Here is a 55183-nt window from a genome sequence, read left to right as displayed (position 1 = left end):
GTGCCGGAGGCGTGGCGGCACGAAGTGTTCCGCCGGACCCGGCAGTTGGCACCGCACCGGATGACGGACGGCCGTACGCCGCAGTGGCGGGACTTCATCGACGAGGGCTACGACCCGGCCGACCGGCTGGACCAGGCGGTGCTGGCGACCCGTCGGGCGGTCTTCCCGGCGCACGGGTTGCTGCCGTAGGGCCAGCACCTTGCCGGAGCTGTAACGCTGTTACAGGTCGCCCGGGGGGCTCCGCGGGCGCCGACGGCCGGCCAGCGGTCGTCGTCCCGCACCGCACCGCACCGCACCGAACCGAACCGTGCCGTGCCGTCCCCCGCTCCCGTACGGCCGTATCCGGCACCGCGCCCCACGGATGTGTGACGTCCCGTCGGTCCGGGCACCCGAAGGCCGACCAACCGGACAGTATGGGAAGCGTGTTGGGAACCGGGGCGCTGCGGGCGCACCTGATCGAGGCGCGGCTCGCGGGGACGATCGCGACCACGCGGGAGAAGAGTCTGGCGCGCTACCGGCTCTTCGCGGCACGCGATCCCAGGGCGCTGCTGGGGCTGGATCCCGAACGGGACTGGCCGCTGAGTGAAGTACTGCGACTGATGGGGCGGAAGTGCGGGGTTTCGGCCGATCCCGCACACACTTCCGGCCCGGATGTGATCGACCCCGACCGTACGGTCGCCGCGCTGGACGGCTTCGCCGAACGGCTCGCCACAGCGGCCGGCCGCCGGGCGCCGGTACTGATCGGCACCGGCCATCCGCACCGGCTGCTGGAGTTCTACGCCGCTCTCGCAGACGCTCTCTCGTCGGCGGGCTGCACCGTTCTCACCCCGGCGTATGGCGCCCGTGTCGACATAGCGACCCGGTTCGGCGTACGTCCCTGCACCCTTGAGTACGTACGGGGAGTCGCGCTGATGCGAGAAACCGGCGTGCGGGGTGCGCCCGGGGCCGGGGGCGTACACACCCATTCCCCGCTGCCGGTTCGGACCGCTCTGGCTGCCGCGGCGGACGCTGCGGGGCCGCTGCCGGGGCTGGTGATCGGGGACCACGGTTGGGTCTGCGGGGCAGGTCAGCTGGGCTTTGAGGCGATCGGGCTGGCGGACACGGACGACCCGGCGCCGTTCGTCGGCCAGGCCGAGGGACGGGTGTCCGTGGTGGTGCCGCTCGATGACGCCGTGCGGGCCGCGGACTATCGGCCGCTGGCCCGCTATGTACTCAATCGGGCATGTCTGTCCCGATAGGCGGCTGTTCGCTGCTCCTCTTCCCCACTCGCATCACCCGCCCCTAATCTGGGGAGTGAGCGCATAGCGACGAAGAGTCACCGGAGGGGAAGCCGGTGACCGTCTTATGCGGAAGGTGCAGGTGTGACATGGCGGCAGACCAGAGGCCTCTGAACGAGGTCGTGTTCCTGACAGTGGCGGAGGTCGCCACGGTGATGCGAGTGTCGAAGATGACCGTGTACCGCTTGGTGCACAGCGGTCATCTGCCCGCGATTCGCGTGGGGAGGTCATTCCGGGTTCCGGAGCAGGCGGTGCACGACTACCTCCGGGAGTCCTTTGTGGGGGTGGAATCAGCCTGACCGGTCCGTCGCCGACCCTCGGATTACGCCGTTCGCCCGGCGGCGGGTAGGCTGGCCCGATGTAGGTAGTGTGGGCTCGGACGCCCCGCACCGAGTGATTCGAAGTGAGCGAGGGTAGTCGTGGGCTCTGTTATCAAGAAGCGGCGCAAGCGGATGGCGAAGAAGAAGCACCGCAAGCTGCTCAAGCGCACCCGTGTTCAGCGTCGTAACAAGAAGTAAGCGACGCTGATCGCGAATTCGCGGCCCCTCATCGCCTTGGCGCGATGGGGGGCCGCGGTGCGTTGTGGGCCGTATGGACGGTGGTCGGACGGAAATGTGGCCCCGGGCATCCTGCGGTCATCACTGCGCAACACCGACCCGATAGCGTGGCCTGCACAGCTTGGCCATTCGTGGTCGCGGCGGGAAGGAAGGGCTGATCTTGGGCAAGGTCGTGCTCGTCACGGGAGTCGCACGGCAATTGGGCGGCCGGTTCGTCCGCCGTATCCAGCGCGATCCCGACGTCGACCGGGTGATCGGCGTCGATGCCGTGCCACCGGAGCACCATCTGGGCGGCGCCGAATTCCTCAAAGCCGATATCCGGCATCCGGCCATTGCCCGGGTCCTGGCCGAGAAGGGCGTCGACACCGTCGTCCATATGGACATCAACGGCACGCCGTTGGGCAAGCGCGGCGGTCGCGCCTCGGTGAAGGAAACCAACGTCATCGGGACGATGCAGCTGCTCGGCGCCTGCCAGAAGGCCCCGAATGTGCAGCGGCTGGTCATCAAGTCCAGCACCAGCGTCTACGGCTCCGCGCCCCGGGATCCCGCCGTCTTCACCGAGACCACCACACCGAAGTCACTGCCCAGTGGTGGCTTCGCCAAGGACATCGTCGAGGTGGAGGGGTACGTCCGCGGCTTCGCCCGGCGCCGGCCGGATGTGGCGGTGTGTGTGCTGCGCTTCGCCAACATCCTCGGGCCGTGCGCGGATTCCCCGCTCGCCGAGTACTTCTCGCTGCCCGTATGGCCCACCGTGCTCGGCTACGACCCGCGGCTCCAGTTCGTCCACGAGGACGACGCCATCGAGGTGCTGCGGATCGCCGCCGCCGCGCCCCGCCGCGGCACGCTCAACAGCGGCACGTTCAATATCGCCGGAGACGGTGTGCTGCTGCTCTCGCAGACCTCCCGGCGGCTGGGGCGGCCGACCGTCCCGCTGCTGCTGCCGACCGTCACCTGGGCCGGTACGGCGCTGCGGTCCATCGGCATCACGGACTTCTCGCCGGAACAGATCCGGCTGCTCACGCACGGCAGGGTCGTCGAAACGACGCAGATGCGCGAGACGCTGGGATTCCACCCGAAGTACACGACGGCGGAGACCTTCGCGGAATTCGCCCGCAGCCGCGGACCCGGGCTGCTGCCGCCCGAGTCCCTCGCCCGCACCGTCGACCGGCTCGCCGGCGTGCTGCCCGCACGCGGCGGCCCGACCCAGTGAGGAGTTCATCCACGATGGCGGACGCCAAGGTCATTCCCTTCGGCGAGGAGCCCCGGGCGCGCAGGAAGGCCAGGCGGGCCGGGCGCGCGGAACGCGGTGCGGCGCTGGCGCCCGTACCGGAGGCACGGACCGAGCATCCGCCGGCGGCGCCCACGCGGCCGAGCCCCGGGCGGTCCCTGGAGGAGCGGATCGCTGGCGGGCTGGCCTTTCTGCGGCGGCGGATCACCGGCGACTACGAGGTCGACGACTTCGGGTACGACGAGGAGCTGACCGACCAGGTCCTGATGTCGCTGCTGCGGCCCTTCTACGAGAAGTACTTCCGGGTCGAGGTGAAGGGGGTGGAGAACATCCCCTCCGACGGCGGTGCGCTGATCGTCGCCAACCACTCCGGGACGCTCCCGCTGGACGGCCTGATGCTCCAGGTCGGGGTGCACGACAATCACCCGGCGCAGCGTCATCTCCGGCTGCTGGCGGCCGATTTGGTGTTCGTCCTGCCGGTGATAAACGAACTGGCACGCAAGGCCGGGCACACCCTCGCCTGCGCGGAGGACGCCCAGCGGCTGCTGGAGCGCGGTGAGATCGTCGGGGTGATGCCGGAGGGCTTCAAGGGCATCGGCAAGCCCTTCGCGGACCGTTACAAGCTCCAGCGCTTCGGGCGGGGCGGCTTCGTCTCGACGGCGCTGAAGGCCGGGGTGCCGATCGTGCCGTGCTCGATCGTGGGCGCGGAGGAGATCTACCCGATGCTCGGGAACTCCAAGACGCTGGCGCGGGTGCTGGGGCTGCCGTATTTCCCGATCACGCCGACCTTCCCGTGGCTGGGGCCGCTGGGTGCGGTGCCGCTGCCGACGAAGTGGACGATCCAGTTCGGCGAGCCGATCCAGACGGCCGGCTATCCGGAGGAGGCTGCGGACGATCCGATGCTGATGTTCAACCTGACCGATCAGGTACGGGAAACGATTCAGCACACCCTCTACAAGCTGCTCGTACAGCGACGCTCGGTGTTCTTCTGAGGGAAGGACCAGAAGAACACCGAGCGGGCCGGCACCGGAGAGCGGGGCTACTTCGGGAGATCCTCGCCGTCGATGCCCAGACCGGGCAGCAGCCCCGGGATCAGCGGCGGGAGAGTGACATCGGGGCGGCCGCCGGTGTCCTTGCGGCCGCCGTGGCTCCCGTCGTGCGGCGAGGGGCTGTCGCCCTTGGACGGCGGGTCGAGCAGCCCGCCCGTGCTGCCGCCGAGCAGACCGTCCTCCTGCGAGGGTGAGGCCGACGGGCGCGGGGCGTGCGAACCGGCACGGTGCTTGCCGTGGGCGGACTTGCTGCCGGACGGTGCCGGGCGGCCGTCGGAGCCGGAGCCGGAGCCGGTGCCCGCGGAGGCGGGCGTGTCGCGGTGGTGGCGCTTGCTGTCCGGGGTGGGCGGCAGCAGCGAGCGGAGCGGACCGACCTCTTTGTCTATGGCGTCGAAGACCGAGCTGACCTCATCGCGGACATCCGTGAGCTGCACCGGGAGCTTCTCGCGCAGATGCGACCAGGTGCCGCGATGGGACTTGGTGAAGGAGTTCAGCGCCTGGATGGGGTCGAGCGAGCCATCGCGCTCATACGCCGCGTGCAGCAGCCGGTGGCCCTCGCCCGCGTCGTGCCGGATGCCGGAGAGCGCCTTGCGGATCTCGCCGAGCGCCTCGTGGTCGAGGTTGGCGAGCCGGGCGCGCTCCATCAGCCGGCGGACCTCCATCATGCGGGTGGAGGCCTGGTCGAGCAGGAGCCGGCCGCGGTCGGAGTCATCGTCGGCCATGCCGAGGCGGAGGTCCTCCATGCCGCGCTTGAGGCCGTAGAGGGAGTCGCCGGGGAGGGCGTCGGAGCTGGCCGCGGCGACGCCGCTGAACGCGCCGGCGGCGACGCCGACCGTCAGCCCGCCGGCCGCCAGCCCCTTGGAGAGGCGGGAGCGCGGGCGCAGTTTGCCGATCGATTTCGTGGCGCGGTGCGCGCCTCTGTGGGCGCGCTGCTCGGGCACCCTGGCACCGTCGGACGGAGCGCCTTCGGCGAAGGCGGCCTCCATCGCGGCGATGAGCTGAGCGCGCTGGACAGTCTTGACCTCGGTGGCCATCTCGGGCCCCGGGAGTCTCCCGAGGCCGTCGGCGACCGCCAACAGCCGTGTTTCGCCCGGCGCTTGCGCCGGATTGTCGACCTGGTCCTCGGCCGCCGCGCCGTCGAGGACCTGCTCCTCCAGCGCCTGGGCGAAGGCGTTGGCCCGCCGGTGCACCGAGACATTTGCGATCACGGGCGGCACCTCCTCTCGTCATCCCGCTCGACTCCCCGGACTGGCTTTGACTGTCCAGATGGACCGGATGGTTGCACGCCGTGCTCCGCGGCCACTCGATCGAGTGAGTGGCCGCGGGGATGGCGTGACCGCATGGAGCCTGCATCCCGCACAACGAGCGGCGCGGCACTCGGGTTACGCACTCACGATGATCTGACCGACCGGGTGCGAGTGGTTACCAAGAGTGAGCGTACAACGGCGTGGGGCAGGGCGTCGGTGCATGTGGACAGGGGGTCAGCGGGCGTCTTCGGGGAGCAGTCGCGCGAGGGTGCGGACCGCGCGGTACTGGAGGGTCTTGATCGCGCCCTCGTTCTTGCCCATGACGCGGGCGGTCTCGGCGACCGAGAGGCCCTGGAGGAAGCGCAGGGTGACGCACTCCTGCTGTTGGGGGTTGAGCTTGCGTACCGCCTCCAGGAGGGCGGCGTTGGAGAGCGATTCGAGGACCGAGTCCTCGGGGCTGCGCTCGACCTCGTTGGCGTCGAGCATCTCTCCGGTGGTGACTTCCAGGCGGAAACGGGAGGACTTGAAGTGGTCGGCGACGAGGTTGCGGGCGATGGTCACCAGCCAGGCGCCGAAGTCACGGCCCTGCCAGGTGAACGTACCGATGCGGCGCAGGGCGCGCAGAAAGGTCTCGCTGGTCAGGTCCTCGGCCGTGGCGCGGCCGCCCACGCGGTAGTAGATGTAGCGGTAGACCGTGTCGGCGTACTGGTCGTAGAGGCGGCCGAAAGCTTCGGCCTCGCCGGCCTGGGCTCGTTCGACGAGGTCCATCATGCGACGGCTGTCGCTGTCGGCGGGGCGACGGGCGGTGGTCGTGCCGGTGCCGGAACGGCGGGTTCTGCCGGCGGCCTTTCCGACCGCAGCACTCCCGTCGGCCAGGGCGTAGCAGGGTCCGGCGGCGGGGACGGCTGAGGCGAATGCGGGGACGGCGTACGCGGTGGGGACAAAACTGCGCAGGTGGTCGACGAGTGTCGTACGCAGCGTAGCCAGGCCCGAGGCGTCAACCCCGACGTGTGGGTACACGGGACTCCCAGAGGCAGAGCTTCCATCACGTGCAGTGCGGGACCGTTCACTCGTCGTAGGGACGTGTGGGTTCCGGATTGCGTCTGAGGAGAATAACGCTTCGTACAGGCAGCGCTACACCCAGTTGCTCAAATCATCGATTAGTTACGGTCCGTGCCGGGTTGGTGGCAGATCAAGTATCGAATACTGAGCAACTATTGATCGGAAGGGAACGCAATCTGCCTGGTTGGAAGGCGTGTTGTGGCTGACCGACAGCGGCGGGACTGAGGGGGCGGCGCAGGGGGTAGGGAGAGGGGATGGCCGTCCCGGCTGTTCGGTGATCGGGCCTGGTCAGCGGCGTCGGCGCTGGAGCGCGACCGCGGCCGCGGCGCCGCCGGCGAGGGCGCCGACCCCGGCCGCCGCCGGGATGCCGATCTTGGCCGCCTTCCGGCCGGTGCGGTAGTCGCGCAGCCGCCAGCCCTGCTCCCGGGCGTGCTTGCGCAGCCTGCTGTCGGGATTGATCGCATATGGGTGCCCGACGAGCGAGAGCATCGGGATGTCGTTGGCGGAGTCGCTGTAGGCGGCGCAGTGCGACAGGTCCAGGCCCTCGGCGGCCGCCAGTGCGCGCACCGCCTCGGCCTTGGCGGGGCCGTGCAGCGGCTCGCCCACCAGCTTGCCCGTATAGACACCGCCGACGGACTCGGCGACGGTGCCCAGCGCGCCGGTCAGGCCGAGCCGGCGGGCGATGATCGTCGCGGTCTCCACGGGGGCCGCGGTCACCAGCCAGACCTTCTGGCCGGCGTCGAGGTGGGCCTGGGCCAGGGCACGGGTGCCGGGCCAGACCCGCTCGGCCATGTACTCGTCGTAGATCTCCTCGCCGATGGACATCAACTCGGCGACGCGGTGGCCCTGGACGATGGACAGCGCGCTGTTGCGGACGTCCGCCATGTGCTCGGGGTTCTCCGAGCCGGCCAGCCGGAAGTAGATCTGCTGCCAGGCGAAGCGGGCCAGGTCGCGCTTGTGGAAGAAGTGCCGCTTGTACAGGCCGCGGCCGAAGTGGAAGAGCGCGGCGCCCTGCATGACGGTGTTGTCCAGGTCGAAGAAGGCGGCGGCCGCCGTGTCCCCGACGACCGGGAAATCGGGCTCCGCCGGTGTCTCCTCGACGGGCGGGGCCTCCTGGGAGGACTTGCGGGCGGCCTCGGCCGCGGCCTCGCCGGCCAGCACGCTGCGGGCCGTGGCGGGGCGTCGGCGGCGAGGGATCCAGCCCAGGTCGAAGAGCGCCCCGGAGGGCATCCAGCCGGATCGGCGAGCGGGCGACATGCCGACAGCGTAGCCAGTTTGTTCGGTGCAGCCGGTTACGGGCGCGTGTCAGGGGGGCCTGGGGTGGGGGAAGGGTGCATTACGGCCACCTCGGCGGGGCCTTAGGGGGTGGGCGAACGCTTCCCGTAGGGGACGGGAAGGCCCCCTGCGGGGCCACAACGTGGCGGGGGACGGGGAAATTCCTCGCGGGTGGGGTGGGGATTCCCGGGCGGGGGTGGGCGGTGGATCTTCGCGCGGGGTGCGCGGTGGATTTCCGCGTGGGGGCGGTGGGGGGCGGGCGGCCGGCCCCCCACTGGGTGTCCGGGCAGCCGCCCGGCCGGAGTCGTCGGCGGGGTCCTGTGGGGACGCGGACCCTCAGGCGCCCAGGGCCGTGCGCAGGCGTTTCGGGTCGACGCGCCAGAAGTCGTGCTGGGCGCCGTCGACGAGGATGACCGGAATCTGCTCCCAGTACTTGCGGTGCAGCTCGGGGTCCTCGGTGATGTCTTTGCGCTCCCACGACGCGCCGGTCTCGGCGCAGACCTTCTCGATCACGGCCTGGGCGTCGTCGCAGAGGTGGCAGCCCGGCTTGCCGACGAGGGTGACCAGCCGGTCGGCGGGGTTCTTGCGGGGGCTGCGGCTGAACAAGGGGGCCATGGAGTCATTGTGCCGGGTCACGGCGGTGTCGGGGCCGGTCGGGTTCGATTACCATCGGTGGGCGATTTGTAGGTTTCCGGGGGTATAGCGGTGAGGAGTGAGGGCGCGTGCTCCCGTCGGTGCTACCCGCGGAAATGGGTGGCGCGAGTGAACGGTGTGACGTGGGAGTTGGTTCCGCGGAGGCCTGTAATAGCCGCGTGACCCCGGTCACTTTGGCCCGACAAAACGGACACCATCTTTGTGCACGCGTTCACAAAGACATAGCCTGCACAAGACAGGGCGGTCGGGTTCCATACGGTCGCCCGCAGCCCCGCTCTACCCGCAGGAGCACCGTGGCAACTGGCCGAACTCACCGACCGGCGACCCGAAGCCGAGGCATTCCCGAGGCCACCGTCGCCCGTCTTCCGCTGTATCTGCGTGCACTGACCGCGCTCTCCGAGCGCTCGGTACCCACGGTCTCCTCCGAGGAGCTCGCGGCCGCGGCGGGGGTCAACTCCGCCAAGCTGCGCAAGGACTTCTCCTACCTCGGCTCGTACGGGACCCGCGGCGTCGGCTACGACGTGGAGTACCTCGTTTACCAGATCTCGCGTGAACTGGGGCTGACCCAGGACTGGCCGGTTGTCATCGTCGGTATCGGTAACCTCGGCGCCGCGCTCGCCAACTACGGCGGCTTCGCCTCGCGCGGGTTCCGCGTCGCCGCGTTGATCGACGCGGACCCGGCCATGGCCGGCAAGCCCGTCGCGGGCATCGGGGTCCAGCACACCGATGAGCTGGAGCACATCATCGAGAGCAACGGCGTCTCGATCGGCGTCATCGCCACGCCGGCCGGGGCCGCCCAGCAGGTCTGCGACCGCCTGGTCGCGGCCGGTGTCACCTCGATCCTCAACTTCGCGCCGACCGTGCTGACCGTGCCCGACGGGGTGGACGTCCGCAAGGTCGACCTGTCGATAGAGCTCCAGATCCTCGCCTTCCACGAGCAGCGCAAGGCGGGTGAGGAGGTCGGGCCCGACAGCGGTGGGCCGGCCGCCGCCGCCCGCGCCGCCGTGGCGGACGATCGCAAGGGACCTGACGGGGACATGCCCGCCGTGATGCCGGCATGACGCTTCTGGTCGTCGGACTGAGCCATCGCAGCGCGCCGGTGAGCGTGCTGGAGCGGGCCGCGCTCGCCCCGGAGGCGCGCGGCAAGCTGCTCCAGGACGCGGTGTCGGCCGAACCGGTCACCGAGTCCGCGGTGCTCTCCACCTGCAACCGCATCGAGCTCTACGCCGACGTGGACAAGTTCCACGCCGGGGTCGCCGAGCTCTCCACCCTCCTGGCCCGGCACAGCGGCGCCGGCCTGGAGGAGCTCACCCCTTATCTCTATGTCCACTACGAGGACCGGGCGGTCCACCACCTCTTCTCGGTGGCCTGCGGCCTGGACTCGATGGTCGTCGGCGAGGGCCAGATCCTCGGGCAGATCAAGGACGCACTGGCCGTCGCCCAGGAGCAGCACACCGCGGGCCGGCTGCTGAACGATCTGTTCCAGCAGGCCTTGCGGGTCGGCAAGCGGGCCCACAGCGAGACCGGGATCGACAAGGCCGGCCAGTCGCTGGTCACCTTCGGGCTGGAGCAGCTGGCGGCCGGCCGGGACGTCGAGGAGTGGGCGCGCGGCAAGCGGGCGCTGGTCATCGGCGCCGGATCGATGTCGTCGCTGGCCGCCACCACCCTCGTACGGGCCGGCGTCGGCGAGCTGGCCGTCGCCAACCGCACCGTCGAGCGCGCCGAGCGGCTGGTGCAGATCCTCACCGAGCCGGGCGGGACCGGTGCCGCCACCGGGCTCGCCGCCCGTGCGGTGGCGATGACCTCCGTCCCGGCCGAGCTGGCGCTCGCCGACATCGTGGTCTCCTGCACCGGCGCGACCGGCCTGGTCCTGGCGGGCGAGATGGTCGCGGCCGCGCGCGAGGGGCGCACCGCACCGCTGGCGCTGCTCGATCTCGCCATGCCGCGGGACATAGATGCCGCGGTGCACCGGATCGAGGGCGCGCACCTCGTCGACATCGAGTCGCTGGCCGACGCGTCCGCGGACGCACCGATGGCGGCCGACGTGGACAAGGTGCGCGGCATCGTCTCCGACGAGGTCGCCGCCTTCGGCGCCGCCCAGCGGGCCGCGCACATCACCCCCACCGTGGTCGCCCTGCGCACCATGGCCGCGGACGTCGTCGCCGGTGAGATCGCCCGGCTCGACGGCCGCCTTCCCGACCTCGACGACAAACAGCGTGCGGAGATCACCCAGACCGTGCGCCGCGTCGTCGACAAACTCCTGCACGCGCCCACCGTCCGGGTCAAGCAGCTGGCCAGCGAGCCCGGCGGCGCCGGGTACGCGGACGCCCTGCGGGAACTCTTCGACCTCGACCCCCAGACGGTCGCCGCCGTCAGCCGGGCCGACACGCGCGCCGACAGGCACGATGCACGGGAGCGGGCATGACCGACAGCACCACGAGAGCACTGCGGCTGGGCACGCGGCGCAGCAAGCTCGCCATGGCCCAGTCCGGACAGGTCGCCGAGGCGGTGCGCGCGCTGACCGGCCGCCCCGTCGAACTGGTGGAGATCACCACCTACGGGGACACCTCCCGCGAGCACCTCGCGCAGATCGGCGGCACCGGTGTGTTCGTCTCCGCGCTGCGGGACGCGCTGCTCGCCGGGGAGATCGACTTCGCCGTTCATTCGCTCAAGGACCTGCCCACCGCGCAGCCCGAGGACCTGACGCTGGCCGCGATACCCGTACGGGAAGACCCCCGGGACGCGCTGATCGCCAGGGACGGGCTCACCTTCGAGCAGCTGACCGCCGACGAGGACCGGGTAGCCCGCATCGGCACCGGCTCTCCCAGGAGGATGGCGCAGCTCAACGCCTGGGCCAGGTCGCTGGGCCGGCGTGTGGAGACCGTGCCGATACGCGGGAACATCGACACCCGCATCGGCTTCGTCGAAAAGGGCGAACTGGACGCGGTCGTACTGGCCGCCGCCGGACTCACCCGCATCGGCCGGATCGACGAGGCGACGCAGCTGCTGCCGCCCGACGTGGTTTTGCCTGCCCCCGGCCAGGGGGCGCTGGCGATCGAGTGCGCCGCGGTCAACGCGGACCTCGCCGCCCGGCTCGCCGAGCTCGACGACCCGGACACCCGGGCCGCCGTGACCGCCGAGCGATCCCTGCTCGCCGCCCTGGAGGCCGGCTGTTCCGCACCCGTCGGAGCACTGGCCGACCTCAAGCGTGACGAGCAGGCTGTCACCGAATTGCACCTGCGCGGTGTCGTCGGCACGACCGACGGCAGCACGCTGGTGCAGATGTCCACCACCGGGCACGTACCCGCCTCTCCCGACGATGTCTCGACCCCGCTGCACATGGGCCGTGAACTCGCCGCCGAGATGCTCGCAAAGGGTGCGGCCGGTCTTATGGGGGAGCGAGCACTTTGAACCCCACCGCCCCAAACCACTCCGCCTCCGGTCAGGTCACCTTCCTTGGTGCCGGGCCGGGAGACCCGGGTCTGCTGACGCTGCGTGCCGTGGAGGCGCTGGCCTCCGCGGACGTACTGATCGCCGACCCGCAGGTGCTGGACGTCGTGCGCGTGCATGCCCGCGCACAGGTGGACACACCACAGGCATCAGCTGACGAGGCGTCAATCCCCGCCGATGTCCCGGCCCTTAGGGACACCGCCAATCTTGTCATGGCGGCCGCCCGTGCGGGCAAGCGGGTCGTACGAGCCGTCAGCGGAGATCCCGGCCTGGACGGGTACGTCGCCGAGGAGATGCTGGCCTGCGCCGCCGAAGGCATCGTCTTCGAGGTCGTGCCCGGCATCGCCGCAGCCGTCGGCGTGCCCGCGTACGCCGGTGTCCCGCTGCGCGACGCGCACGGCACCGACGTCCGCTTCGTCGACGCCCGCACCGCCGATGCGCGCTGCTGGGCCGAGGTGGGTGCCAGCGACGCCACCGCCGTCGTCTCCACCTCCCTCGACTCGGTGGCCGCGGCCGCCGGTGAGCTGGTGTCCGGGGGCCGCAAGCCGGACACCCCGCTGACCGTCACCGTCGCCGGCACCACCACCCGCCAGCGCACCTGGACCGCCACCCTCGGGTCGGTGGCGCAGGTGCTCAAGGCCGCCAAGGTGCTGCCGTCGCCGGACGGCGGCCAGCCGGTCATAGCCGTGGTCGGTGAGCGCAGTGCCGCCGCGCAGCGCGACCGCCTTTCGTGGTTCGAGTCCAAGCCGCTCTTCGGCTGGCGGGTGCTCGTGCCGCGTACGAAGGAGCAGGCCGCGTCGCTCTCCGACCAGCTCGTCTCGTACGGCGCGGTGCCGCACGAGGTCCCGACCATCGCCGTCGAACCGCCGCGCACCCCGCAGCAGATGGAGCGCGCGGTCAAGGGCCTGGTCACCGGCCGCTACGAGTGGATCGCCTTCACCTCGGTCAACGCCGTCAAGGCCGTCCGGGAGAAGTTCGAGGAGTACGGCCTGGACGCCCGCGCGTTCGCCGGGATCAAGGTCGCCGCGGTCGGCGAGCAGACCGCCAAGGCGCTGGTCGCCTTCGGTGTGAAGCCCGACCTGGTGCCGAGCGGCGAGCAGTCCGCCGCCGGTCTGCTGGAGGACTGGCCGCCCTACGACCCGGTCTTCGACCCGATCGACCGCGTCTTCCTGCCGCGCGCCGACATCGCCACCGAGACGCTCGTCGCCGGGCTGATCGAGCTGGGCTGGGAGGTCGACGACGTCACCGCCTACCGGACCGTGCGCGCCTCGCCGCCGCCGGCCGAGACGCGGGAAGCGATCAAGGGCGGCGGTTTCGACGCCGTGCTGTTCACGTCGTCGAGCACCGTGCGGAACCTCGTCGGTATCGCCGGCAAGCCGCACAACGTGACGGTGATCGCGTGTATCGGTCCGGCCACCGCCAAGACGGCCGAGGAGCACGGGCTGCGGGTGGACGTCATGTCGCCCGAGCCGTCGGTGCACAAGCTGGCCGAAGCCCTCGCGGACTTCGGCGCGGCGCGCCGCGATGCCGCGATCGAGGCCGGTGACCCGGTCACGCGGCCGAGCGAGCGGCGGCCCGGGTCGCGTCGGCGGGCTCGTAGCTGAGCGGCTGTAGGACGGTTTTGAAGGGCGCCTCTTCGGGGGCGCCCTTCGGCGTTACTGCCGTTCGGTGGCGTACGGGAGGAAGTCGGCCCAGGTGGTGGGGGTGAAGGTGAGGCGGGGGCCGTCGGGGTTCTTGGAGTCGCGGATGAGGATGGTGCCGGGGGTGGCGGCCACCTCGACGCACTCGGTTCCCTCGTCGGTGCTGTAGCTGCTCTTCACCCAGTTCGGTTCGCGCTCGGTCCCGGAGGAAGGCTTGAGGGGCATGTCTCTTCCCGCACTTTCTCGATAAAGGCCAGTGACTCACGTGGTGTGATCGCTTGCGCCCGGATGTTGCCATAACGCATGTCGAGCATCTGTACCTCTAGGGGGTCGAAGATCAGCCGGCTGAGGTGCTGGACCTCGGCGTGTGCGACCGTATCGCCCCCCTTCAGCCGGCGCAGGCTGAACGAACCGCTGAGGCCCGGGTTCACTTCCCGTGCCAGTGGAAGCACCTGGAGGTCCACGTTCCGGAACTGGCCGACCTCCAGCAACCGTTCGAGCTGCCTGTGCAGCACCAGTTTGCCCCCGATGGGGCGGCGCAGCGTCGACTCGCACTGAACAAAGCTGAAGATGGGCGGAGTCGCTGAACTGTCCAGGATCTTCTGGCGGGCCATGCGACCCGCGACCCGCTCCTCGATCTCGCGTGGCGTGAAGAACGGGCGGCGGTTGCCGATGAGTGCTCGTGCGTACTCCTCGGTCTGCAGCAGGCCGTTGAAGACGGAGTTTTCGTAGTGGCACAGCTCGACCGACGCTGCCTCCAGCTTCGTCAGGTCCCGGACCTTCTTCGGGTAGCGGACGAGTGCCACGTCCTCCTTCAGGGCGGAGAGCCGGCCGCCGGCTCCCAGTACCTCGTCCGCCAGGTCCAGGTACTCCGGCTGGGGAACCCGGCGTCCGCGCTCCACTGCGGACACCGACTCCTCGCTGTACCCGATCGCTTTCCCGAATTCGGCCTGAGTGAGCCCGGCCGCCTCGCGCCACAGCTTGAGCTGCCGCCCGACGATTTTCATCACGGCCCCGGCTTCCTCGTCCTCCGGACCCGTATCCCATTCGCTCACGCCTGACGTCCCTCCGTCGTGCTGACCATGCTCAACGTCCACCGTCCGTGATCGCTACGCCGCACGGCCCGGTCAAGAGCCGTACCAACCCGGACAGTTGCCGCCTGTCCGGCTCCCGGTCCTTCTCAGGCCAGATACGCGCGACCACGCTGTGTGACGTGAATCAGCGAATCACCCGAACCAGCAATTCCGTTACCGCGCTCGCCGTAGGCACCGTCCCAGCGCTCCGGTTCTCCGTGCCGCTCTCCGCCACCCGGCGGGGAGCGCGGCTGGCCCGGCTCCTGGCCACTGAGCAACTGCGCGCGTGGGGGCTGCCGTTCGAGTTGGCGGACCGATGGGGTGTCGAGGAGGGGCCGGTGCCGTGCAAGACCGTCTGGGCGGAGGTCGATCTCGGTGCCGGGGGCTGAACGCAGAACCGGCGCCCGGAATCCCGGGACCCGGTGGCCTGGCCGCCGGTGCGGCGGGCGGTCAAGAAGAAAGAACCCCGGGAGAGAACCTTCCAAACCCACCAAACCCCGCGTAGGTCACTCGTGGGGGTGAATCGGCTCAACTCGGCTGGCGCGCGGCCCACTTGGGTGGGCAGTCTCGGGCCTGACAACCGCAGACATGCGACGGCCCCCGCCGGGACGGCAATCCCAGTGCGAGGGCCTGACCACAAAGGAAGCTGAACCTTCCCGATGGCTGAAGAGAAGCCTAACCGTGCCGTGCGCCCGTATTCCCGAGTTCGGCGAAGTGCCACCCACAGCGGGGTGACGCATATCCGGCAGTACCAGCCGGACCGGTACACGATCATCGGCAATCACCTCGCCCAGCACCGCGACCTGTCCCTGACCGCGATCGGGGTGGGCACCCACATCCTGTCGCTGCCCGAGGGCGCGTCGGTCGACATCCGTACGCTCGCGGCCCGTTTCCCCGAGGGGCGGGACCGGATCGCCTTCGCCCTAAGGGAGTTGGAGGCGCACGGCTATGTCGAGCGGGTGCGGGAGCGGACGGCTGAGGGGCGTGTGATCACGCGTACGTACGCCCATAATGCTCCGGGCGTCACAGGGCCGAGTCAGGGGGACGAGGGGCGGGAGGACGCCCCGTCGCCGGTGGCAGCGGAGCCGCCCCGGCCGCAGGCGCCGACGACTCCCGCCGTCGAGGAGTCCTCCGCCTCCGGCGAGCATCACGCCACCGCCCGCGCCCTGCTCGTATCGCTGCGCCGTGCCGACGACCGGCTCACCCTGCCCGAACGGGACGTGGGCCGCCTCGCCTCCTCCGTGGCCGCCTGGTTCGAGAACGGCGCCAGTGCCGCGGCCGTGCGCCGCACCCTGACGGCGGGGCTCCCGCCGGACCTGACGAACCCGGCGGGGTTGCTCGCCCACCGTCTCCGGGAGTTGCTGCCGCCGCCGCTTCCCGGAGACCCCGAGACCCCGCCGGGCCCTGACAGGGAGGAGTTGCGGCCACCCCGGCCCGCCCCCTTCCAGACCTGTGACGGCTGTGAGCGGGCCTTCCGGGGCCGGGATCCGGGGCTCTGCCGGGACTGCCGGGACTGCCGGGGCGAGCCGGAGGCCCGTGATCCCGCTGCCGCGGCCTGAGCGGGCCCGGTGGACAGGCGGCCGCCGGGCCCGTCCCCTCCGACGACCCGTCGGCAAAGGCAAGCACAAAGCGGGCGTAGCGTGTTCGGTATGACGAAGTACGGAAGCTTCCCAGGGGCGCGGCCGCGGCGCCTGCGCACCACCCCCGCCATGCGGCGGATGGTCGCGGAGCACCGGCTGCATCCGGCGGACCTGATTCTCCCGGCGTTCGTCCGGGAGGGGATCAGCGAGCCGGTGCCGATCTCCACCATGCCGGGCGTCGTCCAGCACACCCGCGACACGCTGCGCAAGGCCGCCGTGGAGGCGGTCGAGGCCGGGGTCGCCGGGATCATGCTGTTCGGGGTGCCGGAGGACGCCAAGAAGGACGGCGTCGGCACGGCGGGCACCGATCCGGACGGGATCCTCCAGGTCGCCATCCGGGACGTCCGGGCCGAGGTCGGCGATGACCTCGTGATCATGTCGGATCTGTGCCTGGACGAGTACACCGACCACGGGCACTGCGGTGTCCTGGATGCCGACGGCCGGGTCGACAACGACGCCACGCTGGAGCGCTACGCCGAGATGGCGCAGGTCCAGGCCGATGCGGGCGTCCATGTCGTGGGGCCCAGCGGGATGATGGACGGGCAGGTCGGTGTCGTCCGGGATGCCCTGGACCAGACCGGGCACGAGGACGTCTCGATCCTCGCGTACACCGCGAAGTACTCCTCCGCCTTCTACGGGCCCTTCCGCGAGGCCGTCGGCTCGTCCCTCCAGGGCGACCGCAAGACCTACCAGCAGGACCCGGCCAACCTCCGGGAGTCGCTGCGCGAGCTGGCGCTCGACCTGGAGGAGGGTGCCGACATGGTGATGGTCAAGCCGGCGCTGCCCTACCTGGACGTGCTGGCGAAGATCGCGGACGCGGTGGAGGTGCCGGTGGCCGCGTACCAGATCTCCGGCGAGTACGCGATGGTCGAGGCCGCCGCCGAGAAGGGCTGGATCGACCGGGACAAGGCGATCCTGGAGACGCTGACCGGCATCAAGCGGGCCGGCGCCGACATGATCCTGACGTACTGGGCGACGGAGGCCGCGCGGGGGCTGTGAGGCGCCCGGCGGCCCGTATGCCGCGTCTGCTCCCGTCCCCGGTGTCCGGGGGCGGGAGCAGTGCTGTGTGGACTGTGTGGGGGGTGACGTTTTGTCTGCCTGGTTCCGGGCACGCACCGGTTGTCAGGGAAGACCGCGACCGGACCGAGGAGCGGGTCACCATGACTGCCAAGCGCAAGATGCAGGCCAAGGGCGCCCAGGTCATCGGCGCCATGAAGGAAGTCGTCGGCAAGGCGACGCACAACCGCAAGCTGGAGGCCGAGGGCAAGGCGGAGAAGACCGCCGGTCAGGGCCTCGATGTGAGCGAGAAGACCAAGGACGAGGTGCGTAAGCGCTGGCCGTGAGGGCCACCCGGTGTCGCTGTCCCTGCCCTGGAGACCAGTACGGCCCCGTACCTCAGCTGTGAGGTACGGGGCCGTTGTAGCCGGTGCGGCGCGCGCCGGTCAGAGGCGCTCGGGCGTCCGGATGCCGAGCAGGGCCATGCCCTGGTGGAGGGTGCGGGCGGTCAGGTCGCACAGGAACAGCCGGTTGGCGATCTGGTCCGGGCCGCCCTCGGCCTTCAGGACCGGGCACTGGTCGTAGAAGGTCGTGAACAGCGAGGCGAGGCCGTAGAGGTACGCGGCGAGCTTGTGCGGCTCGTAGGACGCGGCGGCCTCGGCGACGGTCTCGCCGAACTGGTCGAGGTGCAGGCCCAGCGCCCGCTCCGCCGGGGCCAGCGGCAGCTCCGGGTGCGCCTCGGGGGCCGCGTCACCGGCCTTGCGGAAGATCGACCGGATACGGGCGTAGGCGTACTGGAGGTAGACGGACGTGTCGCCGTTGAGCGAGACCATCTGGTCCAGGTCGAACTTGTAGTCGCGGCTCGGCGAGGTCGACAGGTCCGCGTACTTGACCGCGCCGATGCCCACCTGCGCGCCGTTCCCGGTGATCTCCTGCTCGGTCAGGCCGATCGGCGCGCCCTTCTCGCGCACCACCGCGGTCGCCCGCTCGGCCGCCTCGTCGAGCAGGTCCTCCAGGCGTACGGTCTCGCCCGCGCGGGTCTTGAACGGCTTGCCGTCCGCGCCGAGGACCGTGCCGTAGCCCATGTTGTGCGCGGTGATGTCGTCGGTCAGCCAGCCCGCCCGGCGGGCCGTCTCGAAGACCATCCGGAAGTGCAGCGACTGGCGGACGTCGACGACGTACAGCAGCGTCGTCGCCTTCAGGTCGAAGACGCGGTTGCGGATCGCGGAGAGGTCGGAGGCCGCGTAGCCGAAGCCGCCGTCCGCCTTCTGCACGATCAGCGGTACCGGCTTGTCGTCCTTGCCGCGGATCTCGTCGAAGAAGACCACCAGCGCGCCCTCGGAGCGGACGGCGACGCCGGACTCCTCCAGCAGCCGCGCGGTCTCGGCCATCATGTCGTTGTAGGCGGACTCGCCGACGATCTCGTCGTCGCGGATCTCCATGTCCAGCTTCTCGAAGACCGAGTAGAAGTAGACCTTCGACTCGTCCACGAACCGCTGCCACAGGCCGAGGGTCTCCGCGTCGCCGGACTGGAGCGCCACGACCCGCTTGCGGGCCCGCTCCTTGAACTGCTCGTCGGAGTCGAAGACGGCGCGGGAGGCCTTGTAGACGCGGTTGAGGTTGCTCATCGCCTGCTCGCCGTCGACGTCGGCCGCCGGGGCCAGCTCGCCGGGGTTCTCGATCAGGTACTGGATGAGCATGCCGAACTGGGTGCCCCAGTCGCCGATGTGGTGCCGGCCGATCGTCTGCTCACCGGTGAAGTCCAGGAGGTGGCGCAGGGCGTCGCCGATGACCGCCGAGCGCAGGTGCCCGACGTGCATCTCCTTGGCCACGTTCGGCTGGGCGTAGTCGATGACCGTGACGCCGGGGTTCTCCTTCAGCGGGACGCCGAGCCGGTCGTCGGCGGCGCGCGCGGCCAGGGTCTCGGTGATCGCCCGGTCGGTGAGCGTGATGTTGAGGAAGCCGGGGCCGGAGACCTCGATCTCCTGGAGGAGGTCACTCTCGCCGATCTCCGCGACGACCTTGGCCGCCAGCTCCCGCGGATTGCCCTTGAGCTTCTTCGCCAGCGCCAGCATGCCGTTGGCCTGGAAGTCGGCCCGGTCGCTGCGTCGCAGCAGCGGGTCGGCGGAGCCGGCCTCCGGCAGGGCTGCCGAGAGGGCGTCCGCGACGCGCTGGTGGACCGAAGCTGCGAGCGAGGTGACCGAGGCCATGGAGATGAGCTCTCTTCCAGAGGGAGGTGTCGCTGGAGTGGAAAGGGTTTGCCAACGAGTATCCCACGGCACTACCACTGATTTTCCGTCTGGGAGAATGGGCACCGTCAGGCTTTTGTGCGTCGAACGCGCAAGACGGCGCAATGAGGATCATCAGGAAGAGGAAGGCCGATCGTGGCTCAGCAGAGCACCGAGACCGACTGGGTCTCCAGGTTCGCGGACGAGGTCATTGCCGAGGCGGAGCGCCGCGCCCCGGGCAAACCGATCGTCTGCGCCTCGGGCCTGAGCCCGTCCGGCCCGATCCACCTGGGCAACCTCCGCGAGGTCATGACCCCGCACCTGGTCGCCGACGAGATCCGCCGCCGCGGGTACGAGGTCCGCCACCTCATCTCCTGGGACGACTACGACCGCTACCGCAAGGTCCCGGCCGGTGTCGAGGGCGTCGACCCGTCCTGGGCCGAGCACCTCGGCAAGCCGCTGACCCAGGTGCCGGCCCCGGCCGGCTCGGCGTACCCGAACTGGGCCGAGCACTTCAAGGCCGCGATGAGCGATGCGCTCGCCGAGATGGGCGTCGAGTTCGACGGCATCAGCCAGACCGAGCAGTACACCTCCGGTGTCTACCGCGAGCAGATCCTGCACGCGATGAAGCACCGCGCGGACATCGACGCGATCCTCGCGCAGTACCGCACGAAGAAGGCCCCGGCGAAGAAGTCGCAGAAGCCGGTCGACGAGGCCGAGCTGGAGGCCGCCGAGGGCTCCGGTGCGGCCGGTGAGGACGACGGCAGCGGCGGCTCGGCGGGCTACTTCCCGTACAAGCCGTACTGCGGGCAGTGCGCGAAGGACCTCACCACGGTCACCTCGTACGACGACGAGACCACCGAGCTCGCCTACACCTGCACCGAGTGCGGGTTCGGCGAGACGGTCCGGCTGAGCGAGTTCAACCGCGGCAAGCTGGTCTGGAAGGTCGACTGGCCGATGCGCTGGGCCTACGAGGGCGTGATCTTCGAGCCGTCCGGTGTCGACCACTCCTCGCCCGGCTCGTCCTTCGTCGTCGGCGGCCAGATCGTCCGCAAGATCTTCGGCGGCGACCAGCCCATCGGCCCCATGTACGCCTTCGTCGGCATCAGCGGCATGGCCAAGATGTCCTCGTCGCGCGGCGGGGTGCCGACCCCGGGCGATGCGCTGAAGATCATGGAGGCGCCGCTGCTGCGCTGGCTGTACGCGCGCCGCCGGCCCAACCAGTCCTTCAAGATCGCCTTCGACCAGGAGATCCAGCGGACCTACGACGAGTGGGACAAGCTGGAGGCCAAGGTCGCGGACGGCACGGTGCTGCCGGCCGACGCCGCCGCGTACTCCCGCGCGGCCCGCACCGCCGCCGGTGAGCTGCCCCGTACGCCGCGCCCGTTGCCGTACCGCACCCTCGCCTCGGTCGCGGACATCACCGCCGGCCATGACGAGCAGACGCTCCGGATCCTGAGCGAACTGGACCCGGCCAACCCCGTCACGTCCCTGGACGAGACCCGGCCGCGGCTCACCAAGGCGGAGTACTGGATCAGCACCCAGGTCCCGGCCGAGCAGCGCACCATCGTCCGCGACGAGCCCGACGCGGAGCTGCTCGGCACCCTCGACGAGCAGTCCCGTGGCTCGCTTCGGCTGCTGCTCGACGGCCTCGACGAGCACTGGTCGCTGGACGGTCTGACGACCCTGGTCTACGGCGTGCCGAAGATCCAGGCGGGGCTGGCGCCGGACGCCAAGCCGACCCCGGAGCTGAAGGCCGCCCAGCGCGCGTTCTTCGCCCTGCTCTACAACCTGCTGGTCGGCCGGGACACCGGGCCGCGGCTGCCCACCCTGCTGCTGGCCGTCGGCGCCGGCCGGGTGCGCACGCTGCTCGGCGGCTGACGGCCGTCGGAGCGCCGCTGCCGTGGAGTCGTAGACACCCCGGCGCGCTCTCCGACTGAGGGAGGAGACGGGTTCGGCCCCGGGGACGAGGATTCCCGGGGCCGGACGCTGCACGCTGGAGCCATGAGAGGGTTAATCGGCTTCATCGTCATGATCCAGGGCGCGATGGGATTCATCGGCCAGGTCTTCTTCGACGGCGCCTGGGGGCTGCTGCCCCACTGGTTCACCTTGCCGTCCCCCGCCTACGTCGGCCTCTTCGCGGCCGGTGCGGCGCTGGCCGTGTGGGGTGACACGGCCAGGAAGCGCAAGCAGGAGCGGGAGCGGCCGGGGGCGGCCTAGGGACGGCATGGGGGCGGGCACAGGGACCGCCCCTACGGGATGTGTTCGGCCATCTCCATGCGGAAGCGATGGTGGAACTCGCGGACGAATCCGCGCAGATAGCCGTCGCTCAGCGGCCCGCCGTCCCGGCCGGTGACCCCGTAGGAGTTCAGCAGATAGCGGCCGAACTGCCGGGAGTCGGGAAAGTCGTTCTTCTCCGCCACGTACATGCGGTACGCCGTGTAGTACGCCTCGTCCCGCGGGACATCGTCGGGGAGCGCGGAGACCGGGGACAACTGCTCGGTATCCGGGGGGAGTTGAGGCTCGGGTTCGGGCTCCGGGGCGTGCGCGCGCTGCTCGGGCACCGGCAGGGGCTCACCGGCGTTGCCCAGCGGACGGCTGCGCCCGGGGCCGACCGGGACGGTCAGCTGGGGGGCGGGCTCGGGGGCCGGGGCGGCGGCGGGCGTCTCGTGCAGGGGAGCGGGGGCGGCCTCACGTACGGGTCCGGCGGGGACGTCACCTACGGGTCCGGCGGGGGCGTCACCTACGGGCTCGACGGGTGCTTCGCGTACCGGCTCGCGTACGGGCTCGGGGGCGGGCTCGGGTGCGGGCCCGGGGGCGTCCTCGCGTACCGGAGCCTCGATGCCGGCCCGTGCCTCGGCCGGCCACGGTGCGGCGGCCGTACCCGTCCCGGCCGCCGGGGCCACGGCGGGCAGTTCGATCCCCGCTGCGGCGAGCCCGGCCGGCGCGGTCCGCGCCAGCGGAACGCCGTAGCGCGCCAGCCGCAGCGGCATCAGCGCATCGACGGGGGCCCGGCGGCGCCAGGCACGCCCGTAGCGGGCCCGCAGCCGGGCCTGGTAGACGAGGCGGTCCTGTTCCAGCTGGATGACCTGGTCGTACGAGCGCAGTTCCCACAGCTTCATCCGGCGCCACAGCCGGAAGGTGGAGGGGAAGGCGAGCAGCCAGCGGGTGAGCCGGACGCCCTCCATGTGCTTGTCGGCCGTGATGTCGGCGATCCGGCCGATCGCGTGCCGGGCGGCCTCCACGGCCACCACGAACAGCAGCGGGATGACCGCGTGCATCCCGACGCCCAGCGCGTCCGGCCAGGCCGCCGCGCCGTTGAACGCGATGGTGGCCGCCGTCAGCAGCCAGGCCGTCTGGCGCAGCAGCGGGAACGGGATCCGGATCCAGGTGAGCAGCAGGTCCAGCGCCAGCAGCACCACGATCCCGGCGTCGATGCCGATCGGGAAGACGGCCGAGAAGTTCCCGAAGCCCTTCTTCTCCGCCAGTTCGCGGACCGCGGTGTAGGAGCCGGTGAAGCCGATGGCCGCGATCAGCGCCGCCCCGGCGATCACCACGCCGATCAGGATGCGGTGGGTACGAGTCAACTGCGCCGTCTGCGTCGCGGACACCCGCGGTCCCTCCCCGGCTCGGCGAAATGGCGCGCCTAGCGTGGCACACCCGCCCCCGGCCCCCACCGGGAGGTGCCCCCGGCCAAGACCGGGGGCACGGGCGGTGTCGCTCGGGTCAGCTCTTGGACTTGCCGGGAGAGCTCTTGGCCTCGGTGGCCGCGGCGACCGCTTCCTTGGCGGCGGCCTGGGCCTTCTTCAGCAGGTCGGCACCCTTGGGGGTGTCCGCGCCCGCCAGGCCGGCGCCGTTGTAGTTGAGCGTGACGACGATGTTGGAGGCGCGGGCGACGACGGTGGTGTTCTTGAAGTCGTTGCCCTCCTTCTTCACGTCGTAGGTGATCGCGGTCGCCTCGTCGCCGGTGCCGGACGTCTTCACGGACGTCAGCTTCTTGGCGCCCTTGGTGTCCTTCGCGTCGATGACCTGCTTGGTGTAGAAGTCCGTGGCGCGCTTCTCGCCGGAGCCGAGGGCCTGGTCGGAGTCGTAGCGCTGGAAGCCGATGTCCAGCCAGCGGAACTGGGTGCCGTCGACGCCGTTCTCGTCGGAGCTGCTCCAGGAGCAGGTGCCGTGCACGGTGTTGTCCGAGGAGTTGCCGCGCTCCCCGGAGGCGTCCTTCGCCTTGGGCAGCATCTCCTTGACGGTGTCCTTGGAGAACGCCTCGCAGGGGTTCGGCAGCTTCTTGAACTTCGCCGGCGCGACGGTCGGCGAGGGCTTGGCCGCGCTGCTGGACTTGGTGGAGGCGGAGGCGTCACCGGAGCTGTCGCTGTCCGAGCCGGAGCAGCCGGCGACGAGCAGCACCGGTACTGCTGCGCAGGTGAGAAGGCTGGCGAGTCGCTTGGCTGAACGGTGCATGGTTCCTTCGCTGTTCGTCGTCATCCGGCCGGCGTGGAGCGCGGCCGTGGCGGTGGCCCGCCTTTCCTCGCGTACGGGCAGGGCGTGTCCGCCCTAGGGGCACGGTACGCGGCGCGGCGGGGTGGGTGACCGGTTCCTGTCGATGAGCGCAGCGCCCAAAACGGGCGCAGTTCCCCGTACTTATCGATTCGGGCAATGCGCTCTATCCGGACTATTCGCTGAGGCTCTCGGACAGCTCGCCGGCCAGCGAACGGGCCTTGTCCTGCAATTCCTGGCTCTCCGGCAACATCGTCTTGTCTGTCGACCACTGGTCGTAGGTGAGCGTCACGATGACGTTCGACGTGCGAAAGACCACAGTGATGTCGCGGTGCACACCCGAGTCCGCTGTGACCAATTTGTCATTGAGGAAGGCCGCGTCCCCGAGGTCGTCCAGGACACGCGGCGCGGTGGAGTCGCTCAGGCCCGCGCTGGGGTCCGCACTGGGGTCCGCGGCGGGGCTGGACGCCCCCGAGGGGCTCCCGGAAGGCGCCTTCTCCGTCTTGTCCGTCGAGCTGTTCGTGGTGGTTCCGGTGCCCGCGCCCTTGCCCTTGTCCTCGTCCCCGTCCTTTTCCTCGCCCTTGTCCTGGGTGGCGGACGGGCTCGGGTCGACGGGCGAGGGCGAGCCGCTGCCGCCGGACGGGATCTTTGCGGCCTGCGCCTTGCTGTCGTAGATCCCCTGCGCCTTGTCGTCATCGCTGACGGCGGCGTCGTACGACACCACGCGCTGGATGTCGAGGCTCAGATGGCGGGTGCCCGCGGTCGTCTCGCGGGTCCAGCGGCAGCCCACCCGGCGGTCGGTGTCGTAGGTGATGTCGGGCTGGCCGTCGTAGATCTTCTTGGCCTCGTCGCGCGACAGAGTCTGGCCGTCGCCGGGCAGCATGCCGCGGAGGCTGCCGCGCGCGGGCAGCCCGCAGGCCTCGGGGAGGGTCTGATAGCGGCCCGGTTCGGCGGCCTGGCTCGACGTGGAGGTGCCGCCGCTCTTGGCGTCCCCCTCTTCGCCGTCGGAGCCGGAGCCGCCGGTGCAGGCGGTGAGGGCGGCGGCCAGTGCCGCGGCCACCACCAGTGCGGCACCCGGTACGAACGGCTTGCGTGGCATCGTTCGCGGCTCCTTCCCCTACGAAATACGGTTGCCGCCGGTCAGCGGCCGATGGACACAATGTCTATCGCACGTCTTGCCGCGCACGCCGGTCCGCCGTCCAAGATCGGATAACTTGTCCGGCTTTTGCGTTTTTCATAAATTCGGGGGAATGAGGGAGTTATGTCGTACGTCGAGGTACCGGGTGCACAGGTACCTATCCGGATGTGGACGGATCCGGCCACGGTCGAGGACGTCGCGATGCAGCAGCTGCGCAATGTCGCCACCCTGCCGTGGATCAAGGGCCTGGCCGTGATGCCGGATGTCCACTACGGGAAGGGCGCCACGGTCGGCTCGGTGATCGCCATGCGCGGCGCGGTCTGCCCGGCGGCGGTCGGCGTCGACATCGGCTGCGGGATGAGCGCGGTACGGACCTCGCTCACCGCGAACGACCTGCCCGGCGATCTTTCCCGGCTGCGCTCGAAGATCGAGCAGGCGATTCCGGTGGGCCGGGGGATGCATGACGACCCGGTCGACCCGGGGCGGCTGCACGGCTTCCCCACGGCCCGGTGGGACGACTTCTGGGCGCGGTTCGACGGGGTCGCCGAAGCGGTCAAGTTCCGTCAGGAGCGGGCCACGAAGCAGATGGGGTCGCTCGGCTCCGGTAACCACTTCATCGAGTTCTGCCTCGACGACGACGGTGTGGTGTGGCTGATGCTGCACTCCGGCTCCCGCAACATCGGCAAGGAGCTCGCCGAGTTCCACATGGGCCAGGCGCAGAAGCTGCCGCACAACCAGGGCCTGGTCGACCGTGACCTCGCCGTCTTCATCGCGGACACCCCGCCGATGGCGGCGTACCGCAACGACCTGTTCTGGGCGCAGGAGTACGCGCGGCACAACCGCGAAGTGATGATGGCGCTCTTCCAGGACGTCGTCCGCAAGGAGTTCAAGAAGGCGAAGGTGACCTTCGACGACGTGATCTCCTGCCACCACAACTATGTGGCGGAGGAGCGGTACGACGGCATGGACCTGCTGGTGACCCGTAAGGGTGCGATCCGGGCGGGCAGCGGCGAGTACGGGATCATCCCGGGCTCGATGGGCACCGGCTCCTACATCGTCAAGGGCCTGGGCAACGCCGCGTCCTTCAACTCCGCCTCCCACGGCGCCGGCCGCAAGATGAGCCGGAACGCCGCGAAGAAGCGGTTCTCCACCCGGGATCTGGAGGAGCAGACGCGGGGCGTGGAGTGCCGTAAGGACTCCGGTGTGGTGGACGAGATCCCGGGCGCCTACAAGCCGATCGAGCGGGTCATCGATCAGCAGCGTGACCTGGTCGAGGTCGTCGCCAAGCTCAAGCAGGTCATCTGCGTGAAGGGCTGAGCGCGGCACGCCAGATGACCGACCGCCCCGGACCGCTGTGGTCCGGGGCGCTTGCGTGCTGACCGCCGATCACCGCCCGGAACGGCCGTCGCCCACCGGCCCGTCGCCTTGTGCGGAGCCGTGGTGACCACCGCTCCCGGCATTGATTGGACAGAGCCGAGCCGCAACCAGAAGGATCGTCGGGCAGCAGTGCCGCGGGCATCGTCGGGGGCGGGCCGGTGAAACCTGTTTTTCCTCCGAGCCACGCCGCGTCGTCCCCTGACACCTCGGAGGAAAGCCACCGATGAGCTTCGACAGCCCGCAGAACCCCTACGGCCAGCAACCGCCGCCGGCCCCGTACGGAGCTCCGCAGCAGCCGGCCCCGTACGGGTACCCGCAGCAGGCGGCGCCGGGGTATGGCTACCCGCAGCAGGCCGCTCCGGGCTACGGCTACCCGCAGCAGGCCGGCATGCCCGCCGGGCCCGGGATGCCCGCCGGGCCCGGGGCGTACGCGAGCTGGGGCAGCCGTTTCGGTGCCTTTCTGATCGACTTCCTGGTTGCTGGACTGGTGCCGGTGCTTGCGTTCATCACCGCGCTCGTCCTTGAGAAGACGTTGTACTCGGGCTGCCTCATGGAGCACGAGTGCTACGTGGCCAGGGAGAAGGTACGAGTCCCGATCATCATCGCCCTGCTGGTGATCGCCGTTCTGTGGGCCGTCGTCGCCAACATCGTCATCCTCGTCAAGGAGGGCAAGGGTGCGTCGCCGGGCAAGAAGGCCATGAAGATCCGGCTGATAAGCGAGCAGAACGGTCAGCCGCTCGGCTTCGGCAAGGCCCTGCTGCGCCGTATCTGCCACGCGCTGGACAGCGCCCCGTGCAGCATCGGCTACCTGTGGCCGGCGTGGGACGCGAAGGGCCAGACCTTCGCGGACAAGGTCATGCGCACGGTGGTCGTCAGCACCGAGTGAGCTGGCGCCCGGCCGGTCAGCCGCGTCAGGGGATGAGCCCGCCCGCGGAGCGGCCGCCGGCCCGGGAGACGCGGCCGGCCATCGCTCCGCCGCCGGTGGCGACGCCGCCGCGGGGTACGGGGTGGGCGAACGGGGGCGTGTCCTGGCGGCACGCCGCGCCGGGGGGCGGGAGGGTGCCGTCGATGAAGTAGCGGCTCTCGTAGGCGTGCAGGCAGCTGCTGGGGTTGGTCAGTTCGGTGTGGCCGTAGCCGTGGTGGGTGAGCAGGCGGGCCTGGGCCAGTTCTTTGGCCAGGGACTGGGCGCCCGAGTAGGGAGTGGCGGGGTCGTAGGTGGTGCCGATCACCAGGACGGGGTGCGCCGTCGGCTTGTTCCACGGGCCGCTGTAGCCGTCGGCGGCGACCGCCGGCCAGGTGGCACACGGCTCCCCCGCCCAGGTCCAGAAGCGTCCGGCGTCGCCCGCGCGGCGGGCGGCGGCCTCCTCCAGGGCGTGATAGGCCCCGGGGTCACGCGGATGGGGACTCTCGCCGCAGAACACCGCGGCGGCCTGTTCATCGCCGAGGTACGGATTCGGGTTCGGGACCGGCGGTGCGGGGGGCGGCGGGGTCGGGTCCGGGGCGCGGCCCTGCCAGAGGGTCTGGAGCCGGGCGGCGAGGTAGGCCCATCCGGGGTCGACGTTGTAGAGGCTGTTCACGACGTCACCGACCGTACGGCCATAGGTCCACGCGCCCACGGGATGCTCCCGGAGCCGCCGCATCAGCCGGTCGAACTTGTCCCGGGTCGCCTTCGGGCTGCCGGCGGAGAAGGCGCAGCGGGCCGTGGTGGTGGCGCCGCACCGGGTCAGGAACTGGTTCAGGGTCGCGGCCGCGCTGAGGTCCGAGCCCATGCGCAGGAACGTCGGGAGCCGGGGGGCCTCGCGCGAGGCGTGGTTCGTCCAGGCCAGCGGGTCGATGGTGCTGTCGAGGGCCATGGCGCGGACCTTGCCGGGGAAGAGGTTGGCGTAGGTGGCGCCCAGGAACGTGCCGTAGGAGATCCCGAGATAGCTGAGCTGCGGTTCGCCCACCGCCTGGCGGAGCCGGTCGAGGTCGCGCGCGGTGTCGGCGGTCGACACATGGCGCAGCAGCTCGGGGTCACGCTGCTGACAGCGCCGGCCCAGCTCCCGGTACGCGGCGATCCAGGCCGCCCGCTGCGCCGCGCCCACCGGGAAGCCGGCCGGTCTGCTCGCACTCCACGCGCGGGCCTCCGCGGGGCCGGCGAAGCAGTTCACCGCGGTGCTGCTGCCGATTCCGCGGGGATCCCAGCTGACGATGTCGAACCGCTCCCGCAGCTCGCGCGGGAAGAACGGGTAGATCTGCGGCATCTGGACGGTGCCCGGCCCGCCGGGCCCGCCGGGGTTGAAGAACAGGGTGCCGAGGCGCCGCCGGGGGTCGGTCGCCTTCCGCTTGATGACGGCCAGTTCGATGGTGCGGCCGCCGGGGTTGCGGTAGTCCAGGGGCACCTTCGCGGTCGCGCAGTCGAACTGACCGCCCTGGACGCAGGGGTGCCACGCCAGCCCCGATGCCGGCCCCGAAGGCGATGGCGGACCGCCGGCCGCGGCGAGATCCGGCCCGGCCAGGACCGTCGAGCAGGTCACAGCCGCGGTCACGACCGCGGCGTACCACCTACGGCCCGCCAGGGCCCCGGCTATGTGCATGCCTTGTCCTTCCACGGCTGAGCGCCCGACGCCGCCCATGCGCGGGAGTCGGCACGCTTCCGTGTCCACCCCACCGTGGTCCGGCACGGTGCGCGAGCCCATCGCGGCCGAATGGCCGAGCTGGGGGCACGGGGGTGGAGGGGCTAGCTGTGGTCAGCGGGGTGGATGGGTGAGCTGCGGGCACGGGGCGGAGGGGGCGGGCTGCGGTCAGCGGGGAGGGTGGCTGAGCTGTGGTCATGGGTCCGCTGTCGCGAGCGGAACGCCCCGGGACACGGGGCCCGGACACCCGGTGGGGGTGTCCCCAGGCCCCGTATCCGGGGTGACCGTACGGCGGGCGGCGGTGCCCGCCGGGTAGCTCAACCGGTGTGGTGGCGGGTGGCTCAACCGGTGCGGTGGCGGTGGCTCAACCGGTGCGGTGGACCTTGGAGTTGGAGGCCTGGGCGCGGGGGCGGACCACCAGGAGGTCGACATTGACATGAGAGGGGCGGGTGATCGCCCAAGTGATGGTGTCGGCGACATCCTCCGCGCTGAGCGGCTGGTCGACGCCCGCGTAGACCTTGGCGGCCTTGTCGGTGTCGCCACGGAAGCGGGTGGTGGCGAACTCGTCGGTCTTGACCATGCCCGGGGCCACCTCGATGACGCGTACGGGCTCGCCGCACAGCTCCAGACGGAGGGTCTCGGCGATGACATGCGCACCGTGCTTGGCGGCGACATAACCGCCGCCGCCCTCGTACGTGCCATGGCCCGCGGTGGAGGAGAGCACGACGACGGTGCCGTCTCCGGAGGCGGTCAGCGCGGGCAGCAGCGCCTGGGTCATATGGAGCACGCCCAGCACATTGACCTCGTACATGGTCCGCCAGTCGGCGGGGTCACCGGTGGCCACCGGCTCCGCGCCGAGGGCCCCGCCGGCGTTGTTGACCAGGACGTCGACGGACGGGTAGCGGCCGAGGGCGGCCGCGAAGGCGTCGACGGCGGCGCGGTCGGTGACATCGAGGGCGTAGGCCTCGGCGTTCGGCAGCTCGGCGGCGAGCGCTTCGATGCGGTCCTTGCGGCGGGCGGTGAGCACCACGTGGTAGCCGGCTGCGGACAGCGCTCGCGCGGTGGCGGCGCCGATGCCGCTGCTCGCTCCGGTGACGACGGCGGTACGGGCCTCGGCGGTCATGCACTCTCCTCGGGCGATGGGGCCCCTGCTCCTCATGAGCCGGGCGAGACGGTCTGCGGCCAGGATATGCAGGCCGGTCAACGGCCCCTGGGGGCGTACATGATCACTGCCACGCCGGCCAGACAGACCAGTGCGCCGATCACGTCCCAGCGGTCGGGGCGGTAGCCGTCGGCGACCATGCCCCAGGCCAGCGACCCGGCGACGAAGACACCGCCGTACGCGGCGAGGATCCGGCCGAATTCGGCGTCCGGCTGGAGCGTGGCGACAAAGCCGTACACCCCGAGCGCGAGCACTCCGGCCCCGATCCAGGCCCAGCCCCTGTGCTCCCGGACGCCCTGCCAGACCAGCCAGGCACCGCCGATCTCGAAGAGGGCGGCGACGACGAACAGGACGACGGAGCGGGCGACGAGCATGGGGGAAGCGTACGGAGTAGATGCGTACGGAGTAGATGCGTAGGGAGTGGATGCGTCCGGTGGATGCGTAGGGAGTGGATGCGTACGGAGTGGGAGCCCGGCTCAGGTGGGGGCGGGGTGGCGGTGTGGGGCGATGGGGCAGGGGGACTGTCAGTGGTGTGTGGCAGCTTCGGAGGCATGCTGATCGAACGGGCTTACGTGGACGTGCCGGAGGGGACGGGGGCGGCGGAGGACGGCTGGCCGTGGACGGTGCCCTGTGTGCGCCAACTGGCCGAGGAGGGGCTGGCGTTCCGTGCCCCGGTGACTTTTCTGGTGGGGGAGAACGGTTCGGGCAAGTCGACCCTGGCCGAGGCGCTGGCGGAGGGTTTCGGGCTGGATTCCTACGGAGGGTCGGCCGGATACAAATACGCCAGCTCGCGGGAGGCGTCGCTGCTCGGCGGGATGATGCGGTTCGATCCGACGCGCGAGGGGCGGGGGATGGTGCGCGGGCCGCGGGTCCGCCGACGGGGGTTCTTCCTCCGGGCCGAGACCGCGATGGAGGCGCTGAACCGGGAGCGGAGCGCGCAGAAGCTGTCGCGGTCCCCGGACGACATGAGCCATGGGGAGGGCTTTCTGATGGCCTTCCGGGAACGGTTCGCGCAGCGCGGCCTGTATGTGATGGACGAGCCGGAGGCGGCACTGTCTTTCTCCTCCTGCCTTGAACTCGTGGGGCTGATGGACGAGTTGGGGAGCGGCGGTGCACAGATCATCTGCGCCACTCACTCCCCGCTGCTGACGGCGCTGCCCGGCGCCGAGATCGTCGAGGTCGGCGAGCACGGGATGCGGCGCGTGGAGTGGGCGGAGCTGGGGCTGGTCGACCACTGGCGGCGCTATCTCAACGACCCGCGGGCGTATCTGCGGCATGTGCTGGCGGGGTGAGGGCGGTGGCTATGGAGGCGCCGTCCTCGGTGCCGGTCCAGTGGGCGACGGCGCCCCGTAGCGCCGCGGCGCGTGCGGCGGGGGCAGTGGCGTCGGTGGCCCAGGCGATATAGCCGTCGGGGCGTACGAGCAGGGCCGTGCGGCGCCCGCTCCGCCAGCAGGCGGTCACCACGCGGTCATCGGCACGGTCATCGCCACGACCATCGGCGGGGCGAGAGGAGTCCCCGCTGCTTGCCGGGGCCTGGGGGACGCTGGGTTCGCCGGCGGGGGTGATGAGGACGAACCGGCCCTGGCGGAGGAGCTCATAGAGGCGGCTGCCGCCCGCCAGCCGGAGGTCAGGGGCGCGGCGGCCTGCGAGGGGGTGGGCGCCGGGCCCGGCCGGATAGGCGATACCGAGGCCGGAGAGGGTGTGCACCGCCCGCCGGGCCAGCGGCCGCACATGGTTGACGAGTTGGGCGGCGAGGGCGCGGACGGCGTGCCCGGGGCCGGTGGGCAGCAGGGCGATCCGGATGAGGGTGCCACTGCTGCGCAGTGCCTGCTTGCCCACCGGGTGGCGCTCGGTCTGATAGCTGTCCAGCAGGCCGTCGGGGGCCCGGCCCCGCAGTACGGCGGCCAGCTTCCAGCTGAGGTTGGCGGCGTCCTGGAGGCCGGTGTTCATGCCCAGGGCACCGGCGGGGGAGTGCACATGTGCGGCGTCGCCGGCGAGGAAGACACGGCCGACGCGATAGGAGGGGACCTGGCGCTCGTCGCTGTGGAAGCGGGAGATCCAGCGGGCGTCATGCATGCCGTAGTCACTGCCGAGGGCGAGCCGGGTCAGCTCGCGGATCTCGTCGAGGTCGGCGGGCGCGTCATCGGCGGCCTGGTGGTGGCGGTTCCAGCCGATGACGCGGTACCACCCGCCGCCGAACGAGGCGATCAGCGCGAACGCCTCGCCGGTGGCGTTGAAGGTGAGGGGTGAGTCGGGCTCCTGGGCCAGCCGGACATCGGCGAGCACCAGCGAGCGGATCACCGACTTGCCGGGGAAGGGCAGACCGACGGCCTCGCGGATGGTGCTGCGGACGCCGTCGGTGCCGACCACATAGGCGGCGCGGACGGAGCCGAGCCCCTCGGCGGTCCGGAAGCGCACCGTCACACCCTCGGCGTCCTGGTCGAGGCCGAGCACCTCGGAGTCGTGGCGGAAGGTGACACCGGCCCGGCGGGCCCGGCGCTCCAGGACCCGCTCGACCTCGAACTGGGGCGTGACCAGCACGAAGGGGAAGCGGGAGCGAAGCTGGGTCGGGTCGATGGTGGCCCGGCCGAAGAGGCGGAGGCCGCTGAGCGGATGGCCGCCGGCGACCAGCTCATCGGCGAGGCCGCGGGCGTCGAGCTGCTCCAGGGTGCGGGCGTGCACGACGAGGGCGCGGGTGAGGTTGCTGATCTCGGCGGGGCGGCGCTCCAGGAGCGTGACGCCCAGCCCCGCCTCGGCGAGGTCTCCGGCGAGCAGCAGGCCGGTCGGCCCGGCGCCCACGACGATGACGTCCGTGTCGCGCGCTCCGCGGGGGTCGGCCCCCGCGGCGTCGCTCCGGTCGGTCCTGCGGTTCATGGCGTGCATGGCTTCCGCCTCCCGTGGCTGTGCCAACGCATGTTGGTCAACGCTTGTTGGCAAGCGTAGGACTCCCGGGCCTGGCGTGTCAACAGGTGTTGGCCTACTGTTGTTGGCATGGCCGAACACGCCCCCTCCATGGATGCCGTGCCGGGCGCCGCCCCCACCACGGCGCCCGTCGCGCTGCCCGACGCCCCCGCGGACACCGCCCCCGCCGCCGGCCTCATGCCGGACGAAGCGGCCGACTCCGCCCGCCCCCGCCGCTCCGACGCCACCCGGGCCGCGATCCTCGCCGCCGCCAGGGACCGCTTCGCCGCGGACGGCTACGAGCGCGCCACCATCCGCGCCATCGCCAGGGACGCGGCGATCGACCCGTCGATGGTGATGCGCTACTACGGCAACAAGGCCGGCCTCTTCGCGGCCGCCTCGGAGATCGAGGTGCACGCCCCGGACCTCACCCACTACCCGCGCGACGAGGCCGGCGCCCAGCTCGTGCGTCATTTCGTGGAGCGCTGGGAGTGCGACGAGACGATGACGGCGATGATGCGGGTCGGCGTCACCAACGAAGCGGGCGCGGAGCGGATGCGAGGCGTGTTCGCCGAGCAGATCAAGCCGGTCCTCGCCGCGGTCTGCCCGGTGCCCGAGGAGGCACCGACCCGCGCCGCGCTGATCGCCTCCCAGATACTCGGCATGGCCCTGTGCCGCTACGTGCTGCACCTTCCGCCGGCCGTCGGCCTCAGCCACGACGAACTCATCGCCTGGCTGGCCCCCACCGTCCAGCGCTATCTGACGGCCGAACAACCCTGAGCACTGCCGCCACCCGGTCTCTCCCCCCTTACCGCCCCCTCACCCCCCATACGCCGTAGGCGACACCCCCACAGTGGCCGTGACATCGCGGACCAGATGCGCCTGGTCGCTGTAGCCCAGTTCGGCGGCGAGTGCGGCCCAGTTCACCTCCGTCCCGGAGGCGGCGCGTTCCAGGGCCTCGTGCACCCGGTAGCGCAGCAGTACCCACTTGGGGCTGACCCCGACATACCCGGCGAACAGTCGCTGGAGAGCCCGTACGGACAGGCCCTCGGCCCGCGCGAAGTCCGCGACCCGGCGGATCGTACGGTCCGTGCGGATCCGGTCGGCCAGCCCCATGGCGAGCTCGGCCTGGGCGAGCACCCGTGGCCCGGCTGGCAGCAGCGGGGTCAGGAAGGCGTCGAGCGCGGCGACCCGGGCGTCCTCGTCAGGCGGCTCCAGTACGGCGGCCGCGGCATCGGTGGGCCCGAAGGCGGCGGCCAGCGGCAGCCGGCGGTCCGTCCAGTCCGTGGCCGGCCGTTCCGGGGTGAACGGCCGGAACCCGCCGGGCCGGAACTGCACCCCGCACACCCGCCCGCGCCCGGCCAGCTTCTGCGCGAACAGCTCCAGTCCGACGCCCGCGACCTCGCCGAACCCGGGGCGGTCGGCGTACCGCTGGAAGACCAGGTTCACGCAGGGGTGCGGGACGACATGCGTGGCGTACGGCTCGGACAGATCCCAGTCGATCAGCCAGTAGTGCTCGACATACGGGCGCAGCGGTTCGGCGGGGGTGCGGCGGCGGAAGCGCACCCGCGTGAAGAGCCCGGGGGCGTCGACGATGCCCCGGGTGTCGCGCCGTGGAGCGGCCATGCCCCGGATCCTAGGACGGACCGCGGCGATCGTGAGCCGGCCTGTCGCGTTTTTTCAATCCGCCGCCGGGGGCGGCCCGTAGCGTCCTCGGTATGAGCGACACACGCGACAATCCGGAACAAACGCACCACGGTGCGACGGCACACACGGACCGAACGGCCGACGCGCCCCGCCCGCCCCAGGCACCCCGCACATCCCAGACACCCAACCCGTCCCAGGCACCGCACCCGGCCGACCCGCCGCCCCCCATCAGCGTCCTCCTCGACGCCGCGGCCGGGGTGGCGCTCCCGGTGCTCCGCGCGGTGCGCGACGAGCAGCTGGGGTGGCCGACCCCCTGCTCCGAGTACGACGTCCGCGCGCTGCTCAACCACCTCTTCCAGGTGGTCGTCGCCTTTCAGACACTGGCCGCCAAGAAGGACGTGGACTTCAGCCACACCCCTGACCGGCTCGGTGAGTACGGGGCGCAGTGGCCCGACCGGTTCGCGGACGAGACGGTGCGGCTGGTCGAGGCGTGGGCGGCGCCGGGCGCGGAGGACGGGCTGACCGGCGGGATGCAGCTGCCCGCCCGGACCGTCGGCGCCATGGTGCTGCTGGATCTGACCGTGCACGCCTGGGACGTGGCACGGGCGACCGGCCGGCCGTACGCGCCGGCCGCGGGCTGTGTGACCGAGCTGCGGGCGCTGGCCGCCCAAATGGGCCCGACGGCCCGCACGATGAACGTCTTCGCGGCGCCGGTCCCCGTACCGCCCGGCGCCTCCGACCTGGACGTGCTGCTGGCGGAAACGGGCCGCGACCCCCACTGGACGGCCGGCTGACGGGGCGTCGGCCGGGCCGCCGGACATGGCCCGATTGCGCCTGCGCCCAGCGGACTTCGTGCCTAGGGTGGAGCGACCGGCAGTCGCGGAGAGGCGGAGGCAGCCCGCAGATGGATGAGCACCGCACCTCCCGTGACCCCCTTCCCCAGGCCCTGATCGACTTCTACGGGCTGACGCCGCTGCCCCGTGAGGGCGGGCGCTACCGGCGCACGTGGGCGGGCCCCGAGCGCCCCGACGGGCGGCCCGAGGGGACCGCGATCGTGATGCTGCTGACCGCCGAGCCGGGCGACTTCTCCGCCCTGCACCGGCTGCCGTCCGACGAGATCTGGCACTTCTACCGGGGCGATCCGCTCACCCTGTTCCTCCTCCAGGAGGACCGCGGCGGGGGCACGGCCCGTACGGTCGTCCTCGGGCCGGACGTCCTGGGCGGGCAGCACGTCCAGTTCACGGTGCCCGCCGGTACGTGGATGGCCGCCGAGGTCGCCGACGGCGGCTCCTGGGCGCTCTTCGGCTGCACGATGGCGCCCGGTTTCACCTTCGAGGACTACGAGCACGGGGACGCCGCCGTACTGGCCGCGCGCTTCCCCGGGGAGGCGGCGCGGATCACCGCGCTGAGCCGGCCGTGACCGCCACCCCGCCCGACGCCACCCCGCCCGACGCCACCCACCACCCCGGTCTCCCCGACCTCCGGGGCCAGGTCGTCCTCGTCACCGGCGCCGCCGGTGTCCTCGGCCGCGGGATCGCGCTGCGGTTCGCCGCCGCCGGCGCGGCCGTCGTGGCGCACTACCGTACGGGCGCCGACGCGGCGCGGGAGCTGGTCGCGGAGATCGCGGCGGACGGCGGGAGCGCGCTGGCGCTGCGCGCCGATCTGGCCGTCGAGGAGGAGTGCCACCGACTGGTGACGGAGGCGGCCGGCTGGCGCGGCCGGCTCACCGCGCTGGTGAACAACGCGGGGGTGCAGCCGACCCAGGAGCTGGCGGCGATGTCGCTCGCCGACTGGCGGGCGGTGGCCGACCCGAATGTGCACAGCGTCTTCGCCTGCACCCAGGCCGCGGCGGCCGTGATGCGCGCGGCGGGCGGCGGCTCGGTGACCCATATCGCCTCGATCGAGGCGGACCGCCCGGCGCCGCGGCATGCCCACTACTGCGCGTCGAAGGCGGCGGTGGTGATGCACGCCCGCGCGGCGGCGCTCGAATACGGGCCGGACGGCATCCGCGTCAACAGCGTCTCGCCGGGCCTGATCGGCCGGCCCGGCCTGGCCGAGGACTGGCCGGAGGGGGTGCGCCGCTGGCAAGCGGCGGCCCCCGCCGGGCGGTTGGGCACCCCGCAGGACGTGGGCGACGCCTGTGTCTTCCTCGCCTCGCCGATGGCGTCCTGGATCACCGGTCACGACCTGGTCGTGGACGGCGGCGTCTCGGCCCGTCCGACGTGGTGAGCGCCGTGGCTCGGCGCCGCCCGCGCTGAACCGTTACGGCCAGACCAGGCAGTACGCCTGGTGCCCCGCCTCGTGCAGCCGGTGGCTGAAGTCCTGCCACTCGTGCAGGAGCTGGTAGACGGTGAAGGCGTCCCGCGGGCCGCCCCGGTCGGGGACGGTGGACCAGATGAAGGCGGCCGCGCCGACCGACTCCTCGCCGACCCCGCGCAGCGGGTCGACCACGGTCATCGGCAGCTTGACGACGGCGTAGTCGGGGTGCAGGACGACGAGTTCGAGCGGCGGAACCTTATGGAGCGGTATGCCCTCTATACCGGTGAGGACCATGGCGGCCATCGTCTCCGGCTTGATCTTGCTGAACATGCCGCCCATGCCGAGCTCGTCACCGCCGAGCTCCTCGGGGCGCATGGAGACCGGGACCCGGGCCGCGGTGGCACCGTTGGGCGCACCGAAGTACCTGTACGTCACCCCCATGCGGCCGCCTCTGATTTCCCCGCCCGTGGTCCTGTTGCCCGTGGTCTCCTCGCGCGTCGTCCTGTCGCCCGTGGTGTCCTCGCGCCGGTGACGGCCGCGCTGGGCGCGGTCGGGACCCCGGTCATTGGTTCCCTCGCCCAGTTCGCCACCGCGATGCATATCTCCACCCGACCACTCGCAGCCCCAGCCGCGCAACCCGATCATCGTCTCAGAGACCTCCCCCGTCACCGGCGTGTGAAACGCCCGGCCGCACGCCCCCGTGCGCCTCTGAGACCATTGCTTGCGTGACTTACTCGTACGTCTCCACAGTTTCGCAGACGAGTGGGGGCTGACGCCCGGTCGAAAGCGAGAGGAATCAAAAAAGGATCGAGATTGAACCGAGCGGCGCCTGAAGGCGTACCGCGAGGGGATTCCCGCACCGATGTCAGCCGGGCCGTGCCCACGGGCCGCCGCCCTCCCTCCGTTTATGCAGGTCAGGATCGCCGTGTCTTTTCCGTATGAAGCCCCTGTTTCGCAGTCGCTGTTCGACCGGGCGTCCGCCGTGACGCCGGGCGGCGTCAACTCTCCGGTGCGGGCGTTCCGCGCCGTGGGCGGTACGCCCCGTTTCATGGTGTCCGGTACCGGTCCGTACCTCACCGATGCCGACGGCCGTGAGTATGTCGACCTCGTGTGCTCGTGGGGACCGATGATTCTCGGCCACTCGCACCCCGAGGTGATCGCCGCCGTCCAGGAGGCCGTGGCCCGCGGTACGTCCTTCGGTACGCCCGGCGCGGGCGAGGTCGAGCTGGCCGAGGAGATCGTGGCCCGGATCGAGCCGGTGGAGCAGGTACGGCTGGTCTCCAGCGGTACCGAGGCGACGATGTCGGCGATCCGGCTGGCCCGCGGGTTCACCGGCCGCCCCAAGGTGATCAAGTTCGCGGGCTGCTACCACGGCCATGTGGACGCGCTGCTGGCCGCGGCCGGGTCGGGCGTGGCGACCTTCGGGCTGCCCGACACGCCGGGGGTCACGGGCGCGCAGGCCGGTGACACGATCGTGCTGCCGTACAACGACCTGGCGGCCGTGCGGGCCGCGTTCGCCGCGCACCCGGGGGAGATCGCCTGTGTGATCACGGAGGCGTCGCCGGGCAACATGGGCGTGGTGCCGCCGCTGCCGGGCTTCAACCAGGGCCTGAAGGATCTGTGCGCCGCCGAGGGCGCGCTCTACATCTCCGACGAGGTGATGACCGGCTTCCGCGTCAGCAAGGCCGGTTGGTACGGGATCGACGGGGTACGTCCGGATCTGATGACCTTCGGGAAGGTCATGGGCGGCGGCTTCCCGGCGGCGGCCTTCGGCGGCCGTGCGGACGTCATGGCGCATCTCGCTCCGGCCGGGCCGGTCTACCAGGCGGGCACCCTCTCCGGGAACCCGGTCGCCACCGCCGCCGGTGTCGCGCAGCTGCGGCTGCTGGACGACGCCGCGTACGAGAAGGTCGACGCGGTCTCGGCGGAGGTGCGGGGCCTGGTCACCGCGGCGCTGGCCAAGGAAGGTGTGGCGCACCGGGTCCAGGCCGCGGGGAACATGTTCACGGTCTTCTTCACGGACGTCGAGGTGACCGACTACGAGGGGGCCAAGGCGCAGGAGGCGTTCCGCTTCACCGCTTTCTTCCACTCGATGCTGGAGCAGGGCGTCTACCTCCCGCCGTCCGCCTTCGAGTCGTGGTTCGTCTCGACCGCGCACGACGCGGCGGCCGTCGAGCGGATCGCCGCCGCCCTGCCGGCCGCCGCGCGCGCCGCGGCCGGGGCGACGGCCTGACGGCTCCGGCGCACGGGCCGGCACCGTTTGAGACCACTGAATGAATGGGTGACATGAGCAGCGAAGAGATCACCGTCGTGCATCTGATGCGGCACGGCGAGGTGCACAACCCCGACGGCGTGCTGTACGGGCGCCGCCCCGGCTATCACCTCTCCGACCTGGGGCGGAAGATGGCCGACCGGGTGGCGGAGCATCTCGCGGAGCGGGACATCACCCATGTCGTCGCCTCGCCGCTGGAGCGTGCGCAGGAGACCGCGGCGCCGATCGCCGGTGCCCGGGGTCTGGATCTGGCCACCGACGAGCGGCTGATCGAGGCGGCCAATGTCTTCGAGGGGAAGACCTTCGGAGTCGGCGACGGTGCGCTGAAGAAGCCGGGGAACTGGAAGTACCTGACGAACCCGTTCCGGCCGTCCTGGGGCGAGCCGTACATCGAGCAGGTCGTACGGATGATGGCGGCGCTGGGTGCGGCGCGCGACGCGGCGCGGGGCCACGAGGCGGTGGCGGTCAGCCATCAGCTGCCGATCTGGATCGTGCGCAGCTTCGCGGAGCGGCGGCGGCTGTGGCACGACCCGCGGAAGCGGCAGTGCACGCTGGCCTCGCTGACGTCGTTCACCTTCCACGGCGACAAGATCGTTTCGGTGGGGTACAGCGAACCGGCGCGCGACCTGGTTCCCTCCCATCTTCTGGCGGGCGCCAAACCCGCCAAGGGAAAGACCAAGGCATTTGGGGCCTGACGGTGCATCACGTGGCGCAACGTCAAAAGCGCACGGAATGAAATATCTGAGCGAATAACCCCACAACCCTCGACGCTCAACATGCCCTCCACTCAGTTGTCCGTTTATATGGATATTGAGTTCGGCGAGCACGAGGGGACGAGGGTATGCGCGCGATCAGTCGGCGAAACCTGCTGAGTATGGGAGTCGGTGCGGCGGCGGCGCCGGTCGTCGCCGGCTGCTCCTCGCCGAACCGGGACGCGGGGGCCAACAAGCAGCGCGTGAAGAACGTCCAGGCCCGCCCCAAGCTCATCGGTGACGGATCGACAGCGCATTCCGGAGCCCAGCCCCATCAGCCGAAATCCCCCGAACGGCTGGAGCCCGGTCAGACCCCGCCGCAATTCGTGGTCTTCTCCTGGGACGGTGCGGGAGAGGTCGGAAACGGCCTCTTCCCCCGCTTTCTCCGACTCGCCCGGGACCACGGCGTGGCCATGACCTTCTTCCTCTCCGGGGTCTACCTCCTCCCCGAATCCCAAAGACACCTCTACGAGCCGCCGAACAACCCGCAGGGCGCCTCCGACATCGGCTACCTCAGCGACGACCACATCAAGGAGACCCTCAAGTACCTGCGGGAGGCCTGGCTGGACGGCCACGAGATCGGCACCCACTTCAACGGGCACTTCTGCTCCGGCAGGGGCGCCGTCAGGTACTGGAGCCCGCAGGAGTGGCAGTCCGAGATCGAACAGGCGATGGACTTCGTCACCAAATGGCGCACCCACACCGGCTTCACCGATCTGGAGCCCTTGCCCTTCGACTACCGGCAGGAATTGGTCGGCAGCCGTACGCCCTGCCTCCTCGGGCAGAAAAACCTGCTGCCCACCGCCCGGGAACTCGGCTGGCGCTATGACGCCAGTTCACCCGGAGGAGTGCAGATGTGGCCGAAGAAGACAATGGGGCTCTGGAACTTCCCGCTCCAGCAGATCCCCTTCCCGGGCCACTCCTTCGAGGTCCTCTCGATGGACTACAACCTGCTCGCCAATCAGTCGAAGAACTCCACGAAGGCCCCGCCGGTCAACTATCCGGGCTGGCGGCAGCAGGCCACCGACGCCTATATCTCCGGGTTCCGCCGCGCGTACGAGACCAACCGTGCGCCCTTCTTCGTCGGAAATCACTTCGAGCAGTGGAACGGCGGCATCTATATGGACGCCGTCGAGGCAGCGATCAAGCACATCGCCAATGAGCAGAACCGGGATGTCCATCTGGTGTCGTTCCGGCAGTTCACCGACTGGATCGACGCCCAGGACCCGGAGGTGCTGCGCAAGCTCCAGCGGATCCCCGTCGGGAAGCGGCCCGCCGGTGGCTGGAAGGCGTACCTGACAGCGGCCTGACAAGCCCTTTCGCGGCGGGACGCGGCCGGTGAGGGGGGCGTGGAAGATCCGGAATGGGCCCATGCGAAACTTTTCACATGAGTGCCTGCCGCGCCCCACGCCGCCTCACGAGCCGCCGTCGCGTCGCCCTGCTCGCCGCGGGGACGGCGGCCGCCGCGCTGACGCTGAGCGCCTGCGGCGACGGCGCCTCCGGCGGCTCCGCCCAGACCCGCTTCGTCCAGGGCAAGAACGGCGTCGACACCGTCAAGAAGGCCCAGCGGCAGCCGGCGCCCGAGCTCTCCGGTGAGTCCACCACCGGCAAGAAGCTGGACGTCGCCGACTACAAGGGCAAGGTCGTCATCCTCAACGTCTGGGGATCATGGTGCGGCCCCTGCATCGCCGAGGCGCCGAACTTCTCCAAGGTCGCGAACGAGACCAAGGACAAGGGCGTCCAGTTCCTCGGGATCAACACCCGCGACTCCGAGAAGTCGCAGGCCACCAGCTTCGAGGAAGAGCACAAGGTGCCCTACCCGAGCCTGTTCGACCCGACCGGCCGGCTGATGCTGCGCTTCCCCAAGGGCAGCCTCAACCCGCAGTCCATCCCCTCCACGATCGCCATCGACCGGCACGGCAAGATCGCCGCGCGCTCGATCGGCCCGCTCGCGGAGGACGATCTGCGCAAGATGGTCGACCCGCTGATCGCCGAGAAGTGATCACGTGACCGTGCTCGCCGCCGCCGCGGAGAACCAGACCGTCCTCACCGGCACCCTGCTCGCCGCCGCCCCCATCGCGCTGCTCGCCGGGCTCGTCTCGTTCTTCTCGCCCTGCGTCCTGCCGCTGGTGCCGGGCTATATGTCGTACGTCACCGGCGTCACCGGCACCGACCTCGGCGAGGCCAAACGCGGCCGGATGCTGGCCGGCGCCGGCCTCTTCGTCCTCGGCTTCACCGCCGTCTTCGTCTCCGGCGGCGCGCTCTTCGGCTTCGTCGGCCGCGACCTCCAGGAGTACAAGGAGGTCATCTCGCGCGTCCTCGGCGTGCTGATGATCCTGCTCGGCCTGGCCTTCGCCGGCGTCCTCAAGAACTTCGGGCAGCGCGAATTCCGCTTCCACAAGAAGCCCGCCATGGGCCTGGCCGGCGCGCCGGTCCTCGGGGTGCTCTTCGGCGTCGGCTGGACGCCCTGCCTGAGCCCCACCTTCGCCGCCGTCAGCACCCTCACGTTCTACGATGCCAGCGCCCTCCGCGGGGCCCTGCTCACCGTCGCGTACTGCCTGGGCCTGGGCCTGCCGTTCATGGCGGTCGCGCTGGCCTTCCGCCGGGTGCTCGGCGCCTTCGGCTGGGTCAAGCGGCACTACGTGTGGGTGATGCGGCTCGGCGGCGGCATGATGATCGCGCTCGGCATCCTCCTTGTCACCGGTGTCTGGGACAGTCTGATGTCCGAGGTGCAGGCCTGGACGCAAAGCACCACCGTTGGGATCTGATTGATGTCCACCAAGACCGGCACCCCCACCGACCCGGGCCCCGCGGCCGACGGGGGCAGCGATCTCGGCGCGGCCGGGTCCCAGCTCTCGACCGCGCCCACCGAGGACGTCACCCTCCCCTCGCTCGGCCCCCTGGGCTGGGCGCGCTGGTTCTGGCGGCAGCTGACCTCGATGCGGATCGCGCTGCTGCTGCTCTTCCTGCTGTCGATCGGCGCCATCCCCGGCTCGCTGATCCCGCAGACCAGCATCGACCCGGTCAAGGTCGACCAGTTCAAGGCCGAGCACGGCACCCTCGCCGACGTCTACGACAAGCTCGGGATGTTCCACGTCTACAGCTCGGTGTGGTTCTCGGCGATCTACCTGCTGCTGTTCATCTCGCTGATCGGCTGCATCGTGCCGCGCAGCTGGCAGTTCGTCGGACAGCTCCGCGGCCGCCCGCCGGGCGCCCCGCGCCGGCTGACCCGGCTGCCCGCCTACACCACCTGGCGCACCGACGCGGCGCCCGAGGAGGTCCTCGGGGCGGCGCAGCGGCTGCTGAAGAAGCGGCGGTTCCGCGCCCACCGGGACGGCACCGCGGTCGCCGCCGAGAAGGGCTATCTGCGGGAGGTCGGCAACCTCGTCTTCCACCTCGCGCTGATCGTGATGCTGGTGGCGTTCGCCGTCGGCAGCCTGTGGAAGTCCGAGGGCGGCAAGCTGATCACCGAGGGCGACGGCTTCGCCAACAGCCTCACCCAGTACGACGACTTCAAGTCCGGTGCCTTCTTCGACACCGACACCCTGGAGCCGTTCGGCTTCACCCTCGACAAGTTCGAGGCGACCTACGAGCGGACCGGCCCCCAGAAGGGCACCCCGCGGGTCTTCCGCGCCCACATCAGGTACTTCTCCGGCGCGGACGGCAAGGAGCACAAGACCGCGATCGAGGTGAACACCCCCCTCGACATCGCCGGCTCCAAGGTCTACCTGCTCTCGCACGGCTACTCGCCGGAGGTCACCGTCAAGGACGGCCGCGGCAAGGTCGTCTACCAGGGCGCGGTGCCCTTCCTCCCGCAGGACCCCAAGAACTTCACCTCGACCGGCGTGGTGAAGGTCCCGGGCGCGCAGACCAAGGATGGCAAGCCCAATCAGCTCGGCTTCCAGGGCTTCTTCGTGCCGACCTTCGGCGGCAAGGGCTCCGGCTCGATGTTCTCCCAGTTCCCGGCGCTGGACTACCCGGTGCTGACACTGACCGCCTACCACGGTGACCTGGGCGTCGGCTCCGGGCTGCCGCAGAACGTCTACCAGCTCGACAAGAAGCGCCTCAAGCAATACAAGGACAAGGGCGCCCCGGTCGCCAAGATGATGCTGCCCGGCGAGACGATGAAGCTGCCCAACGGTGACGGCAGCATCAAGTTCACCGGCATCAAGAGCTGGGCCAGCTTCAAGATCAGCCACCAGCCCGGCAACGGCCTCGCCCTCACCGGCGCGGCCGCCGCCCTGGTCGGCCTGGCCGGCTCGCTGTTCATCCAGCGGCGCCGGGTGTGGGTCCGCGCCGAGCCGGGCGCCGACGGCACCACCGTCGTCGAGCTGGCCGGACTCGGCCGCAGCGAGTCCGCCCGGCTGCCGGAGGAGCTCGCCGAGCTCGCGCTGGCACTGGAGCCCGACGCCCCCCTCGCCCCGGCCGACGGCGCCGGCCCGGCCGACGACACCCGCCCGGCCGCCGACCCGAAGCCCGACCCGAAGCCCGGCCCGGCCCCGCACACCGGCCCCGGCTCCGAAGACCCCGCGGAGCCCACCGACTCCGCCGGACCTGCTGACCCCTCTGAAGGAGCGCGCGCGTGAACCTCGCTGCCGCAGCCAACGAGACAATGGCGCACAACAGCAACCTGCTGGTCTATTCGGCGATGGCGGTCTACACGCTCGCCTTCCTCGCGCACATGGCCGAGTGGGTGTTCGGCAGCCGCAGCAAGGTCGGCCGCACCGCCGCCGCCCTGACCGTCCAGGCCAAGGCGCCCGCGACGGCGTCCGTCCAGGCCGGGTCCGGCGGCGCCATCGGGACCGCCGTCCTGGAGCGCCCCAAGGTCGTCACCCGGTCCGTCGCCGGCAGCCGCGACGTCCCCGACGGGCCGGGCGCCGCGGGCGGCACCGAGAAGGGCGACCTCTACGGGCGGATCGCCATCTCGCTGACCGTGCTGGCCTGGGGGCTGCACGTGGGCGGCGTGATCACCCGCGCCCTGTCCGTGCAGCGGGCCCCCTGGGGCAACATGTACGAGTTCTCCACGACCTTCGCCGCGGTCGCGGTGGGCCTCTTCCTGCTGCTGCTCGTGCTCAAGAAGAACGTCCGCTGGATCGGGCTCCCCCTGGTCACCAGCGTCCTGCTCGACCTCGGACTGGCCGTCTCGGTGCTCTACACCGCCAGCGACCAGCTGGTGCCCGCGCTGCACTCGTACTGGCTGTGGATCCACGTCAGCTGCGCGATCATTTCCGGCGCGGCGCTCTACCTCGGCGCCGTCTCCACCGGGCTGTTCCTCTTCCGCGACCGCCACGAGGCCAAGCTCGCCGACCCGACGGGCAAGCAGCCCGGCGCCTTCGCCACCTCCGTGCTGGAGCGGCTGCCCTCCGCCGCCTCGCTCGACAAGTTCGCCTACCGCATCAACGCCACCGTCTTCCCGCTGTGGACGTTCACCATCATCGCGGGCGCCATCTGGGCCGAGGCCGCCTGGGGCCGCTACTGGGGCTGGGACCCCAAGGAGGTCTGGTCCTTCATCACCTGGGTCGCCTACGCCGGCTATCTGCACGCCCGCGCCACCGCCGGCTGGAAGGGCCGCAAGGCCGCCTGGCTCGGCCTGATCGCCTTCGCCTGCTACCTGTTCAACTACTACGGCGTGAACATCTTCGTCACCGGCCTGCACTCCTACGCGGGAGTCTGACCGCGGCGGCCCCCACGCCCGCCCCCCCCGGCGGTGCGCGCCACCGCCCCCGGTGCCGTACGGAACGCCTCACCCCGAGGCCACCCGTACGGCACCGTCGTTCCCGGGCGCACCCGGCCCGCGTCCGCGCCGCCGCCCGCGCCCTCAGCGCCGCCGGCGCCGCCCGCGCTCCTGACGCGGCGGCCGCTGCCCGCCGCCCGGCAGCGTCGGCTTCGGCAGATGCGCCACCTCCCACTGCGCCTCGGCCAGCTGCTCGGCGGTGTCGTCCGGCAGCCGCGGCGGCCGGTGCGCCCGGTGCCGGAAGCCGAACGCGGAGGTCAGATCGCCGAAGGCGGACCGGCGCCAGTCACTGATATTGGGCTCCGCGACGCCCGTCCAGCGCTCCAGGAACTGAAGCACCGAGGTGTGGTCGAAGGGGTCGCCGGCCGCCCAGCCGCCCACCGTCCACGGCGACACGATCAGACACGGCACCCGGAAGCCGCCGCCGATCGGCAGGCCCCGGACGAACTCGTCCGTCGTCCCCGGGGGCGGCACCGGCGGCGGCACATGGTCGAAGAGCCCGTCGTTCTCGTCGTAGTTGAGGATGAAGACGGTCTTCGCCCACACCTTCCGGTTGGACGCGATCGCCTCGATCTTCTTTGCGACGTAGTCGGCGCCGGCCGCCGGCAGATAGTCCGGATGCTCGGACTGATGGCTGGTGGGGATCAGCCACGACACCGCCGGCAGCCGGTCGGCGCGGGCGTCGTCCTCGAAGGTGCCGGCCGGCTGCGCCCGCATCCCCCGCTCGTACAGCGGCTCCCCGGGCTTGGCGTCCCGGAACGTCTGGAACTGCTCCAGGAGGTTGCAGCCGTAGTCGTCCTCCTCCTGGTACACCTTCCAGCTGATGCCCGCCGCCTCCAGCCGCTCCGCGTAGGTCGTCCAGCGGTACGGCCGCGGCGCGGTGTTGTTCAGCACCGGCCCGCCCCGGGTACCGCCCGGGTCGAGGGTGCCCGTCATCCAGTACAGCCGGTTGGGCCACGTCGGGCCGAAGACCGAGCAGAAGTAGTTGTCGCAGAGCGTGAACGCCTCCGCGAGCGCGAACTGGAACGGGATGTCCGCCCGCGTGTGATAGCCCATCACATACGGCCCGTTGACCCCGTCGGCCTTCCGGTGCGCGGGCAGCCAGCGGTCCATCTTCCCGCCGTTCCACGCCTCGTGCTGCACGGACCAGGCATGGCTGGTGGAGGGGATGGCCTGCGCGCTGGAGGTGTGGGTGTTCAGGCGGAACGGCAGCAGATAGCCGTCCGGGTTCTCCGCGTCCGGCTGATGGAAGACGGACCGGCCGTCCGGCAGCGTCAGCGCGTCCGGGTCGGCGAAACCACGGACCCCGCGCAGCGTCCCGAAGTAGTGGTCGAACGACCGGTTCTCCTGCATCAGCAGCACGACGTGCTCGACGTCGTGCAGCGAGCCGTGACGTGCCGGTCCGGCGGCGACGGCCTGCTGCACGCTGGGCGGCAGCAGCGACAGCGCGGCGGCACCGCCGACCGCGCCGGCCGCGGAGCCGAGGAGTCTTCGTCGGGTCATGTCAGGCATATGAGCCACTCTCCCTGAGTCGCGGGAGCCCTCAGCGGGCCGACTTGACTGTGGCGGCGGCTGAGTCTCCCGGGCAGGGGGAGGTTGCTGAACGATGCATCAATTGGCTGTGAACGGCGCTGAGTTGGCCGGACCTCGCTACGTCCCGTACGCCACACGAAGCAGCGCCCGGCGGACTGCGCGGTGGCGGGATTTACGCGTTTGAGCAGCGGCGTCAGGACACGCGGCGCAGGCCCGGAGTTCCCCCGGGTGCAGGGTAGGGACGCTCCTCGGGCAGCAGCGCGGCGGCCGCCGCGGTCTCCCCGGCCCGCACCCGCGCATGGATCTCCCGCGCCAGCGGGGTGACATCCCTGATCGCTACCGTCCACTCATCCGCGTACCGCCGCGACGCCTCCCCCGCCAGCCCCAGCTGAAGCGAACGGTACGGCAGCGCCCGCAACCCCAGATCACGCTCCGGATCCCACTGCACCCGCGCCGGCGCCCCCTTCAACTCCCGCCGCCACGCGCCACGATCGGCATGCTCATCCGGGTCGAAATGCGACAGACAGGCATGCCGCAACGCCCAGTCGAACCCACTCCGCTCGATCTCGACCGCCAGCACGGTCTCCTGACCGTCCTTCGCACCCCACCCGCAGCGGTACATCATCCACAGGAAGGACGGCTTGATCCATGTCATCCGCTCCCGCTTCCAGGCCACGGGAAACCGCCCGTCCCGCGCGGCCGGCAGCCCGAGCGCGGGGGAGTACGCCTGGTAGATGGTCACGGTCGTGTCGGTGTAACGGGCGCGGATGCGGCGCTGGGGCTCGGCGGGGGTTGCGGGACCGTCCGCGGCGGTGTCCACGGGGGTGCGGGGAGCCGGGACGGGGCTGGTGGGGCCGTCGGCGCTGGTGGAGCTGGTAGAGCTGGTGGTCATGGCTGGTGATCCTGGCGGAGGGCCGGGCGGCGGGCCAGCGAATTGTGGGGCGGGTGCGGTGCAGGGCCGGTGCCGGGCAGCGGGTGACGCCCCCGCGGCTCATCGTCCCCGCCGCTCACTCCTCCCCGATGTCCTCCCGCCACAGCTCCGGCCGCGCCCCGATGAAGTCCCGCATCATCGACGCGCACCCGGGGTCGTCCAGCAGCACGATCCGGACGCCGTGCCGGGCCAGCCAGTCGTGGCCGCCGTGGAAGGAGCGGGCCTCGCCGATGACCACCCGGGAGATGCCGAACTGGCGGACCAGGCCGCTGCAATACCAGCAGGGGGAGAGGGTGGTGACCATCGTCGTGCCGCGGTAGCTGCGGCGGCGGCCGGCGGCGCGGAAGGCCGCGGTCTCGGCGTGCAGGGTGGGGTCGCCGTCCTGGACGCGGCGGTTGTGGCCGCGGCCCAGCAGGGTGCCGTCCGGCCCGTAGAGCGCCGCGCCGATCGGGATGCCCCCCTCGGCCAGCCCGGCACGCGCCTCGGCGACCGCCGTCGCCAGCATGCCGCGGGCCTGCTCCTGGAGATGGTCGGGGTGCCCGGTCGGGTCGCTGTGCCCGTCGACGCGGCCGTGCAGCCGGAACTCGTCGCGGTCCTGCCCCCAGTCCTGCGTACGGTCCATGGACTCACCGTACGCCGCGGACGGTGCCTCAGCCCGTGGCCGGCGGGGTGTCCTCCGGGCCGTTCGCGTCGCGCGGCCCGCCCTCCTTGCGGCGCAGCTCCTCCTCGCGGCGGCGCAGATCGGCCTCCCAGTCCTTCAGCAGCGCCTCGTCCTTCTTGTTCTCGTTCTTGAGGGACTGGAGGAACTCGGGGTTGTCGTCCGGCGCGACGAACTTCGTACGGTGGTTGCGGTGCCACTGCGACGGCGTGCTGCCGCCGCCCGCCACCGGCTGCCGCTGCTTGCCCGCCACCAGCCAGGCGACCGGGCCGACCAGTACCTCGCCGAAGAGCAGGATGATCAGGACCCAGACCACCTTGGGCAGCCCGCGCACCTGCGATTCGGGCGTGTTGAGGCAGTCGATGAACGCGTAGATCCACAGCGCCAGCACCAGTAGGAACGGCAGATACCTGAGCATTGCGGGACGGTCCCCCTGCGCGCGACGGCGGGCCCGCGTCGGGGCCCGGTGACCCGTCCAGGGTAGTGCGTACCCGATACTGGAACGCATGGCTTATGACGATCTTCGCTCGTTCCTGCGCGCGCTCGAGCGGGAAGGCGACCTCAAGCGCATCAAGGCCGAGGTCGACCCGTATCTGGAAGTCGGCGAGATCGTGGACCGGGTGCAGAAGTCCGGCGGCCCGGCGCTGCTCTTCGAGAACGTCAAGGGCTCGGCGATGCCGCTCGCCATGAACGTCTACGGCACCGACCGCCGCCTGCTGAAGGCGCTGGACCTCAAGTCGTACGAGGACATCAGCGGCAAGATCGGCGGCCTGCTCAAGCCGGAGCTGCCGCACGGTTTCGTCGGCGTGCGCGAGGCGTTCGGCAAGCTCGCCGGCATGACCCACGTGCCGCCGAAGAAGGTCAAGGAAGCGCCCGTCCAGGAAGTCGTGCTCCAGGGCGACGACGTCGACCTCGACCGGCTCCCCGCGCTGTTCACCTGGCCCGAGGACGGCGGCTCCTTCTTCAACCTGGGGCTCACGCACACCAAGCACCCCGAGACCGGCGTCCGCAACCTGGGCCTCTACCGCCTCCAGCGCCACGACAAGCGCACCATCGGCATGCACTGGCAGATCCACAAGGACAGCCGCAACCACTACCAGGTCGCGGCCAAGCGCGGCGAGAAGCTGCCGGTCGCCATCGCCTTCGGCTGCCCCCCGGCCGTCACCTACGCTTCCACCGCCCCGCTGCCCGGCGACATCGACGAGTACCTCTTCGCCGGCTTCCTCCAGGGCAAGCGGATCGAGATGGTCGACTGCAAGACCGTCCCGCTTCAGGTCCCGGCCAACGCCGAGGTCGTCATCGAGGGCTGGCTGGAGCCCGGCGAGATGCTGCCCGAGGGCCCGTTCGGTGACCACACCGGCTTCTACACGCCGCAGGAGCCGTTCCCGGCGCTGACCATCGACTGTGTGACGATGCGTAAGCGGCCGCTGCTCCAGTCGATCGTGGTCGGCCGCCCGCCGACGGAGGACGGCCCGCTCGGCCGCGCGACGGAGCGGTTCTTCCTCCCGCTCCTCAAGATCATCGTCCCGGACATCGTGGACTACCACCTCCCCGAGTCCGGCGGCTTCCACAACTGCGCGATCGTCTCGATCGACAAGAAGTACCCCAAGCACGCCCAGAAGGTCATGCACGCCATCTGGGGCGCGCACATGATGTCGCTGACCAAACTGATCGTGGTCGTGGACGCGGACTGCGATGTGCACAACCTCCACGAGGTGTCGTGGCGGGCGCTCGGCAACACCGACTACGCCCGCGACCTCACCGTCGTCGAAGGTCCCGTCGACCATCTCGACCACGCCTCCTACCAGCAGTTCTGGGGCGGCAAGGCGGGCATCGACGCGACGAAGAAGTGGCCCGAGGAGGGCTACACCCGGGACGGCGGCTGGCCCGAGATGGTCGAGTCCGACCCGCGGACGGCGGCGCTGGTCGACCGCCGCTGGAAGGAGTACGGCCTCTCGTGAGCAGCGCATCCGCAGCCGTCCCGCAGCCGGGCCGCACCAAGGCCTTCCTGCGCCTGGTGATGATCGAGCACTCGGTCTTCGCGCTGCCCTTCGCCTACATCGCCGCACTGACCGCGATGTACGAGGGGGGCCGGCGCATCCAGTGGGGCCCGCTGCTCCTCGTCACCGTCGCCATGGTCGGCCTGCGCACCTTCGCCATGGCGGCGAACCGCATCATCGACCGCGAGATCGACGCCCGTAACCCGCGCACCGCGCAACGGGAACTGGTCACCGGCGCGGTCTCGGTGAAGTCCGCCTGGACCGGCGCGCTGATCGCGCTCGTCGTCTTCCTGGGCGCCGCCGCCCTGCTGAACCCGCTGTGCCTGGCGCTCGCGCCGCTCGCGGTGGTGCCGATGGTGGTCTATCCCTACGGCAAGCGGTTCACCAACTTCCCGCAGGCGATCCTCGGCCTCGCCCAGGCGATGGGCCCGGTCGGCGCCTGGCTCGCGATCACCGGGGCCTGGTCCTGGGAGGCCGTGATCCTGGGCCTCGCGGTCGGCATCTGGATCGGCGGCTTCGACCTGATCTACGCCTGCCAGGACGTGGAGACGGACCGCGAGATCGGCGTGAAGTCCGTCCCGGCCCGCTTCGGCATCCCGGCCGCGATCTGGGGCGCCCGCGGCTGCCACCTCATCACGACGGGCCTCTTCGCCTGGTACGCCGTGGCGACCGGCGCGGGGGTGTTCCTCTGGCTGGGCCTGGTGATTGTGGCGGCGGCGTTCCTGTACGAGCACACCATCGTCAAGCCCCACGACCTGACCCGCCTGAACCGGGCGTTCTTCCAGGTCAATGGCTTCATCGGGATCGCGCTGTTCGTCTGTGCGCTGCTGGATCTGTTGGTGCGGGGGCTGACTGTCTGAGGGGTGCGGGCGGTCGGGGGCGTCGGCTTGTCTGACCCGTTTGAGGGGTGCGGGCGGCCGGGCGTCGGCGGCAGATGCGGCTCCCCCGGCCGTACGAGCTGCGCCCCACCCCCGCCGTGCCTGCTGCCTCCCTCTTATCCGGCAACGATTACGTAGCGTAATCAGTTCCTTGCGGTGCGTTCGGGGGCTTGTGTGCGGGTGAAGCGCGCCACGGGCGGGCGCCACGGTCGGCCAGTTGTTCTCGCCAGTCGCTCAGACCCTTCTGACGGGTCTTCAGCCCTTGCTGAGGGGCCAGGCGATCAGGCGGGGGTAGGTCCACAGTTCGCCGCGGTTTGCCTTGACCGTGCCTATGACCGCGCAGATGACGCCGGACAGGGCGTAGGCGCCGAAGATGGCGATCACGGTGATCAGGGGGACCGCGAGGCCGGAGCTGTTGCGCTGTTCCTCCGTGGCGACCGCGGCGAAGGTGAGGGCGCTGGCGACGTACAGCACCATCCCGAAGGCCGCCATGATGGCCTGGGTGATGCCGTAGTTCACGGCCTGGGTGGCGTGGTGGCGGATGTACGGGTCGTGCTGGTGGCGGTCGTTGCCGCGCAGGGACAGCGGGTAGATCCAGCCGAGGAAGGCGCCCAGGCCGCAGCACATCATCGTGCCCGCGGTGATGGTCAGCAGCGCGCCGAGGTGGGACCACATCGCGGGGCCGGAGGAAGAGGAAGGGGCGGGCGGCGGGGGGCCGTAGCCGGGCTGCGGGGCGCCGGGGTAGCCGTAGCCGCCCTGCTGCGGAGCGCCCGGCTGTGGCACGCCCTGCTGCGGGGCACCGGGCTGCGGCGCGCCGGGCCAGCCCTGTTGGGGTGTCCCGTACGGCTGCTGTGGTCCGCCGGCCGGTGGACCGTATCCGGGCTGGTGGTAGTCGGACATGCTGTGCTCACCCCGTGGTGACTGCGTGGCGCCTCAGGTGCCGTGTGGCACGCGCGCGGCCTGCCTTCGGCCCCGCGGCTCCCGTTCGGATCGAGGCTATGCGATGGGTCGGACATCGGCGGCGGGCAGGGCGCGGGGAGCGCGCCCCCGGAAGACGAAGGCCGCCAGCACCCCGCTTATCAGCCCGAACAGATGCCCCTGCCAGCTGATCCCGCTGTCGGTCGGGAGCGCGCCCCACAGGATCGAGCCGTAGAGCACGCCCACCACCAGGCCGATGCCGATGTCGAGGAGTTTGCGCTCGATGAAGCCGCGTACCAGGAGATAGCCGAAGAGTCCGAAGACGACTCCGGAGGCGCCCGCGGTGTTGCTGTCCGGCGCGGCCGTGAACCAGACGCCCAGTCCGCTGGTGAGGATGATCAGCGCGGCGACGGCGAGGAAGCGGCGCACCCCGCTGCGCAGCGCGGCGACCAGGCCGAGCAGCAGCAACGGCAGGGTGTTCGCCACGAGATGGCCGAAGCCGAAGTGCAGGAAGGCGGCGGGCACGACGTCGGCGAGCTCGGCGGGTTCGCGCGGGGTGATCCCGAAGGTGTCCAGTGCGCCGCCGGTGGCGAAGTCGACGCCCTCCAGCAGCCAGAGCAGGGCCACCCAGCCCAGCATCAGGCAGATCGCGGGCTTCGCGCGTGAGGTCATCTCCGGCCGTCCCTTCTCGTCCCCCGGTGGGGCGGCCCCCGGCGGAGGTCCGCGAGGGGGCGCACAGGTAGGAACGGCCGTGAGGGGGTCTGTGGTTCCGCCGGATAGGCTCGATGCGTGGAGCCGCCGCACATCGACACCAGTAAGCAGGACCCCGGCCGCCGCCGTCCGTGGGTCGTGGGGATCTCCGGCGCGTCCGGGACGCCGTATGCCGCGTCCGTGCTGCGCGGGCTGCTCGCCGCCGGGGAGGCGGTGGATCTGATCGTGAGCCGGGCGTCGCGGCTGACCCTCCTGGACGAGACGGGGATCGCCTTCCGGGACGCTCATTGGCGCGCCGACCTGCGGGAATGGCTGGCGCGCGGAGCCGATGGCAAGCCGGTGACGTTTCCGGTGACGGAGGCGGACCTGGCGGAGGTGCGGTACTGGCCGGCCGGGGATCTGGCGGCCGGGCCCTCGTCGGGTTCGTATCCGGTGAAGGGGATGCTGATCGTCCCGGCGAGCACGGCGTGTGTGGCCGGGGTGGCGCTCGGGCTCTCGAAGGATCTGCTTCAGCGGGTGGCGAGCGTGACGCTCAAGGAGCGGCGGCGGCTGGTGGTCGCGGTGCGCGAGACCCCGTTGAACGGGCCGACGCTGAAGCATCTGGTGACGCTGGACGAGGCGGGCGCCGTGGTGCTGCCCGCCTCACCGGCGTTCTATGCGGGGGCGACGCACATCCAGGATCTGGTGGACTTCGTCGCGGGCCGGGTGCTCGATGCGGCCGAGGTGCCGCACGGGCTGTACCGGCGCTGGGAAGGGGAGCTGCGGGGTGGCTCCAGGGAAGTGGAGGAGGCCCCGGAGGCCCCTTAGCGCTGCTTCGCCGCGGCGCGGCCGAAGAGGCGCCGGGTCCGCGGTGCCGCGGAGCGGTGGGCACGTGAACGATTGGCCTGGTCCTGAAGCTCGCGCATGCGGGCGTAGGCCATCTCGATCGAGTACACGGTGACAACTCCTGTGAGATCGTCTCTAAAAGATTCGCAGGGTCAAGGCCCTGTATGCCTTAGATTCTACATGCAGAACCCGAATATGCGTAAAGATTGGAAGGCTTGAGGGCATGGACGCGGTGGATAGGCAGCTCATCCAGGCACTTCGCGAGAACGGCCGGGCCTCGTACGCGGAGCTCGGCCGGCTCGTCGGCCTCTCCGGGCCCAGCGTCACGGACCGGATCAACCGCCTGGAGGCGGCCGGCGTGATCACCGGCTACCGCGCGACGGTCGACGCCGCCTCGCTCGGCCTCGGCGTCACGGCGCTGGTGGGCATCTCGCTGTCGGACGCCACCGACCACGAGGACGTCGCGCAGCGGCTGCGCGACCTCGAAGAGATCGAGGACTGCTGGTTCATCGCCGGCGACGACTCGTACATGCTCAAGGTGCGGGTGGGCGACGTGGACGGCCTGGAGCGCACCATCCGGCGGCTGTCCGGCACCAAGGGCGTCTCCCGTACGCGCACCACGATCGTGCTCTCCACCAAGTGGGAGAACCGCGTCGGCCAACTGCCCGAAGAGGCCGAATAGGCCACCGGGCGCCGCCGGTACCCACCGGGGCGGACGGGCGCGCCAGGGGGCTCCGTCCGCCTCCCCTACAGGGGAGTACGCTCGGTGAAGCCCGTTTCCGGCTCCGAAGGAACGGCACCGGAACGGCACCGATACGGCAGAGACTGGGAGGCGACCGGATGGCTGCGTCGATGGATGTGGGCCTCAAGCGCGAGCTGGAGGCGAAGGTCCACGCCGGGGAGCGGCTGACCCGCGAGGACGGTATCGCCCTCTACGAGTCCGACGACCTGGCGTGGCTGGGCGGCCTCGCCCATGAGGTGCGTACCCGCAAGAACGGCGAC

Annotated in this window: 57 protein-coding genes and 1 pseudogene (1 of these 58 cut by a window edge); 35 read left to right on the top strand and 23 right to left on the bottom strand. The window is 71.0% G+C overall.

Annotated elements, in window-relative coordinates; translation table 11 throughout:
• The 6 genes from AC3EUV_RS33545 to AC3EUV_RS33520 all read left to right on the top strand — a co-directional run.
• Positions 1-189 carry the 3' end of an acetoin utilization protein AcuC gene (locus AC3EUV_RS33545; RefSeq protein ID WP_435604553.1) on the top strand. It extends 987 nt beyond the left edge of the window, so only the last 189 of its 1176 coding nucleotides appear in the window; the start codon falls outside the window, past its left edge; it ends in the stop codon at positions 187-189.
• Between the two features lie 233 nt (positions 190-422).
• On the top strand, positions 423-1238 hold the full coding sequence (locus AC3EUV_RS33540) for a phosphatase (protein ID WP_435604552.1): 816 nt from the start codon (positions 423-425) through the stop codon (positions 1236-1238).
• 128 nt (positions 1239-1366) lie between these two features.
• A complete protein-coding gene (locus AC3EUV_RS33535) occupies positions 1367-1576 on the top strand; it encodes a helix-turn-helix domain-containing protein (protein ID WP_006604741.1) in 210 nt (69 codons plus the stop codon).
• A 120-nt stretch (positions 1577-1696) separates the two neighbouring features.
• Positions 1697-1795, top strand: a complete 99-nt coding sequence (locus AC3EUV_RS33530) for a 30S ribosomal protein bS22 (RefSeq protein WP_003948845.1) — start codon at positions 1697-1699, stop codon at positions 1793-1795.
• A gap of 199 nt (positions 1796-1994) precedes the next feature.
• Positions 1995-3044: an NAD-dependent epimerase/dehydratase family protein gene (locus AC3EUV_RS33525; protein WP_432146925.1), complete on the top strand. Its 1050-nt coding sequence runs from the start codon at positions 1995-1997 to the stop codon at positions 3042-3044.
• Between the two features lie 14 nt (positions 3045-3058).
• Positions 3059-4054, top strand: a complete 996-nt coding sequence (locus tag AC3EUV_RS33520; protein ID WP_432146926.1) for a lysophospholipid acyltransferase family protein — start codon at positions 3059-3061, stop codon at positions 4052-4054.
• A gap of 47 nt (positions 4055-4101) precedes the next feature.
• Here AC3EUV_RS33520 and AC3EUV_RS33515 read toward each other — a convergent pair whose 3' ends face one another.
• The 4 genes from AC3EUV_RS33515 to AC3EUV_RS33500 all read right to left on the bottom strand — a co-directional run bounded on the left by AC3EUV_RS33515 (position 4102) and on the right by AC3EUV_RS33500 (position 8310).
• Complete coding sequence (locus AC3EUV_RS33515) at positions 4102-5319, bottom strand: DUF5667 domain-containing protein (protein WP_432146927.1); 1218 nt, start codon at positions 5317-5319, stop codon at positions 4102-4104.
• A 273-nt stretch (positions 5320-5592) separates the two neighbouring features.
• Positions 5593-6378 (bottom strand): ECF subfamily RNA polymerase sigma factor, BldN family, encoded by a 786-nt coding sequence (locus tag AC3EUV_RS33510; protein ID WP_006604745.1) that lies wholly within the window; start codon positions 6376-6378, stop codon positions 5593-5595.
• A gap of 330 nt (positions 6379-6708) precedes the next feature.
• On the bottom strand, positions 6709-7650 hold the full coding sequence (locus tag AC3EUV_RS33505) for an HAD family hydrolase (RefSeq protein ID WP_432146936.1): 942 nt from the start codon (positions 7648-7650) through the stop codon (positions 6709-6711).
• Positions 7651-8031: 381 nt separating this feature from the next.
• Complete coding sequence (locus AC3EUV_RS33500) at positions 8032-8310, bottom strand: glutaredoxin family protein (RefSeq protein WP_042156576.1); 279 nt, start codon at positions 8308-8310, stop codon at positions 8032-8034.
• A 332-nt stretch (positions 8311-8642) separates the two neighbouring features.
• Between AC3EUV_RS33500 and AC3EUV_RS33495 the strand changes: the two genes are divergently transcribed.
• From AC3EUV_RS33495 to AC3EUV_RS33480, 4 genes are read left to right on the top strand one after another with little or no spacing between them, the layout of a single operon-like run.
• Positions 8643-9410, top strand: coding sequence for a redox-sensing transcriptional repressor Rex (locus tag AC3EUV_RS33495; protein WP_388200062.1), 768 nt, complete (start codon positions 8643-8645; stop codon positions 9408-9410).
• Complete coding sequence (locus tag AC3EUV_RS33490) at positions 9407-10774, top strand: glutamyl-tRNA reductase (RefSeq protein ID WP_432146928.1); 1368 nt, start codon at positions 9407-9409, stop codon at positions 10772-10774. Before AC3EUV_RS33495 ends, AC3EUV_RS33490 begins: the two co-directional genes overlap by 4 nt.
• Positions 10771-11760 carry a hydroxymethylbilane synthase gene (gene hemC, locus AC3EUV_RS33485; RefSeq protein WP_432146929.1) on the top strand — a complete coding sequence of 330 codons (990 nt, stop codon included), beginning with the start codon at positions 10771-10773 and terminating at the stop codon, positions 11758-11760. The genes AC3EUV_RS33490 and hemC overlap by 4 nt, the downstream gene beginning before the upstream one ends.
• On the top strand, positions 11757-13403 hold the full coding sequence (locus AC3EUV_RS33480; RefSeq protein ID WP_432146930.1) for a bifunctional uroporphyrinogen-III C-methyltransferase/uroporphyrinogen-III synthase: 1647 nt from the start codon (positions 11757-11759) through the stop codon (positions 13401-13403). Before hemC ends, AC3EUV_RS33480 begins: the two co-directional genes overlap by 4 nt.
• A 51-nt stretch (positions 13404-13454) precedes the next feature.
• On the opposite strand, the gene AC3EUV_RS33475 is transcribed toward AC3EUV_RS33480, so the two are convergent.
• Together AC3EUV_RS33475 and AC3EUV_RS33470 are read right to left on the bottom strand one after the other, a co-directional pair.
• On the bottom strand, positions 13455-13664 hold the full coding sequence (locus tag AC3EUV_RS33475; protein ID WP_432146931.1) for a DUF397 domain-containing protein: 210 nt from the start codon (positions 13662-13664) through the stop codon (positions 13455-13457).
• Positions 13616-14494 (bottom strand): helix-turn-helix domain-containing protein, encoded by an 879-nt coding sequence (locus tag AC3EUV_RS33470; RefSeq protein WP_435604557.1) that lies wholly within the window; start codon positions 14492-14494, stop codon positions 13616-13618. Before AC3EUV_RS33470 ends, AC3EUV_RS33475 begins: the two co-directional genes overlap by 49 nt.
• A 170-nt stretch (positions 14495-14664) precedes the next feature.
• On the opposite strand from AC3EUV_RS33470, the gene AC3EUV_RS33465 reads away from it, so the two are divergent.
• The 4 genes from AC3EUV_RS33465 (at position 14665) to AC3EUV_RS33450 (ending at position 17495) form a co-directional block, all read left to right on the top strand.
• Positions 14665-14901, top strand: a complete 237-nt coding sequence (locus AC3EUV_RS33465; protein WP_435604556.1) for a hypothetical protein — start codon at positions 14665-14667, stop codon at positions 14899-14901.
• A 342-nt stretch (positions 14902-15243) separates the two neighbouring features.
• Entirely contained in the window at positions 15244-16071 is an 828-nt protein-coding gene (locus AC3EUV_RS33460) for a helix-turn-helix domain-containing protein (protein ID WP_435604551.1), read from the top strand.
• A 90-nt stretch (positions 16072-16161) separates the two neighbouring features.
• The gene (hemB, locus tag AC3EUV_RS33455) at positions 16162-17151 is read left to right on the top strand and encodes a porphobilinogen synthase (RefSeq protein WP_435604550.1); all 990 of its coding nucleotides are present in this window, start codon (positions 16162-16164) and stop codon (positions 17149-17151) included.
• A gap of 161 nt (positions 17152-17312) precedes the next feature.
• Positions 17313-17495: a CsbD family protein gene (locus AC3EUV_RS33450; protein ID WP_042155638.1), complete on the top strand. Its 183-nt coding sequence runs from the start codon at positions 17313-17315 to the stop codon at positions 17493-17495.
• A gap of 99 nt (positions 17496-17594) precedes the next feature.
• Here AC3EUV_RS33450 and argS read toward each other — a convergent pair whose 3' ends face one another.
• Positions 17595-19358 carry an arginine--tRNA ligase gene (gene argS, locus AC3EUV_RS33445; protein WP_435604549.1) on the bottom strand — a complete coding sequence of 588 codons (1764 nt, stop codon included), beginning with the start codon at positions 19356-19358 and terminating at the stop codon, positions 17595-17597.
• A 174-nt stretch (positions 19359-19532) separates the two neighbouring features.
• On the opposite strand from argS, the gene lysS reads away from it, so the two are divergent.
• Both lysS and AC3EUV_RS33435 read left to right on the top strand, forming a co-directional pair.
• The gene (gene lysS, locus AC3EUV_RS33440) at positions 19533-21257 is read left to right on the top strand and encodes a lysine--tRNA ligase (RefSeq protein ID WP_435604548.1); all 1725 of its coding nucleotides are present in this window, start codon (positions 19533-19535) and stop codon (positions 21255-21257) included.
• 123 nt (positions 21258-21380) lie between these two features.
• On the top strand, positions 21381-21596 hold the full coding sequence (locus AC3EUV_RS33435) for a hypothetical protein (RefSeq protein WP_432146369.1): 216 nt from the start codon (positions 21381-21383) through the stop codon (positions 21594-21596).
• A gap of 32 nt (positions 21597-21628) precedes the next feature.
• Here AC3EUV_RS33435 and AC3EUV_RS33430 read toward each other — a convergent pair whose 3' ends face one another.
• From AC3EUV_RS33430 to AC3EUV_RS33420, 3 genes are all read right to left on the bottom strand, one after another.
• Positions 21629-22987, bottom strand: coding sequence for a DUF2637 domain-containing protein (locus AC3EUV_RS33430; RefSeq protein ID WP_435604547.1), 1359 nt, complete (start codon positions 22985-22987; stop codon positions 21629-21631).
• Positions 22988-23102: 115 nt separating this feature from the next.
• Positions 23103-23834, bottom strand: a complete 732-nt coding sequence (locus AC3EUV_RS33425; protein WP_432146380.1) for a DUF3558 family protein — start codon at positions 23832-23834, stop codon at positions 23103-23105.
• Between the two features lie 211 nt (positions 23835-24045).
• Complete coding sequence (locus tag AC3EUV_RS33420; protein WP_432146381.1) at positions 24046-24969, bottom strand: hypothetical protein; 924 nt, start codon at positions 24967-24969, stop codon at positions 24046-24048.
• Between the two features lie 162 nt (positions 24970-25131).
• On the opposite strand from AC3EUV_RS33420, the gene AC3EUV_RS33415 reads away from it, so the two are divergent.
• Both AC3EUV_RS33415 and AC3EUV_RS33410 read left to right on the top strand, forming a co-directional pair.
• Positions 25132-26325 (top strand): RtcB family protein, encoded by a 1194-nt coding sequence (locus AC3EUV_RS33415; protein WP_432146382.1) that lies wholly within the window; start codon positions 25132-25134, stop codon positions 26323-26325.
• Between the two features lie 283 nt (positions 26326-26608).
• Positions 26609-27271 carry an RDD family protein gene (locus AC3EUV_RS33410; protein WP_435604546.1) on the top strand — a complete coding sequence of 221 codons (663 nt, stop codon included), beginning with the start codon at positions 26609-26611 and terminating at the stop codon, positions 27269-27271.
• A 25-nt stretch (positions 27272-27296) separates the two neighbouring features.
• Here AC3EUV_RS33410 and AC3EUV_RS33405 read toward each other — a convergent pair whose 3' ends face one another.
• The 3 genes from AC3EUV_RS33405 to AC3EUV_RS33395 all read right to left on the bottom strand — a co-directional run bounded on the left by AC3EUV_RS33405 (position 27297) and on the right by AC3EUV_RS33395 (position 30536).
• Positions 27297-28961 carry an alpha/beta hydrolase gene (locus AC3EUV_RS33405; protein ID WP_435604545.1) on the bottom strand — a complete coding sequence of 555 codons (1665 nt, stop codon included), beginning with the start codon at positions 28959-28961 and terminating at the stop codon, positions 27297-27299.
• Positions 28962-29364: 403 nt separating this feature from the next.
• Positions 29365-30123, bottom strand: a complete 759-nt coding sequence (locus AC3EUV_RS33400; protein ID WP_432146385.1) for an SDR family oxidoreductase — start codon at positions 30121-30123, stop codon at positions 29365-29367.
• Between the two features lie 77 nt (positions 30124-30200).
• Entirely contained in the window at positions 30201-30536 is a 336-nt protein-coding gene (locus tag AC3EUV_RS33395; RefSeq protein ID WP_435604544.1) for a YnfA family protein, read from the bottom strand.
• Between the two features lie 177 nt (positions 30537-30713).
• Between AC3EUV_RS33395 and AC3EUV_RS33390 the strand changes: the two genes are divergently transcribed.
• Positions 30714-31454, top strand: coding sequence for an AAA family ATPase (locus AC3EUV_RS33390; protein WP_432146387.1), 741 nt, complete (start codon positions 30714-30716; stop codon positions 31452-31454).
• Here the strand turns inward: AC3EUV_RS33390 and AC3EUV_RS33385 are convergent.
• Positions 31411-33045 carry an FAD-dependent monooxygenase gene (locus AC3EUV_RS33385; protein WP_432146388.1) on the bottom strand — a complete coding sequence of 545 codons (1635 nt, stop codon included), beginning with the start codon at positions 33043-33045 and terminating at the stop codon, positions 31411-31413. The genes AC3EUV_RS33390 and AC3EUV_RS33385 overlap by 44 nt on opposite strands.
• A gap of 108 nt (positions 33046-33153) precedes the next feature.
• On the opposite strand from AC3EUV_RS33385, the gene AC3EUV_RS33380 reads away from it, so the two are divergent.
• Positions 33154-33843: a TetR/AcrR family transcriptional regulator gene (locus tag AC3EUV_RS33380; protein WP_432146389.1), complete on the top strand. Its 690-nt coding sequence runs from the start codon at positions 33154-33156 to the stop codon at positions 33841-33843.
• 39 nt (positions 33844-33882) lie between these two features.
• Here AC3EUV_RS33380 and AC3EUV_RS33375 read toward each other — a convergent pair whose 3' ends face one another.
• The gene (locus AC3EUV_RS33375; protein ID WP_435604543.1) at positions 33883-34689 is read right to left on the bottom strand and encodes a DUF6597 domain-containing transcriptional factor; all 807 of its coding nucleotides are present in this window, start codon (positions 34687-34689) and stop codon (positions 33883-33885) included.
• A gap of 92 nt (positions 34690-34781) precedes the next feature.
• Between AC3EUV_RS33375 and AC3EUV_RS33370 the strand changes: the two genes are divergently transcribed.
• The 3 genes from AC3EUV_RS33370 (at position 34782) to AC3EUV_RS33360 (ending at position 36939) form a co-directional block, all read left to right on the top strand.
• Positions 34782-35504, top strand: a complete 723-nt coding sequence (locus AC3EUV_RS33370) for a TIGR03086 family metal-binding protein (protein WP_432146391.1) — start codon at positions 34782-34784, stop codon at positions 35502-35504.
• A 110-nt stretch (positions 35505-35614) separates the two neighbouring features.
• Entirely contained in the window at positions 35615-36130 is a 516-nt protein-coding gene (locus AC3EUV_RS33365) for a cupin domain-containing protein (protein WP_435604542.1), read from the top strand.
• Positions 36127-36939: an SDR family NAD(P)-dependent oxidoreductase gene (locus tag AC3EUV_RS33360; protein WP_435604541.1), complete on the top strand. Its 813-nt coding sequence runs from the start codon at positions 36127-36129 to the stop codon at positions 36937-36939. Before AC3EUV_RS33365 ends, AC3EUV_RS33360 begins: the two co-directional genes overlap by 4 nt.
• Before the next feature lie 33 nt (positions 36940-36972).
• Here the strand turns inward: AC3EUV_RS33360 and AC3EUV_RS33355 are convergent, their stop codons facing one another.
• A complete protein-coding gene (locus AC3EUV_RS33355; RefSeq protein ID WP_432146408.1) occupies positions 36973-37569 on the bottom strand; it encodes a hypothetical protein in 597 nt (198 codons plus the stop codon).
• Between the two features lie 325 nt (positions 37570-37894).
• On the opposite strand from AC3EUV_RS33355, the gene hemL reads away from it, so the two are divergent.
• From hemL to ccsB, 7 genes are all read left to right on the top strand, one after another.
• Positions 37895-39202 (top strand): glutamate-1-semialdehyde 2,1-aminomutase, encoded by a 1308-nt coding sequence (hemL, locus tag AC3EUV_RS33350; protein WP_432146394.1) that lies wholly within the window; start codon positions 37895-37897, stop codon positions 39200-39202.
• Between the two features lie 53 nt (positions 39203-39255).
• Complete coding sequence (locus tag AC3EUV_RS33345; RefSeq protein WP_042155674.1) at positions 39256-39936, top strand: histidine phosphatase family protein; 681 nt, start codon at positions 39256-39258, stop codon at positions 39934-39936.
• Between the two features lie 146 nt (positions 39937-40082).
• Positions 40083-41303, top strand: coding sequence for a polysaccharide deacetylase family protein (locus AC3EUV_RS33340; protein WP_432146395.1), 1221 nt, complete (start codon positions 40083-40085; stop codon positions 41301-41303).
• A gap of 77 nt (positions 41304-41380) precedes the next feature.
• Positions 41381-41995, top strand: a complete 615-nt coding sequence (locus AC3EUV_RS33335; RefSeq protein ID WP_435604540.1) for a TlpA family protein disulfide reductase — start codon at positions 41381-41383, stop codon at positions 41993-41995.
• A gap of 4 nt (positions 41996-41999) precedes the next feature.
• Positions 42000-42761 (top strand): cytochrome c biogenesis CcdA family protein, encoded by a 762-nt coding sequence (locus tag AC3EUV_RS33330; RefSeq protein ID WP_435604539.1) that lies wholly within the window; start codon positions 42000-42002, stop codon positions 42759-42761.
• 3 nt (positions 42762-42764) lie between these two features.
• On the top strand, positions 42765-44579 hold the full coding sequence (gene resB, locus AC3EUV_RS33325; RefSeq protein WP_435604538.1) for a cytochrome c biogenesis protein ResB: 1815 nt from the start codon (positions 42765-42767) through the stop codon (positions 44577-44579).
• Positions 44576-45667 carry a c-type cytochrome biogenesis protein CcsB gene (ccsB, locus tag AC3EUV_RS33320; protein ID WP_435604537.1) on the top strand — a complete coding sequence of 364 codons (1092 nt, stop codon included), beginning with the start codon at positions 44576-44578 and terminating at the stop codon, positions 45665-45667. Before resB ends, ccsB begins: the two co-directional genes overlap by 4 nt.
• Positions 45668-45811: 144 nt before the next feature.
• On the opposite strand, the gene AC3EUV_RS33315 is transcribed toward ccsB, so the two are convergent.
• The 4 genes from AC3EUV_RS33315 to AC3EUV_RS33300 all read right to left on the bottom strand — a co-directional run bounded on the left by AC3EUV_RS33315 (position 45812) and on the right by AC3EUV_RS33300 (position 49267).
• Entirely contained in the window at positions 45812-47239 is a 1428-nt protein-coding gene (locus AC3EUV_RS33315; protein ID WP_432146400.1) for an alkaline phosphatase family protein, read from the bottom strand.
• A 214-nt stretch (positions 47240-47453) separates the two neighbouring features.
• On the bottom strand, positions 47454-48152 hold the full coding sequence (locus AC3EUV_RS33310) for a DUF4291 domain-containing protein (protein WP_435604536.1): 699 nt from the start codon (positions 48150-48152) through the stop codon (positions 47454-47456).
• 115 nt (positions 48153-48267) lie between these two features.
• The gene (locus AC3EUV_RS33305; RefSeq protein WP_432146409.1) at positions 48268-48696 is read right to left on the bottom strand and encodes a nucleoside deaminase; all 429 of its coding nucleotides are present in this window, start codon (positions 48694-48696) and stop codon (positions 48268-48270) included.
• 145 nt (positions 48697-48841) lie between these two features.
• Positions 48842-49267 carry a PLD nuclease N-terminal domain-containing protein gene (locus AC3EUV_RS33300; RefSeq protein ID WP_432146402.1) on the bottom strand — a complete coding sequence of 142 codons (426 nt, stop codon included), beginning with the start codon at positions 49265-49267 and terminating at the stop codon, positions 48842-48844.
• 88 nt (positions 49268-49355) lie between these two features.
• Between AC3EUV_RS33300 and AC3EUV_RS33295 the strand changes: the two genes are divergently transcribed.
• Both AC3EUV_RS33295 and mqnP read left to right on the top strand, forming a co-directional pair.
• Complete coding sequence (locus AC3EUV_RS33295; protein ID WP_432146403.1) at positions 49356-50810, top strand: menaquinone biosynthesis decarboxylase; 1455 nt, start codon at positions 49356-49358, stop codon at positions 50808-50810.
• Positions 50807-51709 (top strand): menaquinone biosynthesis prenyltransferase MqnP, encoded by a 903-nt coding sequence (mqnP, locus tag AC3EUV_RS33290; protein WP_432146404.1) that lies wholly within the window; start codon positions 50807-50809, stop codon positions 51707-51709. The genes AC3EUV_RS33295 and mqnP overlap by 4 nt, the downstream gene beginning before the upstream one ends.
• Positions 51710-51982: 273 nt before the next feature.
• On the opposite strand, the gene AC3EUV_RS33285 is transcribed toward mqnP, so the two are convergent.
• Together AC3EUV_RS33285 and AC3EUV_RS33280 are read right to left on the bottom strand one after the other, a co-directional pair.
• Positions 51983-52627 (bottom strand): magnetosome magnetite crystal formation protein family, encoded by a 645-nt coding sequence (locus AC3EUV_RS33285; protein ID WP_432146405.1) that lies wholly within the window; start codon positions 52625-52627, stop codon positions 51983-51985.
• 96 nt (positions 52628-52723) lie between these two features.
• Positions 52724-53317 (bottom strand): rhomboid family intramembrane serine protease, encoded by a 594-nt coding sequence (locus AC3EUV_RS33280; RefSeq protein ID WP_432146406.1) that lies wholly within the window; start codon positions 53315-53317, stop codon positions 52724-52726.
• 117 nt (positions 53318-53434) lie between these two features.
• Here AC3EUV_RS33280 and AC3EUV_RS33275 point away from each other — a divergent pair, with 117 nt between their 5' ends.
• Positions 53435-54163, top strand: coding sequence for a UbiX family flavin prenyltransferase (locus AC3EUV_RS33275; protein WP_432146407.1), 729 nt, complete (start codon positions 53435-53437; stop codon positions 54161-54163).
• Here the strand turns inward: AC3EUV_RS33275 and AC3EUV_RS33270 are convergent.
• Positions 54160-54291, bottom strand: a complete 132-nt coding sequence (locus tag AC3EUV_RS33270) for a hypothetical protein (protein ID WP_275451831.1) — start codon at positions 54289-54291, stop codon at positions 54160-54162. The two genes, AC3EUV_RS33275 and AC3EUV_RS33270, sit on opposite strands and share 4 nt — an antisense overlap.
• Before the next feature lie 113 nt (positions 54292-54404).
• Here AC3EUV_RS33270 and AC3EUV_RS33265 point away from each other — a divergent pair, with 113 nt between their 5' ends.
• Together AC3EUV_RS33265 and AC3EUV_RS33260 are read left to right on the top strand one after the other, a co-directional pair.
• On the top strand, positions 54405-54863 hold the full coding sequence (locus tag AC3EUV_RS33265) for an Lrp/AsnC family transcriptional regulator (protein WP_042155701.1): 459 nt from the start codon (positions 54405-54407) through the stop codon (positions 54861-54863).
• 170 nt (positions 54864-55033) lie between these two features.
• Positions 55034-55183: pseudogene (locus AC3EUV_RS33260) on the top strand (aminofutalosine synthase MqnE); the annotation flags it as partial.

This window comes from Streptomyces sp. bgisy130, assembly GCF_057708345.1.
Note: the sequence above shows the minus strand (reverse complement) of the source record. Positions and strands in the feature narration are given on the sequence as shown.

Bases quoted from the DNA above. Each gene is read 5' to 3' on its own strand.
- AC3EUV_RS33535 (WP_006604741.1), top strand. From the start codon at position 1,367: ATGGCGGCAGACCAGAGGCCTCTGAACGAGGTCGTGTTCCTGACAGTG.
- AC3EUV_RS33520 (WP_432146926.1), top strand. From the start codon at position 3,059: ATGGCGGACGCCAAGGTCATTCCCTTCGGCGAGGAGCCCCGGGCGCGC.
- AC3EUV_RS33505 (WP_432146936.1), bottom strand. From the start codon at position 7,650: ATGCCCTCCGGGGCGCTCTTCGACCTGGGCTGGATCCCTCGCCGCCGA.
- AC3EUV_RS33500 (WP_042156576.1), bottom strand. From the start codon at position 8,310: ATGGCCCCCTTGTTCAGCCGCAGCCCCCGCAAGAACCCCGCCGACCGG.
- AC3EUV_RS33490 (WP_432146928.1), top strand. From the start codon at position 9,407: ATGACGCTTCTGGTCGTCGGACTGAGCCATCGCAGCGCGCCGGTGAGC.
- hemC (WP_432146929.1), top strand. From the start codon at position 10,771: ATGACCGACAGCACCACGAGAGCACTGCGGCTGGGCACGCGGCGCAGC.
- AC3EUV_RS33475 (WP_432146931.1), bottom strand. From the start codon at position 13,664: ATGCCCCTCAAGCCTTCCTCCGGGACCGAGCGCGAACCGAACTGGGTG.
- hemB (WP_435604550.1), top strand. From the start codon at position 16,162: ATGACGAAGTACGGAAGCTTCCCAGGGGCGCGGCCGCGGCGCCTGCGC.
- AC3EUV_RS33450 (WP_042155638.1), top strand. From the start codon at position 17,313: ATGACTGCCAAGCGCAAGATGCAGGCCAAGGGCGCCCAGGTCATCGGC.
- argS (WP_435604549.1), bottom strand. From the start codon at position 19,358: ATGGCCTCGGTCACCTCGCTCGCAGCTTCGGTCCACCAGCGCGTCGCG.
- AC3EUV_RS33435 (WP_432146369.1), top strand. From the start codon at position 21,381: ATGAGAGGGTTAATCGGCTTCATCGTCATGATCCAGGGCGCGATGGGA.
- AC3EUV_RS33425 (WP_432146380.1), bottom strand. From the start codon at position 23,834: ATGCACCGTTCAGCCAAGCGACTCGCCAGCCTTCTCACCTGCGCAGCA.
- AC3EUV_RS33420 (WP_432146381.1), bottom strand. From the start codon at position 24,969: ATGCCACGCAAGCCGTTCGTACCGGGTGCCGCACTGGTGGTGGCCGCG.
- AC3EUV_RS33415 (WP_432146382.1), top strand. From the start codon at position 25,132: ATGTCGTACGTCGAGGTACCGGGTGCACAGGTACCTATCCGGATGTGG.
- AC3EUV_RS33410 (WP_435604546.1), top strand. From the start codon at position 26,609: ATGAGCTTCGACAGCCCGCAGAACCCCTACGGCCAGCAACCGCCGCCG.
- AC3EUV_RS33405 (WP_435604545.1), bottom strand. From the start codon at position 28,961: ATGCACATAGCCGGGGCCCTGGCGGGCCGTAGGTGGTACGCCGCGGTC.
- AC3EUV_RS33400 (WP_432146385.1), bottom strand. From the start codon at position 30,123: ATGACCGCCGAGGCCCGTACCGCCGTCGTCACCGGAGCGAGCAGCGGC.
- AC3EUV_RS33395 (WP_435604544.1), bottom strand. From the start codon at position 30,536: ATGCTCGTCGCCCGCTCCGTCGTCCTGTTCGTCGTCGCCGCCCTCTTC.
- AC3EUV_RS33390 (WP_432146387.1), top strand. From the start codon at position 30,714: ATGCTGATCGAACGGGCTTACGTGGACGTGCCGGAGGGGACGGGGGCG.
- AC3EUV_RS33385 (WP_432146388.1), bottom strand. From the start codon at position 33,045: ATGCACGCCATGAACCGCAGGACCGACCGGAGCGACGCCGCGGGGGCC.
- AC3EUV_RS33380 (WP_432146389.1), top strand. From the start codon at position 33,154: ATGGCCGAACACGCCCCCTCCATGGATGCCGTGCCGGGCGCCGCCCCC.
- AC3EUV_RS33375 (WP_435604543.1), bottom strand. From the start codon at position 34,689: ATGGCCGCTCCACGGCGCGACACCCGGGGCATCGTCGACGCCCCCGGG.
- AC3EUV_RS33370 (WP_432146391.1), top strand. From the start codon at position 34,782: ATGAGCGACACACGCGACAATCCGGAACAAACGCACCACGGTGCGACG.
- AC3EUV_RS33365 (WP_435604542.1), top strand. From the start codon at position 35,615: ATGGATGAGCACCGCACCTCCCGTGACCCCCTTCCCCAGGCCCTGATC.
- AC3EUV_RS33355 (WP_432146408.1), bottom strand. From the start codon at position 37,569: ATGCATCGCGGTGGCGAACTGGGCGAGGGAACCAATGACCGGGGTCCC.
- AC3EUV_RS33345 (WP_042155674.1), top strand. From the start codon at position 39,256: ATGAGCAGCGAAGAGATCACCGTCGTGCATCTGATGCGGCACGGCGAG.
- AC3EUV_RS33340 (WP_432146395.1), top strand. From the start codon at position 40,083: ATGCGCGCGATCAGTCGGCGAAACCTGCTGAGTATGGGAGTCGGTGCG.
- AC3EUV_RS33335 (WP_435604540.1), top strand. From the start codon at position 41,381: ATGAGTGCCTGCCGCGCCCCACGCCGCCTCACGAGCCGCCGTCGCGTC.
- resB (WP_435604538.1), top strand. From the start codon at position 42,765: ATGTCCACCAAGACCGGCACCCCCACCGACCCGGGCCCCGCGGCCGAC.
- AC3EUV_RS33315 (WP_432146400.1), bottom strand. From the start codon at position 47,239: ATGCCTGACATGACCCGACGAAGACTCCTCGGCTCCGCGGCCGGCGCG.
- AC3EUV_RS33310 (WP_435604536.1), bottom strand. From the start codon at position 48,152: ATGACCACCAGCTCTACCAGCTCCACCAGCGCCGACGGCCCCACCAGC.
- AC3EUV_RS33305 (WP_432146409.1), bottom strand. From the start codon at position 48,696: ATGCTGGCGACGGCGGTCGCCGAGGCGCGTGCCGGGCTGGCCGAGGGG.
- AC3EUV_RS33300 (WP_432146402.1), bottom strand. From the start codon at position 49,267: ATGCTCAGGTATCTGCCGTTCCTACTGGTGCTGGCGCTGTGGATCTAC.
- AC3EUV_RS33295 (WP_432146403.1), top strand. From the start codon at position 49,356: ATGGCTTATGACGATCTTCGCTCGTTCCTGCGCGCGCTCGAGCGGGAA.
- AC3EUV_RS33285 (WP_432146405.1), bottom strand. From the start codon at position 52,627: ATGTCCGACTACCACCAGCCCGGATACGGTCCACCGGCCGGCGGACCA.
- AC3EUV_RS33280 (WP_432146406.1), bottom strand. From the start codon at position 53,317: ATGACCTCACGCGCGAAGCCCGCGATCTGCCTGATGCTGGGCTGGGTG.
- AC3EUV_RS33265 (WP_042155701.1), top strand. From the start codon at position 54,405: ATGGACGCGGTGGATAGGCAGCTCATCCAGGCACTTCGCGAGAACGGC.